We start from the raw sequence: 57,671 nt of genomic DNA on the forward strand, positions 1-57,671 counted from the left end.
AGGATATGGGGGCAAGCCGGCCAAGTCAACTCAATCGATGGAAGACTGCTATCCGTTGCCCTAAAAATCAAGGCCTTGCGGACGAAGGTCCCCACGCTGGTGAACAGCAGGCCCCACTGGCGGGCTCTCTTCGCCGATAACGGTACGTCCGCCGTCAACCGTGAAAAACGGATGTTTCGATCCCACCGAAAGCCTGTCAGTTAGCGTTGGAAATCGTTGTCCCTTGAAAAAGTAACGAAACATTGCCCAAAACAATTTGACTCGATGACTGCCTCCGCCTAATGATGATGCGCTGAATGGTGTGCCGTTGACCGTTACTTTTCGACCCGTCAGGAGGAGGACAAACGATGAACCCGTCTAATTCAAAATGTGCATTTTCTTCACTTCTCAGCGCCATTTTTTTGGTTGTTTCAGTCCATGCCGCAACGGCTGCGGCCATGGAGAAGGTCATCATCTTTCATGCCGGCAGCCTGACGGTTCCCTTGGCCCGGATCGAAAAGGACTTCGAAGCGGCCAATCCCGGCATCGACATTCTGCGGGAAGCCGGCGGCAGCACGAAAATGGCCCGCATGATTTCCGAACTGGGCAAGCCCGCCGACATCATGGCGTCGGCCGACTACAAGGTGATCGACAAGACGCTGATTCCGGGCCAGGCCGACTGGAACATCCGTTTCGCCACCAATCAGCTGGTCCTGTGCTACACGGCCAACAGCCGCTACGCCGACCGGATCAGCGCCGACAACTGGTTCGAAATCCTGCAGGAAAAGGAGGTGGTTTGGGGCCACTCGGACCCCAACCTGGATCCGTGCGGTTACCGCAGCCTGATGGTGCTTCAGTTGGCTGAAAAATTTTACAGCCAGCCCGGGCTCTACGACCGGCTGGTCGCCAACCGGCCGGAAAAGAATGTGCGCCCCAAATCCGTGGAGCTGGTCTCCCTGCTCAAGACCGGCAACATGGACTACGCCTGGGAATATCTGTCCGTGGCCATTCAGCACGAACTCAAATACCTGACCCTGGACGACCATATCAACCTGGGCAACTATCAGTTCGATGCTTTTTACAAGCAGGCCCAGGTGAAAGTCACTGGTAAAAAGCCCGGGGAGTGGGTCACCCGCACCGGGCAGTCCGTAACCTACGGCATTGCCCTGGTCAAGGACGCCCCCAATCCTGCCGGCGCCATCCGGTTTCTGGAGTATCTGCTCTCGGCGGACGGGGGCTTGAAAGTGCTCAAGGATATGGGGCAGCCGCCCTTCATTCCCTGCCGGGTGCCCACCCAGGCCATGCAGGATGCCCTGCCCGGCAACCTGTCGACGCTGGTGGAGGTCCGTGAATAGCACCGCCGGGAATTTTCCCGGGATTGCAGCGGGGCAGCGGCACCATCAGCGCCGGGATCCTCTGTTCTGGCTGGCGGCGGCCTGCAGCGCCGTCATCGTGGCCTTCATCCTGGTGCCGCTCGTGGAGATGATGACCCAACCCACGCTGACCGCTTTGAAGGAGACCCTGATGGATCGGGATGTGTTCCGGTCCATCAGGCTCAGCATAGTCACCGCCGGTGCGGCCGCCGCTATTTCCCTGGTGTTCGGGACCCCCCTGGCATACCTGCTGGCCCGGCATCGCTTCCCGGGTAAAAAAATTCTGGAAAGCGTTATCGATCTGCCCATCATGATTCCCCATCCGGTGGTGGGCATCGCCCTGCTCAGCATAGCCGGCAGAAACCACCCGATCGGGCGGCTGATGCAGGCGGTGGGCATCGAGATCATGGGGACGGTTACCGGCCTGATCGCCGTGCTGACCTTCGTGGGCCTGCCGTTCTACATCAATACGGTCAAAGCCGGTTTCGTGGAGATCCCGCCGCGCCTGGAGCATGTGTCCCGGAGCCTGGGCGCGTCGGCCGGCGCTACCTTTTTCCGGGTGACCCTGCCCCTGGCCTGGCGGCACATGGTCGTCGGGGGCATCATGTGCATGGCCCGGGCGGTGAGCGAGTTCGGCGCCGTGGTTATCGTGGCCTACCACCCCATGGTAGCCCCGGTGATGATTTACGAACGCTTCACCGCCTACGGCCTCAAGTATTCCCAGCCGGTGGCCGTGTGGCTTATCCTGGTCTGTCTGGTGCTTTTTCTGCTGCTGAGGGTCTTCTCACTGGACCGCAAGGCGGCGGCATGATCCGGATCGATCGGCTCAACGTGCGCCTGCCCGGATTTTCCCTCAAATCGGTGGATCTTTGCGTCGAACAGGGGGAGTTCTTCTGCCTGCTGGGCCCCACCGGTGCGGGGAAAACTCTCATCCTGGAGTCGGTGGCCGGCGTCGTCACGATTGCCGGCGGGCGGATCGTCGTTTCCGGCTGCGACGTCACCGGGCTGCCTCCCGAAGGGCGCGGTGTGGGCATCGTCTACCAGGACTGCGCCCTGTTTCCTCACCTGAGTGTGGGCAGGAACATCGATTTCGGCCTTCGCTATCACCGCCGATCGATCCCGGCCGGACGGGCCATGTGCCGTGACCTCATCGATCGATTGGGCCTGGCATCGCTGCTGGACCGGTCGGTGACCACCCTGAGCGGCGGCGAAAAGCAGCGCGTGGCCCTGGCCCGGGCCTTGGCCACGGCGCCGACGGTGCTTCTGCTGGACGAACCCCTCTCTTCCCTCGATCCCTGTTTCCGGGAAGAGATCCGAGATCTCTTCCGCAGCCTGCACCGGGAAACCGGGTTGACCGTGCTGATGGTGACCCATGATTTTACCGATGCCCACAGCCTGGCCCAGCGCGTGGCAATTCTCAACGACGGCCATGTCGAGCAGGTCGGTACCGTGGAAGAAGTTTTCAGAAGGCCGCTCACGGCCTTTGTGGCCGATTTCGTGGGCATGAAAAATGTGCTGCCGGTAAGGGTGGAAAATGGAATCCCTTTCATCGGCGACCTGGCGCTGGCGATGCCGGGAAGAAAAGGCCATTTCCGCCATGCGGCCATTCGCCCGGAGCACATTCACCTGCTGCCTGCCGGCTCCGATGCAATGTCGAACGGCAGCTTTACTGGTCGGATTACCACCATCTCCAACCAGGGCTTCTTTGCCGAACTGACCGTGGACGCCGCCGGTGTCATCTTCAAAACCGTCATGCTCACCAGCAGCCTCGTGGTGATGGACCTCCGGCAGGGTGCGGCGGTATCCCTGCAGATCGATCCGGCCGACATTCACCTGATCTAACCCCCCACGTTTCAATGTCCGGAGCACAGAGAACCCGCGTGATCATCGACCGCAAAGGCTGTCCGTTTAAACGGGAATACTGTATCAACTCTTGTCAGGGCGGAGCGTAGCGACATCCGTTTATTTATAGGAGCGGCTTCCAGCCGCGATAAACTGCCTCTGGTTGATTGATCCTACCAGAAAGACGCCGCTATATTGATGATTACAGAATATAGTGGAAATAATTCCGATTTAAAATCACACGTCATTCAAGCTTTCCTCAACTCTCTAGGTGTGAGGGGCGTGGCGGTGCTCCCATCAACCTGTTTTTCAGTTCGCGAGGGGCTTAACTGCCTGCCGTGGATGACCTGCCGAGGAGATCGATGGCTGCCCGGCAATAGGTTTCAACTCCGGTTAGCAGGATCTCTTCATTGAAGCCGAACCGCGGGTTGTGGATGCCGGCATAGGCATCGTTGCCCGCACCCAGGCAGAAAAAACACCCCGGGACCCGTTCCAGAAAAAAGGCCATGTCTTCACCGCCCAGTGTTTTTTCCGGCACGACCACCCGGTCAACGCCGACGACTTCTCCGGCAATCCGTCGCACCCGCTCAGCCATGTCCGGATCGTTTACCGTGGGGGGATATCCCGGCTCATAGCTCATTTCGAACCCGGCCCCCATGGAATTGCAGACGCCTCTGACGATGATTTCGATGATCTCGGGCCAGCGTTTCCAGATCGCCTTGTCGAAAGTCCTGGCGGTTCCGCATAAATTAGCGCTTTCCGGAATGACGTTGAAGGCGGTGCCGGCCTGGAACTTTCCGACAGTGACCACCGCGGGTTGCAGCGGATCCATCTGGCGGCTGACGATGCGCTGCAGGGCAGCCACCACCTGGCAGCCGGTGTCCAGGGCGTCCACGCATAAATGGGGCATGGCCCCGTGGCCGCCCTTTCCCGTGATGGTGAGGTCGAAGCGGAACATGGCGGCCAGGAGCGCGCCGGCGCGGATGCCAATGGTTCCCTCGGGAATAGTCGGCCAGATGTGGCAGCCCAGGGCATAGTCCACATGGGGATTTTCCATCACCCCTGCTTCGATCATGGGTTTGGCGCCACCCGGCCCCTCTTCGGCGGGCTGAAAGACAAATTTGATGCCGCCCTTGATCCGGTCTTTGAGTGCCTTCATTGCCGTGGCCGTGACCAGGGCCATGGCCGTGTGGCCGTCATGGCCGCAGGCGTGCATGACGCCGGGATTTTGGGAAGCAAAGGCAAGACCGGTTGCTTCCGTGATGGGCAGGGCATCCATGTCTGCCCGGATGAGCAGGATCGGGCCGGGGCGACCAGTCTCCAGCAGCCCCACTACCCCGGTGCGGGCTATGCCCGTGGTGACGGACAGGCCCTCCCGTTTCAGGTAATCGGCCACGTAGGCGCTGGTCTTGTCCTCCAAAAAGCCCAGTTCCGGCATGCGGTGAAGCTCACGGCGGGTGGCGACGATCCGTTCTCGATACGACCTGATCAGGTCCTTGATGTCCATGGCGTTGAATCCTGTTTGCGCAAAATTTTTGCTGACACCGAAAGTTGCCTCGACACGGGCCTTAACCCAGGAACAGCCAACAGGCCAAAACGGCGAAAATCACCCCGGCTGCATCGGCGGTCAGGGCGGCAGCCATGGCATGCCGGAGGCGCTTGACCTGCACAGCACCAAAGTAGACGGCCATGACGTAAAACGTGGTTTCCGTGGAACCCTGTAGGGTAGAGACCAGGATGCCTGTATAGCTGTCCGGTCCGATGAGCGGGTCGTTGATTATGGCGGCCAGGATAGCGTAGGCCCCCGAACCGCTCAACGGTCGCATCAAGGCCATGGGCAGGGCCTCGGCCGGCAGGCCGAACGGCCGGGTGATCGGAGACAGGGCGCCCACCAGCAGATCAAGAGCGCCGCTGGCCCGCAGCATGCCCACCGCCACCAGGATAGCCACCAGATAGGGAATGATTCGCAGGGCCACCTGAAACCCTTCCCTGGCCCCATCGACAAACACTTCGTAGATGGGCACCCGCCGCAGCGCCCCGAAGACCAGAAATCCTGCCATCAGGCCCGGCAGGATCCAGGGAGAAAGACCCTTGCCGAAAAGGACGGCAACGGGAATCAGGGTCGCCAGGGCGCCCAGGGCCATGATGCTCACCCAGATCGGGTAGGCCCCTTGAGCCGCTTTCAGGGTCGAAATCTCGCCCGGGTTGGCACTGTCGGTCTTCTTTTCATCGGCCTGATGGGTGTCTCGCAGGGGCGATATGCGCTGGTAGAGTTTGGCCGCCAGGATGGCTACACTGGTGGAGCAGATGGTTGCAAACAAGGTGGTGGGCAGGATGATGGCCGGGTCGGTGCTGCCCGCCGTGGCCCGCAGGGCGATGACACCGGTGGGCAGCAGGGTCACGCTTGAGGTGTTGATGGCCAGGAACAGGACCATGGCGTTGGTGGCCGTTCCCGGCTGCCGGTTGAGGGTTTCCAGTTCCTGCATGGCCCGGATGCCGAAGGGAGTGGCGGCATTTCCCAGGCCCATGGCGTTTGCCGACAAGTTGAGGATCATGGCGCCCATGGCCGGATGGTCGGCCGGCACCTCGGGAAAAAGACGAGCCATCAGCGGCCGGATCAGACGGGCCAAAATGGTGAGCATTCCGCCTGCTTCGGCTATCTTCATCAATCCCAGAAACAGGGTCATCACCCCCACCAGCCCGATGGCCAGTTCCACCGCGCCGCCGGCTGAATCGACCATGGCGCTGGAGAGGACCTCCATGGGCGAGGGGAGGTCCGCCGCCGGCTGGACCGTGAACTGCTTCCAGCCGGCATAGCAAACAGCGCTGAGAACGATGATCAGAAATATGCGATTCACGCAGCTGAGCCCGCCTTGCCGCTAGCATCCAGCGGTTTGAGCAGAATCCGGGCGTCAACGACGCTCAACCCTTCGTGATGAATGATCACCGGATTGAGGTCCATCTCCTGAATCTGGGGATAGGACTCGATGATCTCCGAGCAAATCAGCAGCAGGCTGACCAGTGCCTTTTTATCGTAGGGCTTGTCTCCCCTCGCCCCGTCGAGGATGGGATGAGACTTGGTTTCTGTGATCATCCGTTGGGCGGATCGGCGGGTGATGGGCAGTACGCGGAAGGATACATCCTTTAAAATTTCTACCATGACGCCGCCCAGCCCGTACATGATTACGGGGCCGAACTGGTCGTCTAGCTTGGTTCCGATAATGATTTCTATACCTTTGCCCACCATGGGAGAGACCAGCACGCCTTCGATGCGGGCGTCGGCTTTAAAGGCCTTGGCGTTCATAATAATTTCCTGGAAGGCCTTTTTCACCTGTTCGCTTCCGGACAGGTTGAGCTGGACACCCCCGGCGTCGCTTTTGTGGAGGATATCCGGTGAAGCGATCTTCAGGACCACCTCGCCGCCCATACCGGCGGCCGCATCCGCGGCCGCTTCCGCCGTAGTGGCCATCACATCGCTGGTGGCCGCCGCACCGTGCAGCCTGAGCAGCTGCTTGGCTTCGGCTTCGAGAAAGGCGCTGCGACCCTGTTGGTAAACCCTGTCGATGATCTGCCGGCCTTCGGGTCTTGCCTTGGCCCCCCAGTGGAGAACGAAGTCCGATTTGGCATGATAACGGTTCAGGTATCTGCCGTATTGGGCCAGGACGCCGATACACTTGCAGGCCACATCCAGGCTGCCGTAAACCGGTACGCCGTAATAGCGCAGCAGGTCCAGGCTATGGGGCTTCTCAGAATTATACAGGCTGTGTAAGACGATTGCCTTTTTGCGGCTTTTGACCATCTTACCCATCTGGTGGGCGGCATCTTCCTCAATCAGGGCCAGGCTTTCCGCAAAGCGGATGCCGTAGCCACCGAACAAGCCCACAACCAGCAGGCCGCCCACATTGGGGTCGCCCAGAATGATTTTTGCGCAGTCGGCGAAGATGGCCGGGTTGTCATCGGTGCCGCCGGCCACGTCAATGGGATTCCTCACCGAGGCACCGCCGGGCAGAATGGCCCGCAGCTTGGCCTGGGTTTTCTCATCCAATTCGGGAATCTGTACTCCCAGGTCGGTGAGATTGTCGGCGGCAATGGTGGCGTGTCCGCCGCCATCGGCCAGGATGGCGACATGATTGTTCTTGATCGGCGGCAGACTGGATAGGGTCTCGGCCGCCGGAAAGAGTTCGTCCGAGTTCTCGATGACGATGATGCCGGCTCGCTCGAAGGCCCCTTTGGCCACCTCGGACATGCCGGCCAGCGCGCCGGTGTGGGAGCCGGCGGACTGTTTGCCGGTGGACGAACGGCCGCTCTTGAGCAGAATGATCGGTTTGGTCCCGGTGGTTTTATAGGCCTGCTGGAGAAACTTGCGGCCATCACGCATGCCTTCCACGTACATGAGAATGGCGTGGGTGTCAGGATCCTGGCTGAAGAATTCCAGATACTCGTGGAAGCGGATGTCGGCCTCGTTGCCAACACCCACGTAATAGGTGAACCCTTTGCGGCTCTTCAACTTGGCTTCGGTGATCAGGGTCAGGGCCATGTTGCCGCTCTGGGTCAAAAGTGCGATGTCACCTTTGGGGGAGTTTTTCAGACCCACCAGGTTGAGATTGTCCTTGAGGTTGATCATGCCCGAGGTGTTGGGGCCGATCAGGCGGATCTGGTGCCGGCTGGCCACACCGAGCACGTCGCCCTCCAGGGCCCTGCCGGTTGCCCCGGTCTCCCCGAATCCCGTGGCCAGAATGATGGCCCCCTTGACCCCCTTTTTGCCGCAGTCTTCCAAAACTGCAGGAACGGTGCGGGCCGGTGTGGCGATAAGGGCCACATCCACCTCTCCGGGAATTTCCGAGACCGAAGCAAAGCACTTCAGCCCCATGATGCTTTTTTCCTTGGGATTCACCGGGTAAATGGCGCCTTCGTAGTGTTCGTCCAGAAGGGTTCGAATGGTCTGGTAACCACGCTTGGTGGGCACCTTGGATGCGCCGACAACTGCCACGGATCGGGCGTTCAGAACATTTTCCAGCCCCATGAGGATCTCCTTTCGCCAACGCCTAATTATTTTTTACGGTCTTCGAAGGCTGTCAGGGAAGTCTGCCGCTCCTTGGTGGATACGCAGGCCAGACAGGCCTCCACTTCGAAATCCATGAGGGCCTCCAGGCTTACTTCTCCGAGGGCCATGTTGAGTCCCTTCTTGATCATCTTCAGGGAAAATCCTGAGTTGGCGGCGATTTTGGCGGCCATCTCCATGACTGTCGGCATCAGTTTCTCCAGCGGTACGGCCCGATTGACCAGTCCGATGCGCTCGGCTTCGACGCCGTCGATATACTCACCGGTAAAGAGCAGTTCACGGGCCCTGCCCGGGCCGATGAGATCTTGGACCAGCCGGAAGGCACCACCGGTAACCGAGGAGGTGACCTTGGCTTCGGGGCTGCCGATTTTGGCCTCTGCGGCGGCGATGCGGATGTCGCAGGCCAGGGCCAGTTCATACCCGGACCCGATGGCGAAGCCGTTGATGGCGGCGATGGTGGGTTTTTCGAAGCGGATGATGATCCGGGACACTTCCTGGAGCGACACCAGGTAATCCCGGTAGTCTTCGATGGAGCGGGTCTTGGATTCCTTGAGGTCGGCACCGGTGGAAAAGGCACGCCCTTCACCGGTGACCACCACCACCTTGATTCCCTGGTCGGCACGGGCATCTTCCAGGGCGGCCTGCATGTCCAGCCAGAGCCGCTTGTTCATGGCGTTGAGCACCTGCGGCCGGTTGAGGCGGATGACGGCCACCCCGTCCTGCTTGTGGTAAACTACGCATTCGAGGTTCATGGCTTCTCCCAGTAGCGGTCGGCGCTTAAAAAGGTTGAAATAAAAGGCATCCCATTGCCTATATTCCCCGGCAGGTCAAGCGAAAACCGCCCGATCAGGCCAATTCTTTGACCGCATCACCCATCAGGCGGGCAATGGGCAGCTGCCGGGGGCATCGCAATTCGGCCACCGAGTAGTCTTCCCGCGTCAGCCGATTCCGGGTGGCATCCGGGATGGCGGCGAACAGGCGGCGGGCTTCATTCAGATCCCCGTAGCTGCGGGCATACATGAGATAGCGCATGACGTCGCCCACGGGAACATTTCCGGCGACGGCGTTCTGGCAGATCTGGGTGCAGCCGGAACAATAATGCGAGAATGTCTCCCGGGCATAGCATTCCAGATGCTGCCGTTCGTTTTTGGTGAGTGTGGTGCGGTCCACGGCCGCGGCTATGTTGGCCATGAGGATTGACATGGTCGGCATTTGTGAACAGATGGCCGCAATCCGAGGGTTCTCCCAGACTGCCTTAAGTTTGGCCTGCTTGTCGGTGAAACCCTTTTTAACGAAGCGGCCGGCCAGTTCCAGCTCCCGGGAGGAGGCGGTATCCACCGCTCCGCCACCCTGGGTTTTCATGGCGGTCAGTCCGATGCCGGCGTCCACGCAGGCGGCCACCGCTTGTTTCATCTTCTCCTCGTGCATGAGCCTAAAATTGTAGGTCATCATGATGCCGTCGATCCAATTCAGCCGGGCGGCGTCCAGCAGGCACTGCTCCATGTTGGCATGGGTTGAAAAGCCGAAGAGCCGAATCCGGCCTTCGGCCTTCTGTTCGGCTGCCCATTCGCGCATGCCGCTGCCCATGTCTGCGGCGTCCCTGATGGCGTGGACGAAGAAGAGGTCGATGTGATCGGTGTTCATCCTTTCAAGGGAAGTGGCCAGATCATCGCTCATGCCCCGGCCGTTCCGGGAGGTGGATTTGGTTACCAGGAATATTTTCCGGCGGTGTTCGGGGTAGCTTTCGAAATACTGGCCGATGCCTGCTTCGCTGCGTCCGCCGCTGTAGACATGGGCGGTGTCCCAGTAGGTGACACCCCAGCGGACGGCCTGCTTGAGCATGGTCTGGTTGGAGGGAATGTCGAACATGCCCCCCAGGGAAAGAATGGGAACATGGATGTCTGACCTGCCGAAGGGCCGGGTGGGTATGCCGGCGGTGTCGGCATCATAGGCGGGTGTGTCTGCGTCTGCCCGTTTGGGTCCGACAAGGGGTGCCAATGCGGAGCCGATCCCGGCGGCGCCGGCGGATTTGATAAAGGCCCGGCGGGATATACGGTGCTGATTATCGTTCATGGGGGTTGCCTCAACGGGGTTATTGGGTTCATTGGGTTGGTTGCCTGTATTGCGTCTCATCGTCCGGATCGGTTCGCGGATTCGGGTCCGGTATTTTTGTCATCGGGAATGCGATCATCAAAGCAACAAGCGATGGCGCCGCTCCCGGGTTTCGTTCTCGGCGGTTACCCGGATGGCCCGGCGACCCTTGACCGGGCATTCGTGTTCGCAGACGCCGCAGCCGATGCACTGGGACGGGTCTACAAAGGGCAGCTGCAGACGCACCAGAACATTGACCCGGGCTCCCGCAGCCGCCGTCTCCGCGAACGGATTGTCCGCCAGGGCAACGCCGCCGGGGCCGATATCGGCAATTCTGACAGGCGGCGTGCCGAAGCTGCCGTCAATGGTAACATAAAAATCTCCGGTGGAAAAACGGTCGGACTGCAGTGCCGCACCATCGACGATCAGTCGGTTGCCCGTTATGTTTCGCAGTCGCAGCTCACCACCCAGACGAACCGGTCTGAACTCCTCGCGCGTGAAGATCGCTTTGGGGCTCACCGGACAGTTCTCCTGGCAGACGATGCAAGGAAGATCCATACCCCAGGGCAAACAGCGGCCCCGGTCCACAAAGGCCATGCCGATGCGGATGGGGCCACGGGAGGAAAAATCGCCGTTTCCCAGGCGTTCGTCCAGGGTTATCGGACGGATAGCCGCGGTTGGGCACAGGTTTCCGCAGGCGATGCAGCCATGCTGGCAGCCGCTGGTGCCCATGCGGAAGTCGAGCATCGGGGTCCAGATGCCTTCAATACCGGCCTCCATACCTGCCGGGCGAATCACATTGGTGGGGCAGACGCGCATGCACTGGCCGCACTTGATGCAGCGCTGGAGAAATTCCAACTCCGGCAGTGACCCCGGCGGGCGGATGACCGCCGGATTCCAGGCTTCGCCGGTCATGCCGGCCAACCGCGCCAGCGGAACGGCAGCGATGCCGGCCAAAAAGGCGGCGACCAATTCTCTTTTGGACAGGTCCGGCGCGGCGATCTCTCCGGCTGCCGAGGAGCAGGGATGATACCCTATGACGCCGTGGCTGCAGTCGGTCAGGCAGTTCATGCACAGCACGCATTCGTGTGTACGAATGACCCCAGACGGTTCGCAGCCTCCCTCGCAATGCCGGTCGCAGGTGCCGCAGGCACTGCAGCCGTCAGTCTTTCGGCCTATCCGCCACAGGGCGTTTTTCCCCAATATACCGAACAATGCACCCAGGGGACAGACAAACCGGCAGTAAAAACGCGGAACCACCAGGTTAAGCAAAACCGACCCCCAGAAGATGGCGCCGATGGCAAACAGGCCGGGATAAAGCCGGCTGTCGGAAGTGAGGTTGATGCGGTTGCCGTCCACCAGCGGCAGCAGCGTCAGGTTCACTGAACGGTAAAACAGAGGTATGGGATCCAGCAGGCCGGTCTGCAAGGATGCGGCCAGCAGCCTGGAGCCGTCCGTGAAAAGACTCACCCCGGCCCAGCCGAGGGCCATACAGACCACCCCGGCCGTCCATCGTCGCGCCGATTTGTTTTGGATGCGGGCCGCACCGGCGCCAACCAGCAGCAGTGCAAGGACAACGCCTGCAAATATTAGCGGCGAGTTGATCGTCGCTTTCAGCAGCCGGCCCGCAAGGCTGCCGGCCACAGCGCCGAAAAGGAATACGAGAATGGCGTACTTGATGACCTGACCCCGGCGGTAGCGGTTGGCCAGGATTTTCGCCGAAGCGTGGCTGCCCCTGTTGGCCAGCCATCCCACCACCTGGTGCAGCGTCCCCAGCGGGCAGAGCCAACCGCAGAAAAAACGACCCAGCAGGATGGTCAGCACCACGGTTGCAAGCCCCCACAAGAGCCCGGCGTAGAGGGTGCCGGTGGTCAGCAGCGTGCCCAGGCCCACCAGCGGGTCCAGCTGGATCAACCAATTGACCGGCCACCCGCGCAGCTGCCACCACTGCTCACCCAGGGTCGCAACGATGCAGAACCACAGGAAGAGCAGGAAGAAGAAGACCTGGCTGATGCGTCTGGCGGTTACGATGCGCATGGTGAAAACTCAGCCACGGTGAATAAGCAGCTGGAGCGGCATCCAGGGCCGATATGGCGTCGTCGGCTGCGCAATTACAGCGGCTGGCTTCGACTTCAACACCTTGATCATGTCTGGATCTCCTTCAGGTTCAACGTTCTGTAGTCGGCGGTACCGGCTCCGACGGCCGCGGCCTTGGCGATGAACGGCAGATCCTCGGGACGTCGGTCCAGCAGCGCCGCACCCGCGGCATCGGCCGCCACCGGATCGCTGCTTACGATCAGGGTGCCGGTGGGTTTGAGGTCGGACAAGGACCCTCCAGTGGGTCCATTGCGCATCATGGACTGGATTCCATCCAGAATCACGACCGTGGGTTTGATCATCACAGCCAGTTCCTGAATGACGGTGTGGATGTCCTGGTGAAAAATGTTGCGTCGTCCGCCCAGCAGGCCGTACCAGTTTTTAAGGGTCATGGAGGCCCCGCTGCGGTGGTGATCTTTAACCGGAGCCATGCCGATGATACGGTCCACCCGGGCCAGGGGAGCGTACAGAACCGGCCAGTTCCGGATCAGTCGTCCGCGGTCCACGCTGAAACGCGCAAACAGGGGTTCGCGGGGCAACACCACTTCGGCACCGGCCTGGCGGGCCGCTGCATCGATCCCGGTGAGCGCGAAGCAGGAGGCCGGGTCGTTGATGGGGTTGTCGGTAACGGTTACCCGGGAAGCGCCGGCGTCGAGGCAAAGGCGCACCACGGCACCCACTAGCTCCGGATGAGAGGTGGCGCCGAGGGTCGGGGGTGAAGCAAAGGCGGCGTTGACCTTGAGAAGCACGCGCTCACCGGGTTTTACGAATTCATTCATGCCGCCCAGGGCCGCGAAGGCCTGTTTCACGGTGGCTGCCCGGTCCGTTCCTCTGGCGATGCAGAGTTTGCCCTTCATGCCGGAAATGGAAAAATCGGGTATCCGCACCAACGCGCCGGCGTCGGAAACGCCGTCAGGACCCTTGCGATCATAAAAACCGATGGCCAGGGCACCGGCTGCAGCCACCGAAAGTCCCGCCCGGACGCATCGTGCCAGGAATTCACGTCGGTCTATGGTGGGAAAAGCCGCCATTCAATGCCCATCGCTACCGTTTGGCTTCTTCCAGGTGCCCGGCCAATTGCCTGGCCAGAATGCCGGCCGCCTCCAGGTTGCCTGCTTCGTGAACACCTGCCAGATACCGACCTCGGGTGAAGACAATTTCATAGGTGTCGAAAATCTGCAAGGCGGCCGCGCCCTCAACGGGTGGCGGGACGTCAAGGAGGATGGCCCCATACGATACCAACGTTTGCCGGTATTCAGCCGCAAGGGCGGAGGCGGCCTCCATGCTTGGCCGTTGGGAGACATAGGCTGTCAAGGGGATACTGTCGATCAGGTAATCAGCCGTATAGATATGATCCAGCTGTTCGTATCCGAAGGCGTTGGCGGTAATCAGTTGCAGGGTGTCGGGTTCGAAGCCGGCATTGGGAAACAGATCGGCACCGGGTGCACGCGTCCCGGCACCTCCGTCGTGAGATTCCACGAAAAGCCGGGCCAGGGTTTCCATGGCGTGGTGCAGTTCCCGGGAGTCATCTGTGCCGATAAACTCCAGGTAGAGGTTTTCGTGGTTCATGAACAGGGCGTTTTCGGTTCGGTAGGCATTGGGGACCGTGTCGTCGGTTCGGGCGCCTTCCCGGCGCTGCATGCTGAAAACGGAAAAGGCATTTGCCGGCGTGGCCATGTCGTAGACAAACAGCTCCATCCAGATCCCGGCAGCTTGATCCATACTGAACCGCTGGGTATTCAGGGAAACGAAGCCGGAAGAGAGATAGAGGTCGGCACGCCCGTTGATTTTTTCATACAGACTATCCGGGCCGAAGCGTTCCGGTGGAGAAATGGGGATGATTCCGAATCGTTTGGCCTCTACCAACGCAGACTGATCCGATCCCGGCGCTGTCGCCGGCTGGTGGGATTCCGGCCGCAGGGCGACCACCGCCGGATTGATCTGAAACTGGCGCAGGTATACACCGGTTCCCACGGCGGCTAAAATGGCCATGCAGGCCATCGACAGGCGGAATTCCATTCTCCCCGATTTTTTATGCACAGCTGGTTTCAATGCGCACCCCAATGGTTCAAGCCGTTTTGCCATGAATTGTCTATCCAACAATAAAAATATTCAAGGCCGGTTTGTCAACCGCTAACCGTCAAGCGAGCGACAGCCTTGTCACCAAGCCGTGATCGATCGCTTCTATTTGGGCTGCCATATCAGGCTCCGATAATCATCAATCCTTTGTGTCCTTATCAAAGGAAATGGTCAGTGCGTAGGCGCCGTCTTCAAACCGGCTGCGTACGGGATAGCCGCCTTTTTCGAAGACCTTGATCATGGCCTGATTGGTGGCCAGCACGTCGGCGGTCATGCCGCGGGCACCGCGCTGACGGGCCAAGCGGGCCAGCATGCGGTAAAGGTAGGTGGCGATGCCCAGCCCCTGATAATCCTCATCCACGACAAAGGCCACATCTACGTAAGGCTTGTCTTTGTGGCGGGCAAAACGGGCTTCGGCGATGATCTGCCCTTGTCCCGGCGGTCCTGTCAGCCCCACCACGGAGAGTACATCGCGATAGTCCACATTGACGTAGGCCTGCATCCTGGCGTGGGGCATCGTCTTGATCGGTGTGAAATATCGGTAGTAGATGGCCTTGTCTGAAAAGCGGTAAAAAAGGCGTCGCATCTCCTCTTCATCGGATGGTTTGAGAGCCCGGAAGCGAATCGTGACGCCATTTTTGAATGTGTGCCTTTCGGCGATTTCAGACGGGTAGAGATGGGCGCTTTGCGCCAGAAAAATCTGGTCCGGGTAGAGGATGTTTTCGGCTTTGGCTTTTTCCACCAGCGCCGGACGATCCTCGGGGTGGGCGATTTCGATGAGGGCCTGGGCCCGTTCCCGCAGGGTCCTGCCGTACAGGGAGGCGATGCCGTATTCGGTGGCGATCATGTTCACCGAGTCGGGCATGTTCAACTGGTTGGGCATGGCTTCGATGGAGATGCGGATATTGTTTTCTCCCTTGAGGTTGCGGCTGGGCAGGGCAAATATGGTAAATCCGTTCGAGGATATTTCCGCACCATTGAAAAAATCCATGGCCTGGCCCGGTCCGGAGGTCACCTGGCCTTTGCCGGTGTGCATGGCGATGCGTCCGGACAGATCTACCTTGCGGGCGGGGAAAATGGCCACGAAACGGGAATTGCTGCCGATCTCGATGGGGTTGAAGACTTTGTCGATGCTCTGAAATTCCACCAGGGGGTTGCGGTCCAGCCAGCGCATCAGCTCCGGCGAACCCATGGCGTAGCAGGTGAGCGATTTGCCGCGGAAGGTTCTTTTGCGCCGGTTGGTGACCGCACCGCTTTTTACCAGGGCCATGACCGCGTCGGTCATGAAGGGCGTGTGTATACCCAGATCCTTCTTGTCGGCCAGATGGCGGGGCAGGGCTTCAAACAAGGGGCCGAAGGTGAACCCCAGGCAGCTGCCGTCCTCGATCACCGAGGCCACGTTGGCCGCCACCTGGTCGATGACGGCGTCCACCGGCCAGCATGGGAACACCGGTACCGGTTCCGTGCTTTCCACCAGCAGGTCAAATTCATTCACGGAAACGAAGGTGTCTCCATAGGTGCGTGGAATGTTGGCATTGATTTCACCGATGACCAGGGATGCCTGGGCCATCACCTGCCGCCCCACATCCACGGCGATGCCCAGTGAACAGAGGCCTTCGTCGTCCGGCGGCGTGATCTGGATGAGGGCTGCATCCATGGGCAGCTGTCGGCCCTTGATCAGCCACGGAATGGCGGAGAACCGGCTGGGGATCAGGTCCACCCGCCCGGTGGTTATGGCTTCACTGGCTACCCAGCCGGAGAAGAAGGTTTTGAGCCGGTACTTGTTGGAGCGGAGTTCTTCCAGGGAGATGGCATCCCCGAAGCTGAGGATCTGGATCAGGGTAAGGTCCTGAAGGTTAATGGCATCCGATGCCATGAGACGTTTGACCAGCGCGCGGGGTTCTGCAGCGCCGGTGCCCAGGAAGATGTTCATGCCGGGTTCGATGCGTGCCAGGGCCTGGTCCGGTGTGGCCCGTTTTTTGTGCCAGCGGGTCTTAGTTGATGCGGTCATATTAACCATCAACATTGAGAAAACAATCGACGTCGGGAGGATCGGGTGCTATGAGACCTCCTGTCAACGGCCTGGTGTTAAATGTTGCTGAACAAGGGGGACACCATCATGAAATACGATTTCGACCGGGAGATCAACCGCAAAAATACCCACTCCGCCAAATGGGGCGTGATTCAGGATCCGGACAACCCGTCCAACTGGCTTGCCACCGACGACTATTTTGGCGCGGACCGGGTCCTGCCGCTGTGGGTGGCGGACATGGATTTTCCCGCTCCCCAGCCGGTGGTGGATGCACTGGTCCGGCGCGCGCAGCACGGCATCTACGGCTATACGATTCGAACGGCGGATCACGACCAAGCCGTGGTGGATTGGATGAAACGGCGCCATGGCTGGATGATTCAACCCGGCTGGATCGTATCTACCCCCGGCGTGGTGCCGGCGGTCAATTTTCTCGTGCGCACGTTCGCACGGCCGGGGGAAAAGGTGCTTGTCCAGCGGCCGGTTTATTATCCCTTTTTCAGTGCCATCGAAAACAACGCCGCCGAGATTGTTTCCAGCAGCCTGATTCTCAACCATGGCCGCTACGAGATGGATTTTGACGACTTCGAGAAAAAGGCGGCCGATCCGGCAACCACCCTCTACATCCTGTGCAGCCCCCACAACCCGGTGGGACGGGTGTGGACCCGTGAAGAGCTCACCCGCATCGGTGAGATCTGCCTGAAACATCGGGTACTGGTGATTGCCGATGAGATCCACGCCGATCTGGTCTATAAGGGAATCACTTTCACGCCTTTTGCCGCCATCAGCCATGCGATGGCCCACAACACGGTGGTCTGCACGGCGCCCAGCAAAACCTTCAATCTTGCCGGCCTGCACACTTCCAACATTATCATCCCCAACGACGGATTGAAACATCGCTTCCAGCAGACGCTCAACAGCAGCGGCATGGGCAAGTGGGCATCGCCCTTTGGTGTGGTGGCCTGCGAGACCGCTTACCGGGAGGGGGAGCCATGGCTGGCGCAGGTGATGGCGTATATCGAAAACAACCTGGACTATCTTCAGACATTCATCGCAAGCCATATTCCGGGTATCCGGGTTATACGCCCCGAGGGCACCTATCTGGTGTGGCTGGACTGCCGTGGCCTGGGGTTGGACAAATGGGCGCTCAAGCGCCTGATGCTGGGAAAGGCGCGCATTTTTGCGGATGAGGGATTTATCTTCGGGCCGGAAGGAGACGGGTTCGAGCGGATCAACATCGCCTGCCCGCGGTTGATTCTACAAGAGGCCCTGGTGCGTATCCGGCGGGCCGTCAACGGTTGAACATCACAAAACCCAGCAGGATCAGGGTCATGCCCACCAGATGAAAGGTTTTTAGGGACTCTCCCAGAAAGATGATCGCCAGGATGGCCGCGAACACGGGGATCAGGTTGATGAACAGGCCGGTGCGGTTGGCACCGATGACCGATACCCCCCGGTTCCAGCAAAAATATGCCACGATGGACGGGAAGAGGGCAACGTAGCCGATACTTCCGGCTACGCCGGGCGTAAGGGTGAACGCACCCACGGCCCATATCTCCCACACATAGACCGGCAGCAGGCTCAGGGCGCCGAGTCCGAAAGTGTAGACCAGAAAACTCATGGGATGCATGCTGGGCCGCTTGGGCAAGAGGGCCGAGTAGAGGGCATAAAGGACGACGGCGACGATCATCAGCAGGTCTCCCTGCACCAGGGCCATGTCGATCAGCGCCTGCCAGCGCCCCTTGAGCACCACCACCCCGGCTCCCACGACGCAGAGGGCGACCCCGGCGGCCTGAATCCAGGATACCCGCTCCCCGTATAGAATCAAGGAGATCACAATGATGACCGCCGGCATGGTGGTCTGGATCAGGGCCCCATTGATGGCCGTGGTGGTATGCATGGCCAGGTAAAGCAGGGTATTGAAACTGGAGATGCCGAAAAAAGATTGTAATGCCAGAATCTTCCACCCGGACAGGGCCGAATTCCAGTCCTGTTTGACATAGGGCCAGGTCAAGGGCAAAAGTACCAGAAAGGCCACTGTCCACCGCCAGAAGGCCAGCGAGACCGGTGGAATTAAAGTGGCCACGCCCTTGGCCAGCACGATATTGCCAGCCCAGCACATCGGCGCGACAGCCACCATGAGAAAAGCAGGAAGGTTGGATTTTGGGTTTGCATGCATGGCACTTGCCGGTCTCGTTCAGAATGGGGTTATAAAAACTATATCGAATATCAAACCACGGCTCTTTTTTCACGCCGGTTCGATGTCCGCAACGGCCACGCCGTTGTACCGGAACCGGCAAGCTTTTGCAAGCTGCCCGGAGTCGGCGCATGGTCCGCCATTGGTTCGTTGGTCTGCCGGTGAAGTGCGTTGACACCGACTCTGGTTTGCGTCATAACAACGGGAGCCGCCAACCACGTGAAAACCAGCCAAGACGAAATAGGAGGAAGCACCATGAAACAGGGCAAATGCCCCAAATGCGGGTCAGCCAGGATCTTCTCTGCCGAAGACCTGCCCCTTAAAAGCGGTCCCTTCGGCAGCAACTCGATACCGATCAGCCTGACAGCCATGGCCGCCCTGGATAATTATGTGTGCGCGGACTGTGGACTGGTGGAAAGTTACGTGGCCGACGAATACATGCTCAAGAAAATATCCAAGAAGTGGAAGGCGGTCAATGCAACCAGCGACGATGAGGCTTAGGCCGTGCCCATGCCATTTCCCTTTTCCAGCAGCCGCATCAGCGGCATTCGCCATTTCGGTCTGATCTCGCGTGTGCTTATCAAACACGGCATGGGCGAAATCGCCGACAGGCTGAAAGGGCGCTCCGCCACCAAAATCAAATCGGGACTTCCCGACCCCGTCCGCATCCGTCGGACCCTTGAGGAGCTGGGCCCCAGCTTCATAAAACTGGGCCAACTCATGAGCACCCGTGCCGACCTGTTCCCCCCGGAATATATCGACGAGTTGACCAAATTGCAGGATCAGGTCCCGCCGGTACCCTTCGATGGGATCCGACGGCTGATCGAGACCGAACTGGGTCAACCGCTGGATCGGCTTTTCCAAAATATTGAAGAGACGGCCATGGCTGCCGCATCCGTGGCCCAGGTGCACACCGCCCGCTTGAAAACCGGAGAGAAGGTGGCCGTGAAGGTGATCCGGCCGGGAATCGAAAAGCGCATTCGCAAGGACCTTCAGCTGATGTACTACTTCGCCGCGCGGTTCGAACGAAGCTTCGATCTGGGCCGCATCGTGGGGGCGGTCAACCTGGTCAAGGAGTTTGAGCGCACCATCTTCCGGGAGCTGGACATGTTGATCGAGGCCGGCAACATCGAGCGTTTCAGCCGCAGCTTCGCGGATGTCGAGGAGATTTACATTCCCACGGTGGTCTGGGATCTGACAGCCCGGTCGGTGCTGGTGATGGAGCATATCGAAGGCATCAAAATGGATCACGTGGACGAGATTCGCCGCCACGGCATCGACCCGCAGGAGGTGGCCATGATCGGGCTGCGCTCCTTTTCGCGACAGCTCATGTCTGCCGGCATCTTCCATGCCGACCCCCATCCGGGCAACACCCTGGTCATGCACGACGGCCGGGTGAGTCTGGTGGATTTCGGCATCGTCGGGTATCTTGATCAGGAGACGATGATGCAGATCGCCCATCTGTTTCTGGGTTTCGCCGAGCACGACTACGACATGGTTATGGAGGCGTTCGAGGCGGCCGGTCTGCTGGACCCGCGTACCATGGACCTGAAAAATTTCCGGTTGGACCTCAAGGACATGGCCGAACCCTTCTACGGCCGTTCCCTGAAAACCATTTCGGTCAAAGACGTCTATGACCAGACCATGCGGCTGGTGTTCAAGTACCGCATCCGCTTGCCCCGCAACCTGCTTTTGCTGTTCAAGACCTTCATCCAGACCGAGGCGCTGGGCAAGATCCTGGGGTCGGAAGCCAGCCTGCTCGAGGTTACCCGGCCCTATGCCCAACGGCTGCTGCAGCAGGGCTACGAAGCCCACAATGTGCTCAAGAACATGGGACGGGATATGAAGCTGTTCGGCGGCTACCTGCGCCAGATGCCCCACCTGGCCCACGGTCTGTTCAAGCGGCTGGCCACCGAGCCACCCAAAATCGAGCTGAGTCACACCGGCCTGGAGGAGACCTCCAAAAAATTCGAAAACGGCATCAACCGTCTAACCCTGGGGCTGGTGACGGCCGCTTCCCTGATCGCCGCTTCCCTGATTCTTAATTCCTCCCGCAAAGTGCTGCTCTTTGAAGTCGAATTTTTCGGGGTGCAGACGCTTTCCGTTACCGATTTGCTGGGGTTCACCGGCTACCTGATCGCAACATTGCTGGGCCTGTGGCTGGTCTATTCCATTGGACGTTCCGGAAAGTTGTGATTTCCCGCACAAGGGGCCATGCGGGTGCCGGGATCAAGCCGATCGATCCCCCCATCTTATCCAGCCCTGTCTTGGCAGCGATCGACATCAGGTTTCGATTTTGATCACATGGCGTTCCGGCTGGTGCGGAAACCCATTCAAAGAAGACAACCCGTTTTTATCGCGGCTGAAGGTGGGTCCGCTTTGAATATACAGGCCGATCAGGTCGGCGACAGCCGTCAGCGATGACATGTGGGACCGTTCAAACCCATGGGAACCATCGATGCCAAAGCACACCAGCGCAGTGCGGGTATCGTTGCCGGCTTCGATCGCCGAGGCCGAATCGCTGCGATAAAAGCGGAAGACATCTTTGACCAGATCGATGCCCTGCGCCTTGGCGATGCCGAAGAGTTTCCGGTTCAGGTGATAGTCGAACGGACCGGTCTGGTCCATCATCCCCACCACGGCATTGTACTCGGTGGCGTTCTGATTGGGCGCCACCGGGGCATGGTCGATGACCACCATTTCGGCAACGTCGCCATATACCGCCGCGGATGCCCCCGACCCGACCTCCTCGAAGATGGTGAAAATCAAATGGCAATCCATGGGCAGGGCAACCCGGGCATCCATGACAGCTTTGGCAACTGCCAAAAGCACTGCGACCCCGGCCTTGTCGTCCAGATGACGGGCGTTGACAAACCCATTGGCAGTTATCTCCGGCAGTGCATCGAAGGCAACGAAATCGCCGACCTGGATATGGGTATTCACCAGATCGTCAAGGCTACGGATTTCACGGTCCACACGGACTTCCACATGGTCCCATCCGACCGTCTGGACGTCCACCGCTTCGCCGTAGGCATGCCCGGATGCTTTGAGCGGCAGGACGGTCCCACGGATCGGCCCGCCATCGGCATAAACGGTGACACGCCCCCCCTCGGCAAATCGGCTGGACCATGTTCCTACGGGAGCGACGGCCAGGCGGCCGTTGGGTTTCAACTGCCGGACCATGGCTCCCAGGGTATCCAGATGGGCAGCCACGGCCCGGTCCAGGGTTCGGCGGCTGCGGCCTTTCAACGTGGCCCGAATCGCCCCCCGCCGGGTGACGTTGTAACCGATGCCAAGCTGCTGCAGCGCCTGTCCCACAAAATGAACGATCTGGTCCGTAAAGCCCGATGGACTGGAAATGTTCAGCAGAGACATGAGCATCTCCCGCAGGTAGTCCGAATCGATGGCCAGGCGGGTCATTGGTTGAATCTCCAATCATTTTGCAGTGGCGGTTTGGGGGAAAAGCAGATCAACAAATCGTTCAGCGGTCGGTTGGGGTTCGTGGTTGGCCAATCCGGGACGCTCATTGGCTTCGATGATCACATATCCGGGTCCTTCCAGGTTGGGCACAATCATGTCAAGACCCGTGACGGGGATGTCCAGCACGGCGGCAGCCTGCTCGGCGGCTTCGATCAGTTCCGGGTGAACGGTGTCGGTTACGTCTTCGATGGTGCCGCCCGTGTGAAGGTTGGCGGTCTTGCGCACCTGTATTTTCTCTTCGGCAGGGACGACGTCATCCATGCCGTAGCCGGCTTGCCGGATGCAGCGTCTGGTTTCGTCGTCCAGGGGAATGCGGCTTTCTCCATCCGTCGCGCTGGCCCGGCGGCGGTTGTATTTTTCAATCAGTTCGCTGATGCGCTGGCGGCCCGTGCCGACAATCGCCGGCGGCCGGCGAACCGCTGCGGCGACCACCTTGTGATCGATGACGATCAGTCGAAGATCCTCGCCCTGAATATAGGACTCGATAATGACGTCCGGGCAGAATTGACCGGCCCAGGCGATGGCCTTGTCGAGGGCTTCAGGTGAACGCACGTCCACGCTGATGCCGTTGCCCTGCTCGCCCCTGGCCGGTTTGACCACGACCCGCTTCAATTCCTCGATAATGGCAGCGTTGGCTTCAGGGTTCTGCGGGCTGGCCGTGAATTGTCGCGGCACGTTCAGCCCGGCGGCCCGCAGCAGACGATGGGTCAGGCGCTTGTCATCGCAGCGGCTCATGGCAATGGCCGAGGTGAGTTCGGTCAGGGATTCGCGGCAGACCACCGATCGACCGGCATGCATCAGCTTGAAGTAGTTGTGGACTTCATCGATCACATCCACACGGATTCCACGCCGCCGGGCTTCATCGGTAATGATTCGGGCATACGGGTTCAATTTGTCTTCGGGCTGCGCGGTTGTGAAAAACGGCGCATTGATCTGGTTTTTGCGTTTGATACAAAAGACCGGGACCCGCTGGAAACCCAGTTTTTCATACAGGGCGATGGCTTCGACATTGTCGTGCATGACCGAAAGGTCGATGTAACTGCGGCCGCGGGCCATGTAATGTTCCGTCAGGTGGCGAACCAGCGCTTCGCCCACACCCGGCGCGTTGGCCTGGGCATCCACGGCGAGAGACCACAGGCTGGTTCCGTTTTCCGGATCGTTAAATGCCTTCACATGATCCAGCCCGGTGACTGTCCCGATGATGTGATGGCTGTTCAGGTCCTCGGCCACCAGGCAGGTACGCAATCGGGACGTATTGCGGTCAAGGTAAAAACCGGGATCGGCTGCGACCATTTTTCGCGACCGGTAGATCCGGTTGATGGCCTCGGTATCCTTTTCCGTGCTGAGACGTCGAATGGAGAAAGCGGGCCATCGTTCCCGTCCCGGGCGATAGTCGTGAAACCATAACCGGTATGTGTGCGAGGGATCCATGAACAGTTTGTCCGGGCCCATGGAGAGCAGGACGTGGGGGTCGCGCAGATAAAAGGTGATGTCACGCTGACCCGCACCTTCCTGGCAGATGGTGTCAACCAGTGCGGCATTGGATTGAAAGGTGTGGCCGAAGATAATCCGTCCCCAGCCCATGTCCACCACCGCATCTTGTTTCAAGCGCATGGCGTCGGGCCCTGTGGCCGATTGCCAGTTCTTCAGCGAGAGGCTGGTCATGCGTTCCAGTCGATCTTTGCGCCTGTGGTGGGAACTCATCGTCGTCTTCTCCTTTGAAGGCACCTGGTCCAGGCCCAGCAGCGATGTGCAGAGAAATTCCCAGCGTGAAAACGCAAAGCCGAACCGTAAGATGGCCTTCCCAGATGGGTACTAAATGCCTTGAACCGAGAGCCAATATTCAAGCACCGCCATTTGCCAAAGCTTTGAACCGTTCAATGGGGTGATATGCCTGTCGGGTGCCTTGAGAACATGGCTGACATAAGCGGGATTGAAGATCGCCCGCTGCCGACCGTGCGCTGAACACAGCGTTTCGGAGACAAATGCCAGATAGTCGCCGTCCAGGTATTTTAAGGCCGGAACTGGGAAGTAGCCTTTGGGGCGGTCGATTACTTCAGCTGGTATGACTGATCGTGCCGCCTCTTTCAGGACATATTTCCCGCCCCGACCCACTTTCAAGGCGGCCGGTATGCGTGCGCTGAACTCAACCAGTTCGTGATCAAGAAACGGGACGCGGGCTTCCAGGCCCCACGCCATGGTCATGTTGTCAACCCGTTTAACCGGATCGTCCGTGAGCATGACCGTGGTGTCGATGCGCAGTGCGCGGTCCACCGCGGAGGGCGCGCCCGGTTGGCTAAAATGGTGATGCACGAAATCGAGGCTGTGGTCGCCACTCACAAAACGGGAATCAACGGCAGCGGCATACTCGGTATGGGGGCGATCAAAAAAATGACCCACATAACCGACCACGCTGTCCCTGCTGTCCATCATGGGTGGATACCAGTGATAGCCGCCGAATATTTCATCGGCGCCCTGACCGCTCTGGACCACTTTGACATGCCGGGAAACGGCTTCGCTCAGCAGGTAAAAGCCGATACAGTCGTGGCTGACCATGGGCTCGCTCATGGCACGGATGCACCGGTCAAGTGATGACAACACCCGTTCATCGCCAGCTTCGATTTTATGATGGTCGGTACCATAGTGATCGGCAATCAGATCCGAATAGGCGAACTCATTGCCGTCTTCACCGTTGACCTCCTTGAACCCGATGGAAAAGGTGTTGATATCCCACTGGCCGAGTTCCGCCAGGAGTCCCACGATGAGGCTTGAATCCAGTCCACCGGAGAGCAGTACACCAACTGGAACATCGGCGGTCAAACGGCGTTTAACCGCTTTTCGCAGGTGGACCAGGAGAAGCTCGGCCCAATCTTCGAAGCGATAGTGGGCTTCATCCGCCGAAGGAGTGAAATCCAAGGTCCAGTAAATCGATTCCTCAATGTGGCCTTCAGGCGTGATGGACAGCGTCGAGCCGGGCTTCATTTTTCTGACATCCTTTAGGATCGTATGCGGTGCCGGAACCACTGAATGGAAGGTCATGTAGTAATGCAGGGCGAGGGGATCGATCGATTTGCCGACATCTTCGTAAACCAACAGTGCCGGTAGAGAAGAGGCGAAGCGGAAGGCCTTGCCCGTGCTGGAAAAGTAAAGGGGCTTGATCCCCAAGCGGTCCCGGGCGATGAAAGTCTCGCCGCTGTCACGATCAACGATGACAAAGGCAAACATGCCGTTGAAGCGTTTGACACACGCTTTTCCCCAGGCATGATACGCCTTCAAAATGACTTCGGTGTCTCCGTATGAGAAAAACCGGTAGCCGTGATCCTGCAGTTCAGACCGCAGCTCATCGTAGTTGTAGATGGCGCCGTTGAAAACGATGGATAGTCCCAGCGCGTTGTCCACCATGGGTTGATGGGCACGTTCGCTCAGGTCGATTATTTTCAAGCGACGGTGTCCCAGCGCGGCGCCCCCATGCACATGCAGCCCCAGTGCATCAGGGCCGCGTTTTTTCAATGCCTCGGTCATTCTGATTACGGGTTCGACATCAGCGGGTTGCCCGTTGAAGCTGATCTGGCCACAAATACCACACATGACAGGCTAGGTCCTCCTTGGCTGTTGGGTCAACGTGGAAAACGCAACCCGAATTGTAATGCCACGGTATCAAAACAAGGTGGAATATAAATAGGGGCTGTCATGTATACGCGTGATATGCAGGCTGTATTGAATCCGCATTGCCTGATTCGGAGACGCGCTGCCTGGGGTCACCGGTGAGAAAAACGGTGCGGGTGGGATAGGCAAATTCGATGTTGTGTGCTTCGAACTGGCGATATATTTCCAGATTGATGGCCTGTTGGACATCCATATACAGGTTGTAGTCAGCTGACAGTACATAGTAGACAACCTCAAAATTTAGCGCAAATTCTCCATAGCCTTGAAAATGCGCGCGATCGAATCTCACCGGAGACTGCTGCGCGATGATCTCCCGAATCATGCCGGGAATTTTCTCCAAAAACTCAGATCCCGTCTGGTAGACGACGCCGATGGAAAAGAGGACGCGTCGTTCCGCCATGCGTTTGTAGTTGCGGATGCGGCTTTTGAGAAGATCGCTGTTGGAAAAGACCAGCTGCTCACCGGAAAGGCTGCGAATGCGGGTGGTTTTCAACCCGATGTATTCGACGCTGCCCATGTGGTTCTCGACGATAATGAAGTCTCCAACAACAAACGGCTTGTCGAGCAGGATCGAAAGGGAAGCAAATATATCCCCTAATATGTTCTGCAGTGCCATGGCAATGGCAATACCACCAATTCCCAGGCTGGCGACCAGTGTCGTGATCCTTACGCCGGGAACATTATCCAGGGCCAGCAGAGCAGCGATTACAAACAGGGCTGTACGGCCGACAAGCGTCAAGGCCCGAAGGGTGGTGATACGTTCGCCGGCGTCAAGCGCATATTTTTTTTCATATCGTTTGAACCAGAACGAGATGAGCCCATTACCCCAACTGGCGATCTGGATGATAACCGCGATCACCGCGATGGCGGAAATCCAGGGCACAAACCGATCTGGGATCTTGAGTCCCTGGACACCGATATAGACCAACAGCACCGCGACAACAGGCATCGAAACACGCTTGACGATGGTGGCTATGAGTGCATTGACATTGTCCCCCCGGGTCTGGTCGAGTCTAAAAAACCGACGCACCAGCAAATCTCTGATCAGGTTGACGGCAAGTATCAACCCTACAGCAACGCCCAAGGCGATGAGCCAGGATTCAATCGGGTTTCCCCATATAGTCAGGTTCATTAACAGGTTCTCCATCCTGTTCCTATTGCGGTTAACGGTTCAATGCGGGTCTTATCCACTCCGCCGTCTCCGGGAAAAAATGGGCCAGCCCTTCCAGCACACCGGCGGCGTAGTTGCCGTTCAAGCCCATGAAATCTCCCTTGGCCAGATAGAGCCGATGGTTGTGTCCAGCTTCGGCCAGGCGATGGATCGCTGTCTGACGAACATCCTCGGCGGCATTGTTGACCAGGATGGCCTGAAAACCGCTGACCAGCACATCCAGGTCATTGCCGCTGTCGCCGGCAAACACGATATTGGATTCCTCAAACGCTTTGTCGGTCATTAAAAACCGGATTGCCTGCAGTTTGTTGGCCCGACGGGGCAGAATGTCCAGCAGCCCGATCTGCTCGGCATCATCGCGGCTCCAGATGATATGGGTCGCGATGTCATGGTCCTCAAGAAGGTCCGAGATCTGCTGCTTGAGCGTCCGAGGATCGATCGAAGGGTCCGTATAATAGCTGGCTTTATATCGATTCTGCTTTTCCGGTGGCTGCAGTTCAAGATCTTTCCCCACCATGCCGGCCAGCAGCGCGGTGATGTCATCATGGTCATGACCGTGCCAATCCTTGCCAATTTCACGCTGCCACCCCTGGTTCATCCGCCACTGGTCACCGTCGACCTGGTAGATTGTGGTGCCCACATCGCCGATGACAAAATCGGGCTCGGGCAGAGCGAAACCGGCGATGGCCTCCCGGACGAGGTTTTTATCGCGGCCGCTGACATAAGCCAGTTGCAGCTGCGGATGGGCAGCCAGATGGGCGAACAGCTGCCGCGCCCGGGGGGATTCATCTTCAGCACCATTGGGAATCAGGGTGCGGTCCAGATCACTGCACAAAAGTATCGTCTTCATTGATCCTAAACACCTTTTTGCCTTTCAGGGCGGCGTGCCCCATCACAGCGGCCGAAGCACTCCAGCCTTGGTGGCGGTTTCCGCCGGCTGAGAAATTGCTGCCGTTGACATATTCGGGAAATCCCCATGGCTGGCCGTCCATGCACATGGCGTTGGCGCAATGAATACCGGCCAGATAGGCGCCAGCCTTGTCTGTTTCCCCGCGCCGGGCCAGATCGGCAACGTAGAAGCCAGTGATCATCGGCCACAGGCCGCCGTTGTGAAATTCATAGGGATGGTTTTTGAAACTGTATGAAAAGGTAATCTGCAGATCCTCCCAATCCTTGTCCAGCGGTTTGATGACCGGATAAAATGCGGGCAGCAGCTTGATTTGGTCCGGTACGACATGCTGTTCGATATAGGCATCGACCGTTTGGCGCCGCGATGGTGGTGAGACATCGAGCAGCGAGGCCAGGACATTGGCAAATCCATCAAACCGGTAGCCATACCCATGGGGTGAGAAAAACGGCAGCCAGTATTGGCGGGTACAGTGGTTGGCTGCTTTGCGGCCTTTTTCAAAAAGAATCTCGTGGTAGACATCGTCGGGAATTTTTTCATCCGAACCGAACCAGTAGTTGGCCCGAATCCTGTGCTTCAGCAGGCTGATGCGGGTGTGCAGGTCATGATCATCGCAACCGGTGACATGCCGCCGAATGTGGTGAATCGTTCTCAGGGTCTGCAGGTAGAGCAACTGATCATAGAGGATGTAGCCGGTGTGAACATACTCGTCGGCCCAGTCGCCGGTGGCCGGTACATACAGCAGACCGCGATTGTTGAATTCCCAGGCGCCCAGCAGAAAGACCACCTTTTCGATCGACGGCAGCATGTGTTCGATGAAGGCGTCATCTTTGGTGGCTTGCCAATACTCGCCGCATCCGATGACGAACCAGAGATCCGCATCCACCCGGCCGGTCATCCCGCCGTAGCTGACGCGGCCGCTGCGCACGTCCACATTGCTGGGAATTTCGCCGTGAGGGCCCTGATGTTCGGCCAAGGTCTCCAGCGTGTGGCCAAGCGCCGCAATCATGTCGTCAGTCCCGGTCATCAACGCGGCCAGCCCGATGATGATCCCGTCCCGTGCCCATATTCGTCTGTAGTTGTCGCTGTCGGTGGGACTGGCCAGAAAACCCTCGGCACACATGCATTTTTCCAGCAGGGCATCCGCCTGGTTGACAGCCTCCCGATGGTCCGGTTTTTTATTGGTCATGGATAGCCTGATCCCGCTGATCTCCCTTTAGGTTACTGCAACGGCCCCCCACGGTAACTGATCCGTTCTGTGGTTTCCATGGGTTGTGCACCCCATATCGCGCATCTCTGCGCCGGTTATTGCCGCTGCGATCGCTGCCATTACCTGCCCATTGAAAAACGGATGAACGGCTGGGCTTCGATGTAATCACCGTCATTTAGCATCTCGTGGTTTTTCGCATCGGGGGCGAACCCGTAAGCATCGACATCTTGGTTCTCACCGTTGAATGACGGTCGAAATTAAAACATATTGTGCCGGCCAGGGCCATCGGATTGAGGCTGTATTTGGTTGCAGGAGAGACGGTATTCTTGCGACTCGCGCAAAGCGATCCAGAGCGGCCTGAACACCACCTGTTTTTTCATGGCGAGGAGACCGCATTATCGCATGCATACGAAGGTACCACGATCAGCTTGTTGTGCAGGCCCTTTACGCCCGGCTGATCGGCGGCAATCCGCTGAATCCGTTTTCTTTCCCGCCAGGTCTTGACGAAGCCGTCGATGAACACGACTCCTTTGGAGACCACCAGGGTCAGATCGATCGCTGCGATGTTGGCCTGCCGACGCAGGTCGGCCTGGATGCGGGTGTGGATCTCTTTGTCAGTTGGGGTCGATGTCCCCTGCGGCCGGGTCGGATTTGAATCGGCGGTCCGCCCGCGGTCGACCCTGGCGATGTTGCCTGGCCGGGTGATGCTTTCCCCCGGATCGGCCGCGGCATTGGCCCCGTCGGGCGTGCGGTCAAATCCCCGGGTGGTGTTGATATCCCACCGGGTCCTATGGGAGTGTGGGGGCTCTCGGATGGTCATGGTCTTTCACGGTTCCTAACTGGTCATTCGGCCTGCGGCGCCGTGTCCGGTAAACGGCCACGCAGATCGCGGCGCTGGTTCAAACGGCTGATCAATCGGTCTGACGACCTGGATATTAGATTCAGATAAATTGACTGCGAAAACAATGGGGTCGATGGTGTATTGGAAAGCAAGATGAAGGGTAGCCCGACGGGTGCACGATGGACAGGCTGGCAAACCCACGCTGAACCGTGTTGGAGATTGGTCAGATCTCTGGTTTAAGGTTTGAACCGGGTATGTGCAGGCAGATCGCCGTCCCTTCTCCAGGGCGGGAATCCACGGTCAGCGTACCACCCATCACGGCGGCGCGGTCCTGCATCCCCTTCAGGCCGAATCCGCTCATTTTAGGATGGCCTCGGTCGCTGCCTTGGTTTACCCGCTGCAGATCGAATCCAAGGCCGGTGTCCGTCACGCACATGCAGATTCCGTTTGTGGTTTTCTCCAGGCGCACCGAAACCGCATCGGCCTCGCTGTGCTTCAGGGCATTGGTCACCGCCTCCTGCATGACACGATAAATGACGATCTTGCCGGATTCTGGGATCTCACGTTCATCGAGGCCGAAAAATGTGTCGATACGGGTTTGACGGTAGATCTCCCTGCTGGTTTGGCAGAACCAGTCCATGGTGGGCAGCAGGCCCATGTCATCCAGCATGGCAGGCCGCAGGTAGGATGAGATCCGGCGCACCTCGTTGATGGTGTCGTGGATGTAGGCGATGATTTTTTCCAGAGAGATGCTATGTCCGGGGGCATGGCCGTGCATGTTTTCCAACCTTCCCTCGACGGCGAATTTGATGGCCGCCAGATTCGATCCGATGCTGTCGTGCAGCTCTTTGGCGATCTGCCGCCGTTCGTTTTCCTGGGTATCGACGATTTTCAAGGAGAGCCTGCGCAGGGCGTTCTCGGATTTGCGCAGGGCATGTTCCGTTTCTTCGTGTTCGACGATCTCATTTCTGAGCGCCAGGACCGTTTGATGAAGTTCGGCAGTGCGTTGCTTAACAATCTGTTCCAGGTCGGCGTGGGCTTTTTCCAAGTCGGCCTGGGCTTTCCGACGCGCCATGCGGTCCCTGTGTTGTCGCCTGACGGCCTTCAGCTTCAGGGGCAGCAGCTGCAGATAACCCTGGTTCGGATCCTTAACGATGTAGTCAGCCATGCCGGCCTTGAGCGCACTCACCGCCAGGTGCTCCGAGCCTGCGCCGGTCAGCATGACAAAAGGAGGCAGATTCGACTGGTGCCGTAAAGTCTTGAAATGCTCCAGGCCGTTCATGCCCGGCAGGTCGTAGTCGACCACCACGACATCGTAGAATTCGCTGCCGCTATCCATGGCTGCGGGGATCTCTTCGGCCCGCTCGTAAACGGTCAGGACGAACGGCAGCCCTGATTGGTCGAGGGCGCGTCGGAAAGCGACCCGATCGTGGATGCTGTCTTCGATCAGCAGGATGCGCATAGGAAACAGGGGTGGTTGATTCATCTGATATTCTCCGGTACTTCTGCCAGCTTCCAGAAAGTGCTGACCCGGCGGATCCACGCCAACACCTTTAGACCTTCCATCATGAACTTGTGGCGCATTGACCGCCAACCAGTGACGGGTCTATTTCCTGGGCAGGTTTAGGGTGAAGATGCTGCCCTTCCCGGGTTCGGATTCCAGCCGAACCGTGCCGTCGATCAGGTGAGCCGCCTTGCGGACGATGGCCAGGCCGATGCCGGTGCCGTCAAACTGCCTCTGGGTGTGCAGGCGCTGGAATATTCCGAAAATTTTATCCTGGTATTGGGGATCGATTCCGATGCCGTTGTCGCGCACGTAAATATCGATGCGGTCGTCCGGCGCCGCACGCCAGCCGATCTCGACACGTTTGGGTGTGTGGTCATTGAACTTGATGGCATTGGACAAAAGATTCTGCAGGATCTGCCAAAGCAGGGTTCGGTCGGCAACGATCGGCGGCCAGGCCGCTTCAATGGTAATCTCCGCTTCGGATCCCGGTTGGAGGAATGTCCGGATCTGAACCATCAGGTCGGCCAGATCCAGGTGCTCTTTTTTGCACACCGCCCGCTCGAGGCGCGAAAAGGCGAGCAGGTCGCCGATGAGGGTATTGCCGTGGTCCGCAGCCGATTTCAGTCCGTCCAGGTATTGCTTTTGAGGGCCGCTCAAGCCGGCTGCGAGGTCTTCGCTTAAAAAATCGACATAGTTGCGAATGGCGCGCAGGGGTTCCTTCAGGTCGTGGGAGACGACATAGGCGTACTGTGACAGCTCTTCGTTGAGCCGCTGGGTTTCCTTGAGCTGAGTGGCCAGTTGGCGCTGCACCAGACTTTGGTGCGCTTCGATATGTTTCCTTTCTGTGATGTCGTAGTTGATGCCGCTGATATGTATCGGTTGTCCTTCCACGTCACGGTAGATGCGGCCGCGCGAGGCCATCCATCGGATGACGCCATCTGCCCGGATAATGCGAAAATCCTCCATGATGTCGTCCCGGTCGCTTTTCAGGAGCGCATCCATGCCCTTGATGATGCCTCTGCGGTCCTCGGGGTGGATGAATCCGAAAAAGCGTTCCCCGTCCTCCAGGCCATCTCCGGGTTCGAGCCCGAGCAGACGGTATAGTCGATCATTCCAGATTACTTTTCGGTTGACCGGGTCGAAGTTCCAGATCCCCAGGTCGGCGGCTTTAGAGGCCATGTCCAGCTGTTCGTTCAGCCGCCTCAACTGGCGTTCCTGCCTGCGCCGGTCGGAGACATCGAAAAACGTCAGCTGGCAGGCGGTCAAATTACCCTGCCGGTCGAACTGCGCGGCGGCCTGGACATGCACCGTGATCGGTCGGCGTGCCGGGCCAACTATCCGCAGATCGAAAAAATCGCTGGTCTTTTCTTCGGAGAGGTTTCTTATTCGACGAAAATAGCTGCCCCAGTCCTCCGGAATCACGAAGCTGGAGAACCCGCGGCCTGTGTCTGACCTCTGGTCTATGTTCAGCAGGTTCCGGGCCATTGCGTTGGCCCTGAGAATGATACCTTTGGGGTTGAGGGTGGCATAAGCTATCGGCGCCGATTCATACAGGTCGAACAGTTCTGCGCGTGAGATCTCCAGGTCGTGGACCATCCGCAGCAGGTCGGCCTGTTCTTTCGCCGTCAGCGTGCAGGTTTCCCCCTCGGAGAGGTGCCGCGCTTTTTGGCGCAGCCTGTCATATGCCGGATCGTCGATCATGGGCGGAAAAACCATGGCGAAGCAGGGCTTGAGGTCGGCAGCGCGATAATCGTGTCGATGATTTCCGGCGTCTTTTGGACGCTGTTTCTTCTTGGCGCGTCGGGCGTCTGGGCAGCGGTGGTCGGGGCCATTTTTCCCCGTTTGGGGTCAACGGGTAACCGTTCGCCGGAACTGTGCCGAATTCAGGTTGTCGAAAACCCTAGCCTATTGGGATGCGTATTGTTAGCGCAATCGGAAACATTATTCAATGGCTTCGCTGGGGTGGACACAAAATTGGGTCGGGACGGTGCAAGAAGCCGATCGGGTGGTGTCCGCAAAGGGAGGGCTGGCAGCCCGCTACGGTGCGTTCTCATACGGGTGCTACCAGGGAATAGGCTGGCGGTCTCTGAAGAAACCGCCGGTAGGGCCGTCATCGGGCAGGGTCGCCAGCCATACCGGTGTCGCCGAAGCCTCCTCAGGCGAAAAAGGTGCCCGAGGGCCGCCCATGTCGGTTCTGACCCACCCCGGACAGACGGAATTGACCAAGATATTGCTTCCCCGCAGTTCCTTGGCCAGCAGGGCCGTGACGGCGTTGAGCAGCGTTTTGGACATGCGGTAGGCCGGGGAATGGATCCCGGTGTATTTCGATTCCGGATTGGTGATGTCGTTCAACGCACCCATTGTGCTGGATAGGTTGACGATACGACCATAGCGATTTTTTTTCATCAGCGGAACGCACGCCTGACTCAGCAGCAAAGGACCAAAGGCGTTGGTCTCCAGCGTCCTGAGCAGCGTATCCCGCGCCAGCGTCATGATGTCGGTTTCCCCATCGATCTGAATGCCGGCATTGTTGACCAGAACATCCAGTCTCCCGAAGGTATCGACGATCCTGCCCAAGGCCGCCTGGATCGAGATGGCATCGGTGACGTCGATAAGGGTATTATAGACATCCAACCCCTGCTCAGCCAAGCGGGCACTCGCCGCCGTCCCCTTTTTTTCATCACGGGCAGCCATGACGACCCTGAAGGTTTTCAGTCCCAGCTGTCGGGCGATTTCAAATCCGATGCCCCGATTGGCACCAGTGACCAGCGCGACACGTTTATCCGATGTTTTCATTTCAGAATCCTTTCGCTGTCTTCACTTCCAAGGCACCCGATGCGGGTGTGACCGGCGCTGGCGCGGCTGGCAACAGCCGCTCACGCCAAGGAGACGGCATGCCCGAATAATTGGCAGCCGAATACCCTATCATTAAGACATGCTGGGAAACTTAGAATACGGTCGGCAAGGTATTTTTAATTGCGTTTCTGTGTATGTGGTCAGCATTTGACTTCTCCTGCCGAGATAAAGACTGGACCGTGCGCTATATCGTTGCCGATACGCACAAATGTTATTCCCACCCACGCCTGGTTCATCGTGCTGAAGCGGACCGGCGTGTTCCCCCAGCCTCCGATGGATCAAGGAGGCAACTGGATATCGCATCCAGGCAACGGACAGCGATATCGGCACATAGAAGATTTCAGCGTTGAACCGAATCTGATTGTCCATGGCCAGGACCCCTTCGATCTGATAAGCGATATTCTCAGCCCCGATTTTTATCTAAAATGGGGAATTCGCAGTATTTGATTTTGATCGGTTGGGAGGTACGCTGAATCGCGGACCATCTGACGAAACCCGACCAAAGGAGAAATGTCCATGAAAAACCTCAATAAAATTCTTTGTCCGGTGGACTTCAGAAAAATAAGCGTGGTGTATACCTCTTTTGCCGTTAACCTGATGAGAAGTCTGCCGCCGGCCGGTCCGCCGGTAGAAGAACCGCCGAACGTGCCAAAAAAACCACCGGTAAAAGAACCCGGTGAGCCCTACGAGAAACCACCCGTGCCGGAAATACCACCGGTTGATAAACCGTGGGATGTTCCTCCACAACCCCCCGTGGAGGAACCGCCGCCTGAGGATCCGGATCAGATGCCGCCATGACCGCCCATAAGGCCACCCGTGCACACACGGCTGAGTCAAAATACAGTCCATTACCCATAGTCTTAAGGCGCTAAATAGCGGTAGAATATAACTGTTTCTTCAATCCAAGAAACTGGAGTACTGATGATAGACCGTAAAAAAGTACTGATCTTAGACCCGTCTCCGATCTTCCGGCGTGCGCTCAAAGAGGTGATCCAAGCCAGTGAGACCGGTGTCGACGTCAGCGAAGCCACAGATGCCGATCAGGCGACGGACATCCTTAACAATGAAACGCCCGATGTCGTCTTTTTCGATATCGCCCTTCCCAAGGACAACGGTATCGAGTTTATTGCATCCATAAAAAGCATGGTTCCCGACAGCCGCATCGTTGTTCTGACCAGTCATGATTCAGTGGAATACGAAGCGGCCTCGATTGAGAAAGGGGCGAACTATTTTCTCTCCAAGGAAAACTCCGGCGGCCTGCGTTTGATTGATGTCATTCATGATACCATACGCCGAAACAGCCCTTCCTGATTTACCCGATCACAACCATACGATCGGGTTTTGCGTTGTCAAAAATGGAGACATGGCGTATGTTTTTACATTAAAATCTGACGCTGTGGCGGTCAGAGGATCGGTTGCCTGACCGTTTCGCGGACGTTTTGAATAATCCACCATGAGGCCATGAACAGCGTCTACGCTTTCAAACCAGCCCCCGCTCAAAACCAAGGAACTATCGATGGCCGATAGAAAACCATACGGTGGTTGTGATGTTCTCAATTTCCAGATTGAAGACCCATATTTCAAGGCGCTTTGCGATGCACCGATCCCGGTGCTCATCGTGGGTGACGATGGCCGTTTGCTGATGATCAACCGCGCTTTTCAAACGGCTACTGGATTTTCCCATGCAGCTATTCCGACCATCGGCGCATGGGCAGGGCACATTTTTAATGATTCCCCCGAAAAGCACGAAAACTTTTTCAACCGCCTTTTCGAACCAGAGAAAGTGCTGGAGTCATTGCGCATTTCCTTGAAGAGAACCGATGGTCAAGCGTTGATCTGGGAACTTTCCAAAGCATTGCTAGGCCGGATGACAGACGGCCGGCGAATTGCCGTCATTGTTGCGTCGGATATCACCCATGCCGCCGAACACGAACGGCATCTGGAATCCATGATGAACTGCCTGGAGGAGGAGGTATCCAACCGAACCAAAGATCTCAATACTACGATAAGTGCCCTGGAAAAGGAAATTTCCGAAAGAAAACGAATTGGTGATGCATTGACCCTATCCCGGGAGCGGCTGAAAAACATCTCCAGGCGGGCTCTGGATGTATTGGAGGCGGATCGGCGAACCGTTTCAAAGGAGCTGCACGACAGCATTGGCGCCAGCCTAGCGGCCATTAAATTCAGTCTTGAAGAAAAAGAGATGAAGCGGGAGCAAAATCAGGGTCGGTTGGCGGAGTCCTTAAACCAGGAGATTACCTACCTTTTGGCGACCATTAAAGAAACCAAACGCATATCCGCCAACCTGCGGCCCACGACGATGGATGACCTGGGGTTGATGGCCACCATCGAGTGGTATCTGCGTCAGTTTAAGCGGTTCTATCGCAAAATCAATGTCGATTACCGGACGGACATCACGGAAAGTGATATCCCCGAAGCGATGAAAATTATCATCTACCGTATAATTCAGGAAGGCCTCAGCAACGCTGAAAAGCACAGTGACGCCGATCGGGTCCGTCTGCAGATGGGATTCACCGACGGCAACCGGTCGATCTCCCTGCTCATCCAAGATGATGGCCGGGGTTTTGATGTCAAAGAGGTCTTCTCCCCGAAAGACCCGCTAAGCGGATACGGCCTGACCTCCATGCGCGAACGTTGTGAAATTTTCGGCGGTTCCTTTCATATCGAGTCCCATCTTGGCCAGGGAACAAAAATCAACGCTATTTTGCCAATTTAGCGCTCGGAGCTGCACGTCCGAATCGTCAATAATGCCCCGTCCGTTCCATTCCAATTACCATGCAGGCTGATATCATCGGTCATCATTGACGCCCAATTAACCAAAAGGACGCACGCATAGGCGGCCGCCGACCGCTGTAGTTCCGGTTTCCGGATGGGATCTTCCGGGACATTGTCTTTTCCAATATACCCATGAAAACTTCCGGCAATACATGCCAGCCCCCATTGAGATTCCGCTGGCATTCGATACCATGGCAACCGACCCCAGACGGGCCGTGTGGGGATGCGTTGACCCGGGCGTAATCCCATACGGTTAAAACTAACGAAAGGAGAGTTCTTATGGGAGCAGTCAAAAACGAGATTTACAAATGCGAGACTTGTGGAAATGTCGTTATGGTGCTTGAAGGTGGGGACGGCGATCTGGTTTGTTGCGCAGAAAACATGAAACTGCTGACATCCGATGAAGCCAAAGCCTTCGCTCAGCGCATGCCGAAACCGGGATCACCTTAAAATTATTTGTTTTTTCCACATTTAGGTAACAGGTGTCGTCCACAACCGCAGTGGATTGCACCTGTTTCTGTCTCTACGTTGCAATGCAACCGCGACGGCGAACGCATTCTCCCTGCGGCCTTTTCGCGGGGAATATTCAGTCGTTTGTTGCAAGTGACAGTGTACGCAATTATAATGTACAGAAAGAGAGGTAGCCATGCCGATTGGATTTGATGAAATCCAGGTGGATCCAACACCAGTGGGCACCATCGTCACGCTCAAATTCCGTGAAAAGTTGACTAAATCGGATTATGAGACGTTTGTTCCGATGATCGAAAGCCAGATGCAAAACGGTTCGCCCATCCGGGTGCTGGCCGAGTTGCACGATTTTGAGGGCTGGACAGCCGGTGCACTCTGGGAAGAAACCAAGTTCGCGGCCAAACATTTCAATGACATCAAGCGGTTGGCCGTGGTGGGTGAATCCAGGTGGCGCAAGGGGGTGGCGGTGTTTGTGAAGCCGTTCACTTCAGCCGATGTTCGCTATTTCGATATACAGGAGATCGACAAGGCTCGGCACTGGGTGCGCGAAGCGTAAACAATGGTTCCAGCATTTGTGAATCCACTCAAGCGTAAGGGGGGCAAACCATTTTATTGCAATTCCATGATTTGGTAACCGAAAGGAAATAAAACATGATTGACAAAAACGAGCTATGCAAGAAGATCAAAGAGATTTATCCGGATGTCGGCGAGTGCGGCATCGATGTCAACGTTGCCTTCGATCAGGCCAACCAGCGATGGACGGTCGATCTGAAAAAAGGTTCCCGTCAATTAAAGACCTTCCTGGAAGAAGGTGATGCGGAGTTGTGCCTGCAGGGCAAGCAATGTGTCAGCTTAGGTATAGAAATCGGTCAGTTGCGCGGAAATATCGAACGAATGTAGACTTTGTGGACGCGTGTGGCTGGCTACCCGTGCACACCCGCGTCCATTATTAACAATCTGCCAGCGAAATGTACCTTCGATGTCAGAAAGGATCTCTATTTAAATCTGGATTGCGCGGACCGGATCGCATCTTTCAGGGAACTGGCTGCATTCTCGACGCCCGTTTTCAGGTCTTCCCAGGCATTGCCGCCGGCCTGTCGCAGCTTGTCTAGGTCTCTTTCAGTCGATTTGCGTTTATTTTTCAGCGATTCAATCTGCTCTTCGTAATTCATTTGTGCATCGGCTTTATGCTGCCTGGCCTTGGCCTCCAGTTTGGCAATCTCAGCATTCCACTCATCCAGTTTGGCTTTCATCTTTTTTACATATGCATCTCGGGTTTCACTCATGGCTGATATCCTTTTTTAAGGTAATCTTGGCTTTACTCGCAAGATAGTGGATCGGCTCAGTGATGGATATGGGTCATATCAGGTAGTTTGGCCGTAAGACCGGTTTATTTTGCCGGGAAGCCGCCCTCTAAGGGTCGGCGTCATGATAGCAAGGGCTTTAACATGTAAATGATGTCGCTTTCCCTGGAAGGGTAGGGCGTCATGATACTCTGGTGGTACAGATCGTCGACGGAGATACGGTTGACCATGGCGAGGGTGAAGGTGTTGATTAACCCCGTGGCGCAGTCTGACAGCACATGGGCCCCCAACAGCATCCCGTCTTTTCCGGAGAGTATTTTGTAAGCCGCCGATTGCATGCCCACGCGCTGGTAGGTCGGCCAGGCAAGGTTTTTTCCGACGCTTTTTTTATAGACGGCTCCTTCCTCTTTCAGGGCATCCTCCGTGGCGCCCACCATCCCATACTGGGGGTAGGTGAACAGCACAGACGGAACGGCCGAGTAGTCCATGGATGCGTCGTGTCGATTGCCGGTAACGCGACTGATGATCTCAGCCGCTGCCACCTGGGCCTCGGCATCCGCCACCCGGGCCAACTGGACGGTAGCTGCACAGTCACCCACTGCATAAACATACGGATTCGTCGTGGCCATTTTCGCATTGACGGCAATACCCTGCCGTGTCGATTTGATCCCCGCTGTATCCAAATCAAGATCCCGGATGTCCGGTTCCCGGCCGGCACCATGTACCACGAGATCCGCTTCAAACTGACGGCCGTCTTTGGTTGTTACGGTGAATGCGCGACCGGTCTTTTCAATGTTTGTGATGTCCATGCCGCAGTGGATGTCGATGCCTTCCGGCGCAGATGCTTCCGTCAACAGGCCAACCATTTCCTGATCAAAAGGCCCCAGTGGACGGGGACCGGCCTCCAGGATCGTGCAGTGGGTCTGCGGGGGTCCCAACCTGACGGCAAAATGGGCGAACTCAAAGGAAATGAACCCCCCCCCGATGAAGATGATCCGGGGGGGAAGCCGGTCCAACTCCATAAATTCAGTGCTGGTGGCCATAAGCCGTGCGCCATCTATGGGTAACCCCATGGGGACTGCACCGGTGGCCACAACGATGAAGCGGGCGGACAAACGCTGATCGCCCGCCGAGATGGAGTTTCGATCAGTGAATCGGCCACGACCCCTTATAAAATCGATGCCTGCTTTTTTCAGGCCATTGACAGTATTGTCAGGCACCTTGGCCGTAAATCGGTTTTTGGCATCACGCAGCGCAAGCCAATTGGCCAATGCCGGTACGGCGATCCCTATGCCGGAAAGGTGGCGCGATCGCGCCACGGTTTCGGCGCCTTCATAGAACCATTTTTTGGCCTGGCAGCCGCTGAGTGCGCATGTTCCCCCCGGTCGCTGGCTGTGTTCCACCATCCCCACCGACAGGCCGCTGCGATTCAATTCGTAGGCTGCGGTTTGGCCGGCGGTACCCGAACCGATCACCAGAGCATCGTATTGCTTCGACATGTTCTCCTCCTGGCTATCGCCTGCCTTGCCATGCCGCACTCCCTCGCCGTCTGGATGATGGCTGCCGATAAAAAAAGGGTACCGGTCTGCGGTGATTCCTTACATGGGTGACAAGCATTAAATATTTTTGGAATTATGCTTATCTCTTGGAGGGAAATTTAACAATCCTAAATGATCGGAGGCGAAGCCATTCACGGCGCAGAAAACCATGGCGCAACAGGAAGCCGGACGAGGGGCGTAGCCCCTCATCGATCCTGTCAGCCGTTTTTAAAAAATTCAGGTGGCCCCGATCGACCGGATGGGTGCCAAAAAACCTGATTGGGTTTTGAGATCAGGTATTTAATTTCTGCAAGCGTTTCCGTGCGATATCACGCACTTCTTTGTCGGAATCATTTTTAATGACGCCCTTGAGCACTTCCGGATTGCTTTCGGCTAAAACCGCTTTCTTTCTTATGCTGGGATCGGAACGAACGATTTTAGGAAGGAAAAAATCTCTGAATTTCATTTTCATTTGCCTCCTTTTTGTTTTTGGTGTCCATTATTACAGACTGGAATTTGACCTGCAATGGGGTGAATACTGTATATTCGTTGCTGGAATGCAGTTATTCCGAGGGTCGCTGGTTTTGGCATTGATCCGGGTGATCCAGGAAGGGTGGGATTCCGGGCCGACGGCCGGCGATTTGGACATGGACATCGATAATGGCGTGTGGGTTATTGGGACGGCCCCGAGATGGGTGAGCAGCGGCTTTCCATCAGGGAACGGATCACCTGTTTCTGTTGCAGGGTCAAATCCTCGAAGCGGACGCCGATGCCCTTGGGGTCCCGGCGGACCACCAGACCGTTGATCGCGCAGGTGCGTTCCAGCACAGGCGAGGAAAGTGACATGATCAGCCGCTGGCCCACTTTGACGGGCTGTTCAGTCTCGATATAGGCCCCACCCTCACTGATGTCGCGCATGTAACACTGGTAGGTCCAGTCGCTGATATCGTAATCCACACCCACCAGGCAGTCGTAACGGCTGAATCTTCTGAGGTTGGGGCGCTCGCTCTGTTTTTCGTCAACGATACGTCCGCTTTCCAGCAGCAGGTTCATTAAGGGCGTGTTGATCTCCCGGGTTATTTCTCCTACGGCATAATCAATATCAATCAGAACATTTTCCCATGTGAGGATATGCAGGGCGGCGGATTTGCCCACAAGCAACCCCATTTTGGCGGCTGCCGGCTTGCCGTCGACGATGTAGATCGTTCCCAATTTACCTTTTGCGGTGATTTGCAGCGCGCAGGAGCGGCTTTCCAGTTCCAGCATCTGGAGAAAGGAGGCTAGGGTGATTCCACGAATCTGGCCGCCATAGTCGATTTGCAGTTCGGTGAAGATCCGCTTGGTGAGCATGCTGATGTCCAGGGCCTGATCGAAATGAACGGCCGACGCCATCTGTTTGATCTTGGTGCGGAACATGGATGATGAATTGTTGGTCATGACGATGACGCGGGTTTGCGGGTATTTTACTCCCAGCAGGGACAACAACTCGAAGGTGTCCATTTCGGACATGTGCATGCCTGCGATCACAAGGTGGACTTCCTGCCCGGCAAGGATCTCCAATCCCGCTTGGACGTTGGCAGCGGAGAGGATTTGCAAAAAGTTGCTCTGGCTCTTCAGCAGCCCCACGAAGGTGTGGAGCATAATGGTATCGGTGTCGACGACAAGGATGTTCTTCATCAAATGCCGGCCTCTGTTGGTTCGATCAGTCGTTAGTGGTTTTTTTTGATGCGCTGGGCGCATGCACATGCCCGGTTCCTGTTGTTTGGGTGTCGGGGTGAAGGCGATGGTGCCCGGGTAAAGGAACCGGTCCGTCTCGCGAATGCCGAGATCGGCCAATTAAGGGTAAAAAGAGCATTTTTCCTCCTAAAAAACAAACAGTTTTTCATAACCGGAGAAGGAGGCGCTGTACCCCAGCCGGGCAAATGCACGGGTGATCGCTGACGCTTCGGGATCAGGCCCCGCCGCTGACAACAAAACCGCTGGGACCGATGCCTGTGGCCGAGGATGTTCCGGCTATTTTTGCCAGATAGGTATTACCCAGTGTTTGGATATGGTCGCTGATGTTGTCGAAGTAGTTGAAATGAATCTGTTCCTCATCGATCGTCTGTTCGAACAATTTCATGCTCGTACTGTCGCCGTTTTCACGGCAGACCAGAAGAAACTGGTTGTAGATGTCGATGGTATGGTCTTCGAGACCGGCATCAAAAGGGAAGATCTGTTCGACCGTCTGGCCCTTGGTGACCTTCTGGTCGGGTTCCGTGGTGGGCTCGCCCCCCAGTTCCTTGATCCGTTCGGCAAAACCCTCTGCATGGCGCATCTCATCGATGGCGATAAGCTTGACCTTTGCGGCCAGTTCCCCATAGTCCTTGTCATCCAGGTTGTAATGCTGGCTCATGTACTGGGTAATGGCCGTAAGCTCCATGGACCGAGCCTTGTTCAACACCTCGATAACCTTAGCCTTTTTCTTTTCCCTTGCCGTTTGTTCCATTTTCAATCTCCTTTGCTTAAATGGGTATAGGAACGCTTTTCCGATTTATAGAATGTCGACCATGACTTCGTAATGATCGAATGGGGGCATGATGCAGGCGCCGGAAAACCGCTTGCGGGCTGCAGCAATCATCTCACGGGCGTTGGCGGTACCCTCCGCGACGGGGTTGGCGGTGTGGTGCATGCGCTGCCGCAGCGCCTCTGGCACGACGATGCCGGCTACCCTGGTGTGCAGAAATTCCGCGTGTCGGGGGGTTCGCAAGGGAAGGATGCCCATGATTACGGGGATGCCGATGTTTCGGGTGGCGCGGGTAATTTCATCGGCGGCCGGCTCATCGTATACGGGCTGGGTGACGGCAAACTGAGCGCCGGCATCCACTTTTTTCTGCAGGTGATCCACTGCCTTGGCCAGACCGTTGGTTTCCGGATGGGAATCGAAGACCACACCGGTTTTCAGCCCGGCTTCCCGGGCCATGCGCACCAGGCGGTAAACATCGACATCCCGGACGGTGGTTGTGCTTCCCCGGTCCTTGGAAGCCACAAAATCACCGCTGGCCACCATTACGGTGTGAATGCCCAGGGCTCTAGCCCCCCATAACTCTGCCTGCAGGCTCAAGCGGTTGTGGTCCCGGGTGGTCAGGTGCAGGATCGCCGGTTTCTTCACGCCCCGCTGGATCAGGGCACACAGGGCCATGGCACTCATGCGGGGCTTGGCTACAGGATTGGTGGCGACGCTGAACCCGTAAAAGGGCAATTCAGCCAGGGATTCCAGGGTGGCCAGCACCTTTGCCGGGTCCGGGCCGTCCGGGGGAACCACTTCGATGGTGACCACGAACGGTTCGCTGAACATGTTCATCCTTCAAGCGACCATTTTCCGCATTGTTTGATCGAACTGCGAGGCCGCTGCTGATTAGGTTCCCATGGGCGGTTTCCACGTTCAGGACAGGCACCTTCAAATTCCGGGCCTTGTGCTGATCTGACGGATCGGTCGGGATCCCCGATTGAAACAGGCCCACTTTATCGTTTCAGCGCTTACAGGTCAAGTAGGGATGGGAATCAGCCGAGATCCAGGTTGGCTTTCAATTCGTAGGTCATGGCGTTTTCCTTTCGTGGGCGGAGGTCAGGCCGGCGTCTACTTTCCCATGATCATCAGCAAGGGGATAAACACCAGACCGGCCAGGGCAAGATACAGCCCGTTCAATACACGCTGGTATTTGTGGCGGGTCAGTTCGTCCGGCTCATCGCGGGTCAACTGCTTGAACTTGCGGTAATCCTCCAACCATCCGCTCATCAAATCCACGTGATGGCCCTTATCCTTGAGGGTCATCTTGATCTGCTGGAAGGCGTGCAGGGTAAACACGATCGCACCGATCAATCCGATACTCAGCCAATTCATATGCCATCGCCTTTCGATCAGGTTGTCCGTCAGATTGGTTGGGTGCCTGTCCGTTGACAGTCGACCCGTTCACGACGGGTGCCGGCGCTGCCGAAACAGGTTGCCCGGGTGAGGATCAGTTAGCACAGATGCTACCACACATTCAATGATCGGGCTGCGGTTCAGTTCGAAATTTCGGTTTGGCGCGCGCCGTCGGGGCGGTATGCAACGGATCATCCGGCCAAAGGTGTTTGGGGTAACGACCTTTGAGCGCTTTTTTGACCTCGGGGTAGCTGTTTTGCCAGAAACCGGCCAGGTCTCGCGTAATCTGAGCGGGGCGTCCGGCGGGCGAAAGCAGATGCAGCAGCATGGGAATGCGGCCTTGGGCGATGGCCGGGGTGGTTGATAGGCCGAACAACTCCTGGATGCGTACCGCCAGCACCGGAATCGGCTGGCTGTAGTCGATGGGCAGGCGGGAGCCGCTGGGCACCGTGAAATGGGTGGGGGCCAGTTCCTCGATCTGCCGCTGTTGCCGCCAGGTGAGCAGATTGTGCAATGCCTTGGAAAAAACCCCGGCTTCCAACCCACTCAAGCGTGTCATGCCGGCCAGATAGGGTGACAGCCAAACCTCCAGCGTTGCTGAAAGCGCACTGTCGCTGGTATCCGGCCAGGGACCGCCTTCGGGATCCATTTGTGCCAGAAGCATGACCCGTGCCTGCCAGGACCTCAGGGCTCGGGTCCAGGGAAGTACGGCAATACCCCTGCTGCGGATACCGCTGATCATGGCGGCTCTTACGGCTTGGGGGTCAGGGCACGTCAGTGTTTCGGTTGCCAGGGTGAGTGCGCCCAAAACCAGTTGGCGAACAGCCGATACGGCCTGCCGCTGATCATCCCAGGACACCATTGCCTGCCACCGAACCCGCTGCGCAAACTGGTCTAGCAGGCTCTCCTTCGTGGTGGCAGCTGCCATGAAGATGCGGGCCTCCTGCCGGTCGCCGTCCAGGTGAGCCGCCACCAGGTATTCACTGGTGCTCAACGGTTCAGGCGGGTCGAAATAGGCGCCCCGGCCGCTGGCCAGTAAAAACCGGCCCGGCTTGCCGGGCCGGTGCCGGGCAATGCGGTCGGGATATGCCCAGGCCAGCAGGCGGCCCGGTTCAACCATTGCCGTGCGCGTGTCACTGATACCCAAACGATTCTGCAGCACCGTCGATACCTTGCGTATGTGCCGCACGGCGGCTGCATCCACGCTGCATCCATGCAGTTGAATCGGTTGCCTCGCCGTGAAGGCTTGCAATACGTGCATCCTCAAGGTGACGTCGGCATCCCTTTCCCCACGCCTAAAATAAAGCGGGTCGCGTTCGCTCAGGATGGCGGCGACCTCACAGGCGGCACGACCCATTTTCTCTTTCCCGGCCGAAATGATCATGTGGGATAGACGGGGGTGCAGGGGCAGCGAAGCCATATGCCGGCCGTGGGCGGTAATCCTGCCTTCCCGGTCCAGGGCTCCCAGGTCGGTGAGCAGGCTCCGCGCCCGAGAGAAGGCGACCGGCGGCGGCGGGTCCAGCCAACGCAGGGCATCGGGACCCTCTATCCCCCAGGCGGCCAGTTCCAGGGCCAATGCCGTCAGATCGGCGTCAACTATTTCCGGCCGGTTGTGGGGCACCAAGGTGGGGTTGGCCGACTCGCGCCAGAGCCGGTAACAGATTCCCGGTTCCTGGCGGCCGGCCCGGCCGCGGCGCTGGTCGGCCGATGCCAGCGATACGGGCAGCGTCACCAAGCGGGACATGCCGCTGCCGGGATCGAAGCGTGGGGCTCGCTGCAGGCCGCTGTCCACGACCACGCCGATCCGTTCAATGGTCAGGCTGGTTTCGGCAATGGCGGTGGCCAGTACGATTTTGTGCTGTCCGGCCAAAGGTGGTGCGATGACTGCATCCTGCCGATCCCGGGGCAGGTTGCCGTAAAGGGGGGCTACGGACCAACCGCACGGCAGGTCCGCATCATCAAGTAAACGGGCCACCCGTCTGATCTCCCTGGTTCCGGGCAGAAAGACGAGCAGGTTGCCTTCATCGGCGGCCACCGACCGGCGGATCACCCGGGCAACGGCCTGCTCAACGGGCTGGTCCACAGGCCGGTCGACATAGCGGGTCGTAACGGGAAACATGCGGCCGTCGCAGCGGATCAGCGGGGCATCATCCAACAGGGCGGTCACCGGTTGCGCATCCAGGGTGGCCGACATCACGAGCAGACGAAGGTCCCGGTTGAGCACGCCCTGGACATCCCGGCACAAGGCCAGTCCCAGGTCGGCATCCAGGCTGCGTTCATGAAACTCATCGAAGATGACCAGCCCCACACCGGTCAGCGGCGGATCGCTTTGCAGCATGCGGGTGAGCACACCCTCCGTAATCACTTCGATGCGCGTGTCCGGGCCCACCCGGCTTTCCATGCGGACCCGGTAGCCCACGGTTTGGCCGGCCTTCTGGTTCAGCAGTGCCGCCATGCGATGGGCAGCGGCCCGTGCAGCCAGCCGGCGCGGAGCCAGGAGCAGCAACCGTCGACCGGACAGCCAGGGTTCGTCCAACAGGGCCAACGGCACACTGGTCGTCTTGCCGGCCCCCGGGGGCGCCACCAGAACCGCCGATGGATGCCGATGCAACACCGCCTTCAGTTGTGAAAGGATGGTTGTCACCGGCAGGCGGCTGATCGTTTCGATGTGGATTTTGTCTCCCATGACGTCAGCAGGCATAGCACATTTCAGGCTGAAGTTCATCCTGCGCTGAACGGCAGAAATAAGAATAGGGGTTGAAATGTCTGATGTCATTCAACCCAGTAAGCTATCTTGGAGATACCGGCCCGTATAGCTTTTCTGTGAACGTGCCACTTCCTCCGGCGGACCCTGGGCCACGATACGCCCGCCACCTTTACCGCCTTCGGGGCCAAGGTCGATGATCCAGTCGGCCGTCTTGATTACATCCAGGTTGTGTTCGATTACCACCACGGTGTTGCCGCCTTCCACCAGGCGCTGCAGGACGGCCAGCAGCATCTTGATATCCTGGAAGTGCAGACCGGTGGTGGGTTCGTCCAGGATGTAAAGGGTGCGTCCCGTGGCTCGCTTGGCCAGTTCGCGGGCCAGTTTGATGCGCTGGGCTTCGCCGCCGGAAAGGGTGGTTGCTGCCTGACCCAGCTTGATGTAGGAGAGACCCACGTCCATGAGGGTATCCAGGATGCGCCGTATGTGTGGATGGTTCCTGAACAGGTCCCGGGCTTGAACGACAGACAGATCCAGCACGTCGGCGATGGAGTGGTCCTTGTACCTGATCTCCAGGGTGGCGTCGTTGAAGCGCTTGCCCCGGCAGGTTTCGCAGGGCACATAGACGTCGGCCAGAAAGTGCATCTCCACTTTGATGTAGCCGTCGCCGTTGCAGGCTTCACAGCGTCCCCCCTTGACGTTGAAGGAGTAGCGCCCTTTCTCGTATCCGCGCATATTCGATTCGGGCAGTTGAGCGAAAAAATCGCGTATGGAATCGAACACCTTGGTGTAGGTGGCCGGGTTGCTGCGCGGCGTGCGGCCGATGGCCTTCTGGTCGATGTTGATCACCTTGTCGAGGTGTTCGAGACCGGTTATCGCCTCGTGACGGCCGGTTTGCAGCACGGCGTGGTGCAGTTTTCCGGCCAGGGCCGGGTAGAGAATCTGGTTGATCAGGGTGGATTTGCCGGCGCCGGAAACCCCGGTGACTGCCACCAGGAGCCCTAAAGGGATCTCTACGGTAATGTGGTCCAGGTTGTTCTCGGCCGCGTCGACAATGCTGATCCGCCGTTTGCCGGCCGCATCGACGCGCCGCCGGGTTGCCGGGATCTCTATTTTTTCCCGGCCGCTGAGATACTGGCCGGTGAGGGATGTTTTGCGGCGCATAATTTGTTGCGGAGTGCCCTGGGCCACGATTGTGCCACCCAGATGCCCGGCGCCGGGACCGAAGTCCACGATCCAGTCCGAGGCGGCCATGGTTTCCCGGTCATGTTCCACCACGATGAGGGTGTTGCCGATGTCCCGCAGGTGGCACAGGGTGCCCAGCAGCTTGATGTTGTCACGCTGGTGAAGGCCGATGGAGGGTTCATCGAGAATGTAGAGGACGCCGGTGAGCTCCGATCCCACCTGGGAAGCCAGGCGGATGCGCTGGGATTCACCGCCGGAGAGGGTGGGGCCTTTGCGGCTGAGTGACAGGTAGTCCAGGCCCACGTTGATGAGGAATTCCAGACGGCCGGTGATCTCCTTGAGCAGTTCGGCGGCGATGATCCTGCGGTTGCCGGAGAGCTTCAAGCCGGTCAGAAAATCCTGCGCTTCGCGGATGGTCATCTCGGTGACATCGATGATTGACCTGTCGCCGATCTTCACGGCCAGCACTTCGGGTTTCAGACGCCGACCCGCGCAGGTGTCGCAGGGTCGCGTGGAGAGAAATCGGCCGTAATACTTCTTGGCGTTTTCCGATTCGGTCTGTTTGTAACGGCGCATGAGGGTGTTGAGCAGCCCTTCATAGGTTGTGGTATAGGAACCTTGGATTTTTTCGGCGTTCCAGCTCACCGTCAGTTCACGCCCGCCGGAGCCATAGAGGATCAAATCCTTCTGCCGCTTGGTCAATCGCGCCCAGGGGATGTCGAAATCCAGCGCCCACTGATGCGCCATAGCCCGCAGCTGTTCGGCGGTCCAGGAGCCGTTGAGCTCGCCCTTGCCGGAAAAGTGGCCCTGCCATGGAATCACTGCACCCTGCCGGATCGTCAGCTTGGCGTCGGCAATCACCTTGTCCTCGTCCATGGTCAGCTTGGAACCGATTCCATTGCAGTCCGGGCACATCCCCAACGGTGAGTTGAAGGAAAACAGGGGCGGGTCAAGTTCCGGGTAGGCGATGCCGCAGCAGGAGCGGGCTTCGCTCATGGGGATGTCGCCGCTGTCCATGCGGTGGACGATGATGCGGCCCTCGCCCAGCCGCAGAGCGGTTTCCACCGAATCGGTCAGCCGTTTTCTGAAATCGTCCTGTTTGGAGACGATCAGACGATCCACCACGGCTTCGATGGTGTGTTTTTTGTACCGGGCCAGGGTCTGGACGGCGTCGATCTCCTGCACGACACCGTTGATCCGCAGCCGGGCATATCCCTGCTGCTGCAGACGGGCCATCACCTCACGGTGTTCGCCTTTGCGGTTGTCGATCACCGGTGCCAGGATGAGTATTTTGGTGTTTGCGGGTATGTTAAGGATGCGCTCAACCATGCTCTGGGCGTCGCCCCGGCCCACGGGGTTGTGGCATGAAATGCAGGTCTGCCGGCCGATGCGGGCGAAGAGCACGCGCAGGTAGTCATAAATCTCGGTGATGGTCCCCACCGTGGAACGCGGATTCTTGCTGGCCGACTTCTGTTCGATGGAGATGGTCGGTGACAAGCCCCGGATGGTGTCGTAGCGGGGCTTCTCCATCTGACCGATGAATTGGCGGGCATAGGCCGACAGGGACTCCACGTAGCGGCGCTGACCCTCTGCAAAGATGGTGTCGAAGGCCAGGCTGGACTTGCCTGAGCCGGACACGCCAGTGAAGACGATCAGCTTTTTTTTGGGCAGGCTGACATCGATCTGCTTGAGGTTGTGCTCCCGGGCACCCTTGACCTCGATGGTATCCAGTTCCATGGTCTTTCTTTTTTGGCGAGGCCGGGTCACGGATAGTGGGTCGATTCCGTTGGGACGGTTTTTCATCTTTAATTTCCGTAATGGGTTTCTGCGGTCGGCCAAATGGGCCAGCCGGTTGCGGTCTGATTTTGTCAAGTGGGATCCCATGGCATGAAAACCGGTTGCCAAAAGATTGCCGTTTGTCTTAGAATCCGGCAAAAATAAGTATCGATACCCCCCTTGTCCACGCTGATGACCAGCGGATTGATTAACCAACGCCGAAGGGTATGACGATGAACGCAGACGCCAGCGGTTCCGTTTACGATAAGACCTATCACTTTTACCTGGAACAGCTGAAAACCCTGCGCTTCGACGGAAAGGAAGACCTGCTGGGCATCACCCTGGATGGCGACACGGTGGCCGTGCCCTATTTCGGCCGGTCTATCCGCCTGACTGCCGACGGACTGATGGATGAGGCGGGGCGCCGCCCCGAATTTTCCGATTGTGTGGTGATCTGCCGCTACCTGATCATGTGTCCGCCGTTTGCGCCCAGCCAGAAGGCGTGGGCGGCCTACCGCGATTTTCCCGATGCCGGCCCGCTGACGGTTTTCTGGGCCGACACCGTGGAAGGACCCCTTGCCAGGTCGTTTTCCGGACGTCTCCGTGTGCTGGAAAGGGCCTGCGATGCGCTGGGCGGCACCGTACCGGACATGGATATCGCCTGCGATCTGCACCGGTGCTTCAACCCGCTGCCCAAAGTGCCCCTGCTGCTGGTTTTCAACGATGCCGACGACGACTTTTCGGCCTCCGTGTCCTTGCTCTTGGAAAAGTGTGCCTCGACCTATCTGGATGCCGAGAGCCAGGCCATATTGGGTCTAGGGTTGTCGAAGCGATTGCTGACGGCGGCGGGTGGATGACCCGGTGCAGTCAAATTGGAAAATGGTAAGCACTGATCACGAGCGTTTAACCGGGTTAAACCAGAAAGCACCGCCTGCCGAAGCCTGCAGCGGGAAAGAAAGGCTTGAAAATGAATATCCGAACCAAAATCGTGGCCACCATCGGTCCGGCCTCGAACTCTTTTGAAATGCTCCACAAGCTGGTCTCAGCCGGGATGAATGTGGCCCGGTTGAATTTTTCGCATGGAAATTATGAGACCCATGCCGAAGCGATCCGCAATATCAGGTCGATTTCTCGAACACTGAACCGGCCGGTGGGCATCCTTTTGGACCTTCAAGGGCCCAAAATTCGTGTGGGCAAGCTGGTAAACGGTGAGGCGGTGCTGCTGGTGCGCGGCGCCGAATTTGCCATCACTTCAACCCCCCTGACTGGCACTGAACGAATCGTCTCAACCACCTACCAGAATCTGCCGGCCGATGTGCAGCCGGGAGACACCATTTTGCTGGACGACGGCTTGATCCGGCTCCAGGTGGAATCCAAGACCCACGATACCGTCATCTGCAAGGTGATCAACGGCGGTATGTTGAAAGAAAACAAGGGCATCAATCTGCCTGGGGTCAATATTTCCGCCCCGTCACTCACGGAAAAGGATATTCGTGATGTGAATTTCGGGATCAAGAACGGCGTCGATTATTTCGCCCTCTCCTTTGTGCGCAAGGCTGAGGACCTCGATGCAATCAAATCCATCATGCGAAGCCAGGGGGTGGCTATTCCGGTGATTGCCAAGATTGAAAAACCGGAGGCAGTGGAAAATCTGGAAGCGATCCTGGATGCGGCGGATGCAATCATGGTGGCCCGTGGAGATCTGGGGGTGGAGATGCAGCCTGAACTGGTGCCCATTATCCAGAAAAGAATCATCCTGGCGACCGTTCGCAAAAACAAGCCGGTGATCACCGCCACCCAGATGCTGGAGACCATGAGCGTCAACCCCATTCCAACCCGTGCCGAGGCGTCTGACGTGGCCAATGCCATATTCGACGGCACCGATGCCGTGATGCTGTCCGGTGAGACCGCCTCGGGCAAGTACCCGGTCAAGGCGGTACAGATGATGGTAAAAATTGCCCAACAGGCCGAAAATTCGTCTTTTTTAAGGGTTAATTTACACTATGATTCGGATCCGGCGGACCCGGTGATCCACGCGGTGGCCCAGAGCGCCGTGAATATTCTCCAGGATGTCGACGCCCGCTGTATTATTGCCTTCTCCATTTCCGGCAGCACCTCCAAACAGATTTCAAGACAGCGTCCATCCAAGCCGGTATACGCCTTTACATCGCGAATGGACACCTATAATCGCCTGTCGCTGCTGTGGGGCATCACGCCCATGTTCATAGCCAACATTGAGAATGCCGCCCGCCTGGTGGAAGCCAGCGAGAGACTGCTCATCGGCAAAAACTGCGTCCAGAAAGATGACCTCGTCGTACTGGTGATCGGCATGGGGCTCAAGGCCGGATCCACCAATATCATCAAACTGCACCGGGTGGGACATCTGGACTGATTGAAACCCTTTATGACAAACACATCTCCCGTGACTGCAGCCTGGATGTGTTGTCCTAAAACGTTTTACAGCCTGTAGGCGTGCTGCCTCGATAAAGGCGGGTTTTCCGTGGGTCAGTTTGCATTAATGCGCGACAGGATTTTTTGCTTGAGCCGCTTGAACCAGCTGGCTTCGGTGGACGCAGTGGTTTCGGGAATTATGCAGGTCCGCTTGAGGAATTGACCGAAATCCGGGTTGATTTTCCCGAACTGGACAATCCTGTCGATGGAGAGCAGGTTTTCCAGCGACGGCAGGGCCATTTCCATATCCGACTCACGGCGGATCGTTTCCATGGTAATGGACAGGGCGTAGATGGTTGCGTTCTCGGCTAACTCCCCGGGGGATAATGTGGATCCGGCACCACGGTTGTGGCGAATTACCTCGTGGACGCAGGCAACCAGAATGGGATCGCCCATATCCAGTGTTTCGGTGCATTGATCGACGGAAAAGTTGCCGTCGAGAAAATCATCACAGCGTTTTTGAACCGTTTTAAGCCAGGAATCGCTCAAATTCTGGGGCAGCACGGCGTTGGAACCGCGGGACAGGACTTCATTTGAAAACCGGGACAGCATGCCTTAAACTCCTTGTGGTTGCGGGTCGGGCTGTTTTTAGCATAATTCCTCAATCTTGCCCATCCAAAAATGGCATCATTCGGCCCAGGCCGGTTTTCTCCCGCCCTTGAAATCCTCGACGCAGGGGCTCTTTTCCATGCTGCTTCAGGGGCCTTGACCAGAACCCGATTCCACCGTTTCCGGATGGAGACGATGTTATTACCAGCTGGGAGTGAAAATTTCGAAGTGGTTTTGGGGACGCACGCAGGCCGGGCATTTTTCAGGTGCCTGTAAGCCTTCATGGATATACCCGCAGTTGATGCAGCGCCAGATTCTGTTGGATTGCCGACAAAAGAGATTGCCGGATGCCACCCTTGCAGCCAGCGCACGAAATGTTTTCTCGTGTTGCACCTCGGCAACCGAGATGGCATCCCACACCTCGGCAGCGCGATCGAATCCCTCCTCGCGACCGATTTTGGCAAATCCCGGGTACAAGTTGCTGTGCACGTATTTTTCCAAATCTGCCGCGGCTTTCAGGTTGTCCAGGGTGGCTTTGACCACACCGGTGAGAAAACTGGCGGTCACCTCCAGCTCTCCGCCATTGAAGAACTTGAAGAAGCGCAGCGCATGTTCACACTCCTGATCGGCGGTTGCTTTGAATATGCCGGCGATCTGGATAAATCCGTCCCGTCCGGCCTGGCTGGCGAAAAAGGTGTAGCGGGTGGTCGCCTGGGATTCAAAAGCGTAAGAAATCAGTAAATTTTTTGCCGTCCGGCTCTCCCTGAACGTGCCCATGGACATACCTCTGTCGGCTGGTTGCAGTCAACTGACCTTGCCAGGATTGGGGGCTGAATTTTCCTCATCCATCAATCTGCGATAATTTCGATTGCGTCGGCCCCGCATTCTCTGACTGCCCGGCGGACCGTGTCTTCATACTTTTCAGGAATGACCTCGAATTTGACGGTGGCCTGCAGTTGATCCTCATCATATTCGAAAACTTCAGGGCAGAGGTTGCTGCAATTTCTGTCTCCCATGCACTGGCTGTTGATTCTGACTTTCATTGTATCTCCTCCTCGTCCAAATATAATGGGTTTTCCTGTTGGCTCAGGTGACAAAAAGGGTGGGTCCGCTTATACCCTGAACCGTACAATGTGGACATCGAACCATAGCTCAAAATGGAGCATGGTTCAATGCTGTTTCGTATTTGATTGATTTCCGCGACCCTTATAAGATCCGATAGCGCACCGCCAGCGGACTGTCTTGGCCGACCTTCTGTCCCAGGCCGATCAAGCCTTCGCCCTCCAATTGAAAGGCATCCCGCCGCAGCAGGATGGGATCTTGGCCCAGTTCCCGCAGAAAGGTTCCGTTGGTGCTCTGGTCAATGAGCATGAACCGGTTGCGCTGCAGTTCGATGCGTGCGTGCATGCGCGAAACCAGTGGATCGTTGATGACCAGATGGTTGGCAATTCCCCTGCCCATGGTCAGAATCGGCCGTTCGTGGTCCACCAGAATGCGCTGCTTCAGGTAACGAATCTGAAGGAAGTCTTTTTCCGAGGCCAATGCGGCGATGATCTCCTCGGTGAAGGACGTGGACATGGTCATCTGCTCGGGTTTTCCCCAGATCAGTTCATGGATTTCCATGATATCATCTTTTCCCCGAACCCGCGTCCGATCGACGATCCGTGCGCGTCGCCTCAAGGGCAGTTTCATCAGGGAGAGCGTTTCCCTGTTGGTGATAATCTGATCGCTTTTGGCCAATGCAACCATGCGCGCCGCCACATTCACCGCCTCTCCGAACACATCTGTCGGCTCACAGATCACCTCGCCGTGGTGAAATCCGATTCTCAGGTGGATGTTGGCCTGAACCATCGCGGGGTCGAAGGAGATCTCCTCGTTCATCTGCCTGGCGGTTTCGGCGGCATGATTGGGCGTCAAAAAGGTGCACATCACTTCGTCGCCGATGGTTTTGATAACGGTTCCTTCGTTTTCCAGAACCAGTTCTTTCAGTTGGGACAGACAACTGGAAATCAGTTCGCGGGCCTTGAAATCACCAAACGTGTCGTACAGTCGGGTGCTGCCTGCGATATCGGCAAAAAGAATGGTCAACTGGCTGGTGGGGAGGGTGTCCATATCCGGAATACGCCTCACGGATAAAATATAATTCGGCACCTGCAGCGATACCCTCGCATGGCTGTGGCGGGTTGTCAAGTTGGCCCAACCTGAGTGGGCCCAGATGGTTGATTACATCATTTCGATGGCACAGGCCATGGACACACCGCCACCGCCGCAAAGCGTGGCCATTCCCAAAGACTTTCCGCGGTTTTTCATTGCATACAACAGGGTCACCATGATCCGGCAACCGGTTGCTCCCACGGGGTGGCCCAGGCCGATGCCGGAGCCGTTGACGTTGGTGATCTCACGGTTCAGGTTCAGTTCGCGTTCACAGCCGATGTACTGGGCGGCGAAGGCCTCGTTCACTTCCACGAGGTCAAAGTCGCTGATTTTCATACCATGGCGGCTTAGGAGATTTCTAACGGCCGGGACCGGAGAAAGGCCCATGACCGACGGATGGCAGGCGCCGCGGCCGGTGGCGACAATCCTGGCCAGCGGGGTCAGACCTAATTTTTTGGCCTTATCGGCGGACATGATCACCATGGCGGCCGAACCGTCGTTGATGCCCGAGGAGTTACCGGCGGTGACCTTGCCGATTTCGGGTACGAAGGCCGGGGGCAGTTTCTCCAGTTGTTCCATGGTCAGCCCGGGGCGGAAATGCTCGTCCCGGGCAAAAATGAGCGGATCCTGCTTGCGCCGGGGGATTTCCAGGGGAACAATTTCATCTTTAAATGAGCCGTCATCGTTGGCCCGCTCGGCATTGTTCTGGCTTTTCAGAGCCACTTCGTCCATTTCCTTGCGTGAAATGTTCATGTGCTGAGCGATGAACTCGGCGGTTTGGCCCATGATGTAGGGCTTGCCTACACACATGCTCAATGGCGGCTGCGTGGCATCTACCGGGCCATCTTCAGGGTGGGGGATGATGTGGGAGCCGCAATGCAAGGCGTGGATCATGGCATCCACGAAGACAGTGTCCTGTAAACGGCAGCCCCAGCGGGCGTTGGGTACTTGGTATGCGACGCCGCTCATGTGCTCGACGCCGCCGGCCAGGATTACATCGGCCATGCCCGCCTGGATCATGGCCATGCCTGAGATGACTGCCTCCATGCCGCTAATGCACACCCGGTTGACGGTGACCGCGGTAACCGAGTCGGGGATGCCGGCCAGAAGGGCAGCCACACGGGTGACGTTCAGGGCGTCGGCCGGCTCCATACAGCAGCCGTAGCGCACATCGTCGATGAAGGCTGGATCGATGCCGGCGCGTTTGACCGCTTCTTGCATGGTAACGCTGGCGATCACCGCCGCGTTGGTATCCTTGAGTGATCCGCCGAAGGCCCCGATGGCGGTGCGGCAGGCGGATACGATGACGACGTCTTGCATGATTATCTCCTGATTAATGGATTGGATCTTTCGGCGACCGACACTACCGGTTTTTTAGGGTTCTTTAGATCCGGGTATGCTCACGATTGCCAAGCGACGCTATAGCCCCCCAAAACCGCGTTCAGTGATTTCCAGCACGGCTTCATCGCCGGCGCGAACTGCCGTCAATCGGCCGACTGCGACCGGCAGCACCGCATTGATGAAATAGCGGGCGCTCTGGATCTGGCCGTCATAGAAGGCAGCGCTTTTGTCTTTTTCAAGCTGTTCAGCCCTTTTCTCGCCGTCCATTCCGCCAACGATCTTCTCCAGCTTCGGCGAAGATACCGCTGCTCGCCACAGCAGCATCCAGCCCACGACCACATCCCCCATGGCCATCATAAAGGGATGTGCAAATGCAAAAGCGCACTTGAACTTCGGGCTGACGGCCTGCCTGCCGATGACCAGGGCGGTCTCCCCAAGCTGGGCTGTTGCGGCTTCCAGCGAGGCTGCCAGGGTTCTGGTGGCAGGGATATCCTTGGCCTGTTGGATGGTTTTTTTGATTTCATTCATAAAGTCCATGAACACCGATCCCTTTTTCATGCCCAGTTTACGGCCCAGAAGATCCATGGCCTGGATGCCGTCGGTGCCTTCGAAAATCGAAGCGATCTTGCAATCCCGGGCCAGCTGTTCCACCGGGTAATCCATGGTGTAGCCGCAGCCGCCATGGACCTGCATGGCCTCGATACAGACCTCGAACCCGCGCTCGGCACAGTAGGCCTTGATCAACGGAGTGAGCAGGGCGATCAGATCGTCGTTGCGTGTGCGCTCCTTCTCATCGGCCGCACATTCGGCCAGGTCGAAGCAGCGGGCCACATAATAGATGAAACTGCGCATCCCCTCCACATGGGCCTTCATCCATAGCAGCATGCGGCGCACGTCAGGGTGCCGGATGATGGGTACCGAAGGCGCTTGGGCATTCTTGCCGTCGGCCAGATCCTTTCCCTGGATCCGCTCCCGGGCAAAGCTGACTGCGTAAAGGAAGGCTGCCGTGGCGCTGCAGAATCCCATGAAACCCACGTCCAGCCGCGCTTCGTTCATCATTTGGAACATGATTTTCATGCCCGCATTTTCTTCTCCCAATAAAAGCCCCCGACAA

General features: G+C 57.7%; 50 protein-coding genes (1 of these 50 running past the window's edge). 15 read left to right on the forward strand and 35 right to left on the reverse strand.

Annotated features, from left to right (window positions below; all coding sequences use genetic code 11):
- The 4 genes from R6V78_RS08320 to R6V78_RS08335 form a co-directional block, all read left to right on the forward strand.
- The coding region (locus R6V78_RS08320; protein ID WP_410288880.1) for a hypothetical protein at positions 1-204 on the forward strand (204 nt) is incomplete at its 5' end.
- Between the two features lie 143 nt (positions 205-347).
- Positions 348-1,334 (forward strand): tungstate ABC transporter substrate-binding protein WtpA, encoded by a 987-nt coding sequence (wtpA, locus tag R6V78_RS08325; RefSeq protein ID WP_410288881.1) that lies wholly within the window; start codon positions 348-350, stop codon positions 1,332-1,334.
- Positions 1,327-2,163, forward strand: coding sequence for an ABC transporter permease (locus tag R6V78_RS08330; RefSeq protein WP_410288882.1), 837 nt, complete (start codon positions 1,327-1,329; stop codon positions 2,161-2,163). Before wtpA ends, R6V78_RS08330 begins: the two co-directional genes overlap by 8 nt.
- On the forward strand, positions 2,160-3,194 hold the full coding sequence (locus R6V78_RS08335) for an ABC transporter ATP-binding protein (RefSeq protein ID WP_410288883.1): 1,035 nt from the start codon (positions 2,160-2,162) through the stop codon (positions 3,192-3,194). Before R6V78_RS08330 ends, R6V78_RS08335 begins: the two co-directional genes overlap by 4 nt.
- Before the next feature lie 325 nt (positions 3,195-3,519).
- On the opposite strand, the gene R6V78_RS08340 is transcribed toward R6V78_RS08335, so the two are convergent.
- The 9 genes from R6V78_RS08340 to R6V78_RS08380 all read right to left on the reverse strand — a co-directional run bounded on the left by R6V78_RS08340 (position 3,520) and on the right by R6V78_RS08380 (position 16,534).
- Positions 3,520-4,701 (reverse strand): M20 family metallopeptidase, encoded by a 1,182-nt coding sequence (locus tag R6V78_RS08340; protein ID WP_410288884.1) that lies wholly within the window; start codon positions 4,699-4,701, stop codon positions 3,520-3,522.
- Between the two features lie 61 nt (positions 4,702-4,762).
- The gene (locus R6V78_RS08345) at positions 4,763-6,052 is read right to left on the reverse strand and encodes a nucleoside recognition domain-containing protein (RefSeq protein ID WP_410288885.1); all 1,290 of its coding nucleotides are present in this window, start codon (positions 6,050-6,052) and stop codon (positions 4,763-4,765) included.
- Positions 6,049-8,217, reverse strand: coding sequence for an acetate--CoA ligase family protein (locus R6V78_RS08350; RefSeq protein WP_410288886.1), 2,169 nt, complete (start codon positions 8,215-8,217; stop codon positions 6,049-6,051). Before R6V78_RS08350 ends, R6V78_RS08345 begins: the two co-directional genes overlap by 4 nt.
- A 26-nt stretch (positions 8,218-8,243) precedes the next feature.
- A complete protein-coding gene (locus R6V78_RS08355) occupies positions 8,244-9,008 on the reverse strand; it encodes an enoyl-CoA hydratase/isomerase family protein (RefSeq protein WP_410288887.1) in 765 nt (254 codons plus the stop codon).
- A gap of 94 nt (positions 9,009-9,102) precedes the next feature.
- A complete protein-coding gene (locus R6V78_RS08360; protein ID WP_410288888.1) occupies positions 9,103-10,329 on the reverse strand; it encodes an aldo/keto reductase in 1,227 nt (408 codons plus the stop codon).
- A 117-nt stretch (positions 10,330-10,446) separates the two neighbouring features.
- Positions 10,447-12,384 carry a 4Fe-4S binding protein gene (locus tag R6V78_RS08365; RefSeq protein ID WP_410288889.1) on the reverse strand — a complete coding sequence of 646 codons (1,938 nt, stop codon included), beginning with the start codon at positions 12,382-12,384 and terminating at the stop codon, positions 10,447-10,449.
- A gap of 107 nt (positions 12,385-12,491) precedes the next feature.
- On the reverse strand, positions 12,492-13,475 hold the full coding sequence (locus R6V78_RS08370) for a DUF362 domain-containing protein (protein WP_410288890.1): 984 nt from the start codon (positions 13,473-13,475) through the stop codon (positions 12,492-12,494).
- Between the two features lie 13 nt (positions 13,476-13,488).
- Positions 13,489-14,529 carry a DUF6599 family protein gene (locus R6V78_RS08375; protein ID WP_410288891.1) on the reverse strand — a complete coding sequence of 347 codons (1,041 nt, stop codon included), beginning with the start codon at positions 14,527-14,529 and terminating at the stop codon, positions 13,489-13,491.
- A 133-nt stretch (positions 14,530-14,662) separates the two neighbouring features.
- Positions 14,663-16,534, reverse strand: coding sequence for a GNAT family N-acetyltransferase (locus R6V78_RS08380; protein ID WP_410288892.1), 1,872 nt, complete (start codon positions 16,532-16,534; stop codon positions 14,663-14,665).
- 108 nt (positions 16,535-16,642) lie between these two features.
- Here R6V78_RS08380 and R6V78_RS08385 point away from each other — a divergent pair, with 108 nt between their 5' ends.
- Positions 16,643-17,854, forward strand: coding sequence for a MalY/PatB family protein (locus R6V78_RS08385; protein ID WP_410288893.1), 1,212 nt, complete (start codon positions 16,643-16,645; stop codon positions 17,852-17,854).
- Here R6V78_RS08385 and R6V78_RS08390 read toward each other — a convergent pair.
- A complete protein-coding gene (locus R6V78_RS08390; RefSeq protein WP_410288894.1) occupies positions 17,844-18,731 on the reverse strand; it encodes a DMT family transporter in 888 nt (295 codons plus the stop codon). The two genes, R6V78_RS08385 and R6V78_RS08390, sit on opposite strands and share 11 nt — an antisense overlap.
- Positions 18,732-19,004: 273 nt before the next feature.
- Here R6V78_RS08390 and R6V78_RS08395 point away from each other — a divergent pair, with 273 nt between their 5' ends.
- Positions 19,005-19,250 (forward strand): hypothetical protein, encoded by a 246-nt coding sequence (locus R6V78_RS08395; protein ID WP_410288895.1) that lies wholly within the window; start codon positions 19,005-19,007, stop codon positions 19,248-19,250.
- 9 nt (positions 19,251-19,259) lie between these two features.
- Positions 19,260-20,945, forward strand: coding sequence for an ABC1 kinase family protein (locus R6V78_RS08400; RefSeq protein ID WP_410288937.1), 1,686 nt, complete (start codon positions 19,260-19,262; stop codon positions 20,943-20,945).
- Between the two features lie 87 nt (positions 20,946-21,032).
- On the opposite strand, the gene R6V78_RS08405 is transcribed toward R6V78_RS08400, so the two are convergent.
- The 10 genes from R6V78_RS08405 to R6V78_RS08450 form a co-directional block, all read right to left on the reverse strand.
- The gene (locus R6V78_RS08405; protein WP_410288896.1) at positions 21,033-22,169 is read right to left on the reverse strand and encodes an osmoprotectant NAGGN system M42 family peptidase; all 1,137 of its coding nucleotides are present in this window, start codon (positions 22,167-22,169) and stop codon (positions 21,033-21,035) included.
- A gap of 15 nt (positions 22,170-22,184) precedes the next feature.
- A complete protein-coding gene (ngg, locus tag R6V78_RS08410) occupies positions 22,185-23,933 on the reverse strand; it encodes an N-acetylglutaminylglutamine synthetase (protein WP_410288897.1) in 1,749 nt (582 codons plus the stop codon).
- A gap of 111 nt (positions 23,934-24,044) precedes the next feature.
- On the reverse strand, positions 24,045-25,817 hold the full coding sequence (locus R6V78_RS08415) for an N-acetylglutaminylglutamine amidotransferase (RefSeq protein WP_410288898.1): 1,773 nt from the start codon (positions 25,815-25,817) through the stop codon (positions 24,045-24,047).
- Between the two features lie 100 nt (positions 25,818-25,917).
- On the reverse strand, positions 25,918-27,027 hold the full coding sequence (locus tag R6V78_RS08420; protein ID WP_410288899.1) for a mechanosensitive ion channel family protein: 1,110 nt from the start codon (positions 27,025-27,027) through the stop codon (positions 25,918-25,920).
- Between the two features lie 31 nt (positions 27,028-27,058).
- Complete coding sequence (locus R6V78_RS08425; RefSeq protein ID WP_410288900.1) at positions 27,059-27,916, reverse strand: HAD-IIB family hydrolase; 858 nt, start codon at positions 27,914-27,916, stop codon at positions 27,059-27,061.
- Positions 27,891-29,162: an amylo-alpha-1,6-glucosidase gene (locus R6V78_RS08430; protein ID WP_410288901.1), complete on the reverse strand. Its 1,272-nt coding sequence runs from the start codon at positions 29,160-29,162 to the stop codon at positions 27,891-27,893. The genes R6V78_RS08425 and R6V78_RS08430 overlap by 26 nt, the downstream gene beginning before the upstream one ends.
- A gap of 397 nt (positions 29,163-29,559) precedes the next feature.
- Complete coding sequence (locus R6V78_RS08435) at positions 29,560-30,003, reverse strand: BON domain-containing protein (RefSeq protein WP_410288902.1); 444 nt, start codon at positions 30,001-30,003, stop codon at positions 29,560-29,562.
- Positions 30,004-30,247: 244 nt separating this feature from the next.
- Positions 30,248-31,510, reverse strand: a complete 1,263-nt coding sequence (locus R6V78_RS08440) for an ATP-binding protein (RefSeq protein WP_410288903.1) — start codon at positions 31,508-31,510, stop codon at positions 30,248-30,250.
- Between the two features lie 120 nt (positions 31,511-31,630).
- Positions 31,631-33,232 (reverse strand): sensor histidine kinase, encoded by a 1,602-nt coding sequence (locus R6V78_RS08445; protein ID WP_410288904.1) that lies wholly within the window; start codon positions 33,230-33,232, stop codon positions 31,631-31,633.
- 360 nt (positions 33,233-33,592) lie between these two features.
- Positions 33,593-34,327, reverse strand: coding sequence for an SDR family oxidoreductase (locus tag R6V78_RS08450; RefSeq protein WP_410288905.1), 735 nt, complete (start codon positions 34,325-34,327; stop codon positions 33,593-33,595).
- Positions 34,328-34,903: 576 nt separating this feature from the next.
- Here R6V78_RS08450 and R6V78_RS08455 point away from each other — a divergent pair.
- The 6 genes from R6V78_RS08455 to R6V78_RS08480 all read left to right on the forward strand — a co-directional run bounded on the left by R6V78_RS08455 (position 34,904) and on the right by R6V78_RS08480 (position 38,551).
- Positions 34,904-35,185 (forward strand): hypothetical protein, encoded by a 282-nt coding sequence (locus R6V78_RS08455; protein ID WP_410288906.1) that lies wholly within the window; start codon positions 34,904-34,906, stop codon positions 35,183-35,185.
- 123 nt (positions 35,186-35,308) lie between these two features.
- Positions 35,309-35,698: a response regulator transcription factor gene (locus R6V78_RS08460; RefSeq protein WP_410288907.1), complete on the forward strand. Its 390-nt coding sequence runs from the start codon at positions 35,309-35,311 to the stop codon at positions 35,696-35,698.
- A 205-nt stretch (positions 35,699-35,903) separates the two neighbouring features.
- Complete coding sequence (locus R6V78_RS08465; protein WP_410288908.1) at positions 35,904-37,124, forward strand: ATP-binding protein; 1,221 nt, start codon at positions 35,904-35,906, stop codon at positions 37,122-37,124.
- 338 nt (positions 37,125-37,462) lie between these two features.
- Positions 37,463-37,633: a desulfoferrodoxin FeS4 iron-binding domain-containing protein gene (locus R6V78_RS08470; protein WP_410288909.1), complete on the forward strand. Its 171-nt coding sequence runs from the start codon at positions 37,463-37,465 to the stop codon at positions 37,631-37,633.
- 196 nt (positions 37,634-37,829) lie between these two features.
- On the forward strand, positions 37,830-38,207 hold the full coding sequence (locus R6V78_RS08475; RefSeq protein WP_410288910.1) for an STAS/SEC14 domain-containing protein: 378 nt from the start codon (positions 37,830-37,832) through the stop codon (positions 38,205-38,207).
- A gap of 95 nt (positions 38,208-38,302) precedes the next feature.
- Positions 38,303-38,551: a hypothetical protein gene (locus R6V78_RS08480; RefSeq protein WP_410288911.1), complete on the forward strand. Its 249-nt coding sequence runs from the start codon at positions 38,303-38,305 to the stop codon at positions 38,549-38,551.
- Between the two features lie 95 nt (positions 38,552-38,646).
- Here the strand turns inward: R6V78_RS08480 and R6V78_RS08485 are convergent, their stop codons facing one another.
- The 9 genes from R6V78_RS08485 to uvrA all read right to left on the reverse strand — a co-directional run bounded on the left by R6V78_RS08485 (position 38,647) and on the right by uvrA (position 50,089).
- The gene (locus R6V78_RS08485) at positions 38,647-38,937 is read right to left on the reverse strand and encodes a hypothetical protein (protein WP_410288912.1); all 291 of its coding nucleotides are present in this window, start codon (positions 38,935-38,937) and stop codon (positions 38,647-38,649) included.
- Between the two features lie 140 nt (positions 38,938-39,077).
- The gene (locus R6V78_RS08490; RefSeq protein WP_410288913.1) at positions 39,078-40,454 is read right to left on the reverse strand and encodes a dihydrolipoyl dehydrogenase family protein; all 1,377 of its coding nucleotides are present in this window, start codon (positions 40,452-40,454) and stop codon (positions 39,078-39,080) included.
- A 331-nt stretch (positions 40,455-40,785) separates the two neighbouring features.
- A complete protein-coding gene (locus R6V78_RS08495; protein WP_410288914.1) occupies positions 40,786-40,959 on the reverse strand; it encodes a hypothetical protein in 174 nt (57 codons plus the stop codon).
- A 206-nt stretch (positions 40,960-41,165) separates the two neighbouring features.
- The gene (locus tag R6V78_RS08500) at positions 41,166-42,170 is read right to left on the reverse strand and encodes a PilZ domain-containing protein (protein WP_410288915.1); all 1,005 of its coding nucleotides are present in this window, start codon (positions 42,168-42,170) and stop codon (positions 41,166-41,168) included.
- Positions 42,171-42,444: 274 nt separating this feature from the next.
- A complete protein-coding gene (locus R6V78_RS08505) occupies positions 42,445-42,981 on the reverse strand; it encodes a bacterioferritin (protein ID WP_410288916.1) in 537 nt (178 codons plus the stop codon).
- A gap of 45 nt (positions 42,982-43,026) precedes the next feature.
- Positions 43,027-43,830: a methylenetetrahydrofolate reductase gene (locus R6V78_RS08510; RefSeq protein WP_410288917.1), complete on the reverse strand. Its 804-nt coding sequence runs from the start codon at positions 43,828-43,830 to the stop codon at positions 43,027-43,029.
- 282 nt (positions 43,831-44,112) lie between these two features.
- Positions 44,113-44,376, reverse strand: coding sequence for a hypothetical protein (locus tag R6V78_RS08515; RefSeq protein WP_410288918.1), 264 nt, complete (start codon positions 44,374-44,376; stop codon positions 44,113-44,115).
- A 142-nt stretch (positions 44,377-44,518) separates the two neighbouring features.
- Entirely contained in the window at positions 44,519-47,098 is a 2,580-nt protein-coding gene (hrpB, locus tag R6V78_RS08520) for an ATP-dependent helicase HrpB (RefSeq protein WP_410288919.1), read from the reverse strand.
- A gap of 75 nt (positions 47,099-47,173) precedes the next feature.
- A complete protein-coding gene (gene uvrA, locus R6V78_RS08525) occupies positions 47,174-50,089 on the reverse strand; it encodes an excinuclease ABC subunit UvrA (protein ID WP_410288920.1) in 2,916 nt (971 codons plus the stop codon).
- A 206-nt stretch (positions 50,090-50,295) separates the two neighbouring features.
- Between uvrA and R6V78_RS08530 the strand changes: the two genes are divergently transcribed.
- On the forward strand, positions 50,296-50,919 hold the full coding sequence (locus tag R6V78_RS08530; protein WP_410288921.1) for a DUF3786 domain-containing protein: 624 nt from the start codon (positions 50,296-50,298) through the stop codon (positions 50,917-50,919).
- 110 nt (positions 50,920-51,029) lie between these two features.
- Complete coding sequence (gene pyk / locus R6V78_RS08535) at positions 51,030-52,454, forward strand: pyruvate kinase (protein ID WP_410288922.1); 1,425 nt, start codon at positions 51,030-51,032, stop codon at positions 52,452-52,454.
- A 113-nt stretch (positions 52,455-52,567) separates the two neighbouring features.
- Here pyk and R6V78_RS08540 read toward each other — a convergent pair whose 3' ends face one another.
- From R6V78_RS08540 to R6V78_RS08565, 6 genes are all read right to left on the reverse strand, one after another.
- Positions 52,568-53,065, reverse strand: coding sequence for a hypothetical protein (locus R6V78_RS08540; RefSeq protein WP_410288923.1), 498 nt, complete (start codon positions 53,063-53,065; stop codon positions 52,568-52,570).
- Positions 53,066-53,263: 198 nt separating this feature from the next.
- On the reverse strand, positions 53,264-53,839 hold the full coding sequence (gene rbr / locus R6V78_RS08545) for a rubrerythrin (RefSeq protein WP_410288924.1): 576 nt from the start codon (positions 53,837-53,839) through the stop codon (positions 53,264-53,266).
- Positions 53,840-53,910: 71 nt separating this feature from the next.
- Complete coding sequence (locus R6V78_RS08550) at positions 53,911-54,105, reverse strand: ferredoxin (protein ID WP_410288925.1); 195 nt, start codon at positions 54,103-54,105, stop codon at positions 53,911-53,913.
- Positions 54,106-54,268: 163 nt separating this feature from the next.
- On the reverse strand, positions 54,269-55,174 hold the full coding sequence (locus R6V78_RS08555) for an adenylate/guanylate cyclase domain-containing protein (protein WP_410288926.1): 906 nt from the start codon (positions 55,172-55,174) through the stop codon (positions 54,269-54,271).
- A gap of 111 nt (positions 55,175-55,285) precedes the next feature.
- On the reverse strand, positions 55,286-56,536 hold the full coding sequence (locus R6V78_RS08560) for a thiolase family protein (RefSeq protein ID WP_410288927.1): 1,251 nt from the start codon (positions 56,534-56,536) through the stop codon (positions 55,286-55,288).
- Positions 56,537-56,635: 99 nt separating this feature from the next.
- Positions 56,636-57,671: the 3' portion of an acyl-CoA dehydrogenase gene (locus R6V78_RS08565; RefSeq protein ID WP_410288928.1), read on the reverse strand. Its footprint extends 821 nt past the window's final position; 1,036 of the gene's 1,857 nt are visible here — the last part of the coding sequence; its start codon lies off the right edge, out of view; the stop codon is at positions 56,636-56,638.

This window comes from Desulfosarcina sp. (assembly GCF_046496365.1).
Taxonomy (GTDB): Bacteria; Desulfobacterota; Desulfobacteria; order Desulfobacterales; family Desulfosarcinaceae; genus Desulfosarcina.

Excerpts from the sequence above, each read along its gene's own strand:
- R6V78_RS08530 (WP_410288921.1), top strand. The coding sequence starts at position 50,296 with ATGAACGCAGACGCCAGCGGTTCCGTTTACGATAAGACCTATCACTTT.
- R6V78_RS08555 (WP_410288926.1), bottom strand. The coding sequence starts at position 55,174 with ATGGACACCCTCCCCACCAGCCAGTTGACCATTCTTTTTGCCGATATC.
- R6V78_RS08440 (WP_410288903.1), bottom strand. The coding sequence starts at position 31,510 with ATGAATCAACCACCCCTGTTTCCTATGCGCATCCTGCTGATCGAAGAC.
- R6V78_RS08340 (WP_410288884.1), bottom strand. The coding sequence starts at position 4,701 with ATGGACATCAAGGACCTGATCAGGTCGTATCGAGAACGGATCGTCGCC.
- R6V78_RS08490 (WP_410288913.1), bottom strand. The coding sequence starts at position 40,454 with ATGTCGAAGCAATACGATGCTCTGGTGATCGGTTCGGGTACCGCCGGC.
- R6V78_RS08500 (WP_410288915.1), bottom strand. The coding sequence starts at position 42,170 with ATGAAGAACATCCTTGTCGTCGACACCGATACCATTATGCTCCACACC.
- R6V78_RS08335 (WP_410288883.1), top strand. The coding sequence starts at position 2,160 with ATGATCCGGATCGATCGGCTCAACGTGCGCCTGCCCGGATTTTCCCTC.
- R6V78_RS08510 (WP_410288917.1), bottom strand. The coding sequence starts at position 43,830 with ATGTTCAGCGAACCGTTCGTGGTCACCATCGAAGTGGTTCCCCCGGAC.
- uvrA (WP_410288920.1), bottom strand. The coding sequence starts at position 50,089 with ATGAAAAACCGTCCCAACGGAATCGACCCACTATCCGTGACCCGGCCT.
- R6V78_RS08540 (WP_410288923.1), bottom strand. The coding sequence starts at position 53,065 with ATGCTGTCCCGGTTTTCAAATGAAGTCCTGTCCCGCGGTTCCAACGCC.
- R6V78_RS08350 (WP_410288886.1), bottom strand. The coding sequence starts at position 8,217 with ATGGGGCTGGAAAATGTTCTGAACGCCCGATCCGTGGCAGTTGTCGGC.
- R6V78_RS08475 (WP_410288910.1), top strand. The coding sequence starts at position 37,830 with ATGCCGATTGGATTTGATGAAATCCAGGTGGATCCAACACCAGTGGGC.
- R6V78_RS08365 (WP_410288889.1), bottom strand. The coding sequence starts at position 12,384 with ATGCGCATCGTAACCGCCAGACGCATCAGCCAGGTCTTCTTCTTCCTG.
- R6V78_RS08415 (WP_410288898.1), bottom strand. The coding sequence starts at position 25,817 with ATGTGTGGTATTTGTGGCCAGATCAGCTTCAACGGGCAACCCGCTGAT.
- R6V78_RS08355 (WP_410288887.1), bottom strand. The coding sequence starts at position 9,008 with ATGAACCTCGAATGCGTAGTTTACCACAAGCAGGACGGGGTGGCCGTC.
- R6V78_RS08485 (WP_410288912.1), bottom strand. The coding sequence starts at position 38,937 with ATGAGTGAAACCCGAGATGCATATGTAAAAAAGATGAAAGCCAAACTG.
- R6V78_RS08380 (WP_410288892.1), bottom strand. The coding sequence starts at position 16,534 with ATGACCGCATCAACTAAGACCCGCTGGCACAAAAAACGGGCCACACCG.
- R6V78_RS08390 (WP_410288894.1), bottom strand. The coding sequence starts at position 18,731 with ATGCATGCAAACCCAAAATCCAACCTTCCTGCTTTTCTCATGGTGGCT.
- R6V78_RS08505 (WP_410288916.1), bottom strand. The coding sequence starts at position 42,981 with ATGGAACAAACGGCAAGGGAAAAGAAAAAGGCTAAGGTTATCGAGGTG.
- R6V78_RS08420 (WP_410288899.1), bottom strand. The coding sequence starts at position 27,027 with ATGAACCTGACTATATGGGGAAACCCGATTGAATCCTGGCTCATCGCC.
- R6V78_RS08425 (WP_410288900.1), bottom strand. The coding sequence starts at position 27,916 with ATGAAGACGATACTTTTGTGCAGTGATCTGGACCGCACCCTGATTCCC.
- R6V78_RS08495 (WP_410288914.1), bottom strand. The coding sequence starts at position 40,959 with ATGAAATTCAGAGATTTTTTCCTTCCTAAAATCGTTCGTTCCGATCCC.
- R6V78_RS08395 (WP_410288895.1), top strand. The coding sequence starts at position 19,005 with ATGAAACAGGGCAAATGCCCCAAATGCGGGTCAGCCAGGATCTTCTCT.
- R6V78_RS08550 (WP_410288925.1), bottom strand. The coding sequence starts at position 54,105 with ATGAAAGTCAGAATCAACAGCCAGTGCATGGGAGACAGAAATTGCAGC.
- R6V78_RS08400 (WP_410288937.1), top strand. The coding sequence starts at position 19,260 with ATGCCATTTCCCTTTTCCAGCAGCCGCATCAGCGGCATTCGCCATTTC.
- R6V78_RS08405 (WP_410288896.1), bottom strand. The coding sequence starts at position 22,169 with ATGACCCGCCTGGCCATCGATTCGGACTACCTGCGGGAGATGCTCATG.
- R6V78_RS08385 (WP_410288893.1), top strand. The coding sequence starts at position 16,643 with ATGAAATACGATTTCGACCGGGAGATCAACCGCAAAAATACCCACTCC.
- R6V78_RS08465 (WP_410288908.1), top strand. The coding sequence starts at position 35,904 with ATGGCCGATAGAAAACCATACGGTGGTTGTGATGTTCTCAATTTCCAG.
- R6V78_RS08370 (WP_410288890.1), bottom strand. The coding sequence starts at position 13,475 with ATGGCGGCTTTTCCCACCATAGACCGACGTGAATTCCTGGCACGATGC.
- R6V78_RS08455 (WP_410288906.1), top strand. The coding sequence starts at position 34,904 with ATGAAAAACCTCAATAAAATTCTTTGTCCGGTGGACTTCAGAAAAATA.
- wtpA (WP_410288881.1), top strand. The coding sequence starts at position 348 with ATGAACCCGTCTAATTCAAAATGTGCATTTTCTTCACTTCTCAGCGCC.
- R6V78_RS08445 (WP_410288904.1), bottom strand. The coding sequence starts at position 33,232 with ATGATCGACGATCCGGCATATGACAGGCTGCGCCAAAAAGCGCGGCAC.
- R6V78_RS08435 (WP_410288902.1), bottom strand. The coding sequence starts at position 30,003 with ATGACCATCCGAGAGCCCCCACACTCCCATAGGACCCGGTGGGATATC.
- ngg (WP_410288897.1), bottom strand. The coding sequence starts at position 23,933 with ATGAGTTCCCACCACAGGCGCAAAGATCGACTGGAACGCATGACCAGC.
- R6V78_RS08470 (WP_410288909.1), top strand. The coding sequence starts at position 37,463 with ATGGGAGCAGTCAAAAACGAGATTTACAAATGCGAGACTTGTGGAAAT.
- R6V78_RS08360 (WP_410288888.1), bottom strand. The coding sequence starts at position 10,329 with ATGAACGATAATCAGCACCGTATATCCCGCCGGGCCTTTATCAAATCC.
- hrpB (WP_410288919.1), bottom strand. The coding sequence starts at position 47,098 with ATGCCTGCTGACGTCATGGGAGACAAAATCCACATCGAAACGATCAGC.
- R6V78_RS08430 (WP_410288901.1), bottom strand. The coding sequence starts at position 29,162 with ATGACCAATAAAAAACCGGACCATCGGGAGGCTGTCAACCAGGCGGAT.
- R6V78_RS08450 (WP_410288905.1), bottom strand. The coding sequence starts at position 34,327 with ATGAAAACATCGGATAAACGTGTCGCGCTGGTCACTGGTGCCAATCGG.
- rbr (WP_410288924.1), bottom strand. The coding sequence starts at position 53,839 with ATGGGCACGTTCAGGGAGAGCCGGACGGCAAAAAATTTACTGATTTCT.
- pyk (WP_410288922.1), top strand. The coding sequence starts at position 51,030 with ATGAATATCCGAACCAAAATCGTGGCCACCATCGGTCCGGCCTCGAAC.
- R6V78_RS08515 (WP_410288918.1), bottom strand. The coding sequence starts at position 44,376 with ATGAATTGGCTGAGTATCGGATTGATCGGTGCGATCGTGTTTACCCTG.
- R6V78_RS08560 (WP_410288927.1), bottom strand. The coding sequence starts at position 56,536 with ATGCAAGACGTCGTCATCGTATCCGCCTGCCGCACCGCCATCGGGGCC.
- R6V78_RS08480 (WP_410288911.1), top strand. The coding sequence starts at position 38,303 with ATGATTGACAAAAACGAGCTATGCAAGAAGATCAAAGAGATTTATCCG.
- R6V78_RS08460 (WP_410288907.1), top strand. The coding sequence starts at position 35,309 with ATGATAGACCGTAAAAAAGTACTGATCTTAGACCCGTCTCCGATCTTC.
- R6V78_RS08375 (WP_410288891.1), bottom strand. The coding sequence starts at position 14,529 with ATGGCAAAACGGCTTGAACCATTGGGGTGCGCATTGAAACCAGCTGTG.